Source organism: Streptosporangium sp. NBC_01810, from assembly GCF_035917355.1.
Taxonomy (GTDB): Bacteria; Actinomycetota; Actinomycetes; order Streptosporangiales; family Streptosporangiaceae; genus Streptosporangium.
On sequence record NZ_CP109070.1, the window covers coordinates 6,894,339 to 6,951,719 of the forward strand.

General features: G+C 69.9%; 52 protein-coding genes, 2 tRNA genes and 1 pseudogene (2 of these 55 running past the window's edge). 24 read left to right on the forward strand and 31 right to left on the reverse strand.

Features of this window, described 5'->3' with window-relative positions; all coding sequences use genetic code 11:
- Positions 1-359, forward strand: partial view of a ribonuclease HII gene (locus tag OIE13_RS31175; RefSeq protein WP_326646154.1) — the 3' portion only. It extends 310 nt beyond the left edge of the window; 359 of the gene's 669 nt are visible here — the last part of the coding sequence; its start codon lies beyond the left edge, outside the window; the stop codon is at positions 357-359.
- Positions 360-385: 26 nt separating this feature from the next.
- Positions 386-1,420 (forward strand): LLM class flavin-dependent oxidoreductase, encoded by a 1,035-nt coding sequence (locus OIE13_RS31180; RefSeq protein ID WP_326646153.1) that lies wholly within the window; start codon positions 386-388, stop codon positions 1,418-1,420.
- 8 nt (positions 1,421-1,428) lie between these two features.
- Here the strand turns inward: OIE13_RS31180 and OIE13_RS31185 are convergent, their stop codons facing one another.
- Together OIE13_RS31185 and OIE13_RS31190 are read right to left on the reverse strand one after the other, a co-directional pair.
- On the reverse strand, positions 1,429-1,815 hold the full coding sequence (locus tag OIE13_RS31185; RefSeq protein WP_326646152.1) for an SCO5389 family protein: 387 nt from the start codon (positions 1,813-1,815) through the stop codon (positions 1,429-1,431).
- A 63-nt stretch (positions 1,816-1,878) separates the two neighbouring features.
- Positions 1,879-2,844, reverse strand: a complete 966-nt coding sequence (locus OIE13_RS31190) for an ATP-binding protein (protein ID WP_326646151.1) — start codon at positions 2,842-2,844, stop codon at positions 1,879-1,881.
- A 383-nt stretch (positions 2,845-3,227) separates the two neighbouring features.
- Between OIE13_RS31190 and OIE13_RS31195 the strand changes: the two genes are divergently transcribed.
- A complete protein-coding gene (locus OIE13_RS31195) occupies positions 3,228-4,883 on the forward strand; it encodes a DUF7927 domain-containing protein (protein WP_326646150.1) in 1,656 nt (551 codons plus the stop codon).
- A gap of 208 nt (positions 4,884-5,091) precedes the next feature.
- Here OIE13_RS31195 and OIE13_RS31200 read toward each other — a convergent pair whose 3' ends face one another.
- Both OIE13_RS31200 and OIE13_RS31205 read right to left on the reverse strand, forming a co-directional pair.
- Positions 5,092-5,652: a hypothetical protein gene (locus tag OIE13_RS31200; protein ID WP_326646149.1), complete on the reverse strand. Its 561-nt coding sequence runs from the start codon at positions 5,650-5,652 to the stop codon at positions 5,092-5,094.
- 120 nt (positions 5,653-5,772) lie between these two features.
- Positions 5,773-7,152: an LCP family protein gene (locus OIE13_RS31205; protein WP_326829093.1), complete on the reverse strand. Its 1,380-nt coding sequence runs from the start codon at positions 7,150-7,152 to the stop codon at positions 5,773-5,775.
- A gap of 236 nt (positions 7,153-7,388) precedes the next feature.
- On the opposite strand from OIE13_RS31205, the gene OIE13_RS31210 reads away from it, so the two are divergent.
- Positions 7,389-8,300 (forward strand): hypothetical protein, encoded by a 912-nt coding sequence (locus OIE13_RS31210; protein WP_326829094.1) that lies wholly within the window; start codon positions 7,389-7,391, stop codon positions 8,298-8,300.
- Here the strand turns inward: OIE13_RS31210 and OIE13_RS31215 are convergent.
- Genes OIE13_RS31215 through OIE13_RS31235 form a run of 5 tightly spaced genes read right to left on the reverse strand, consistent with a single transcriptional unit; the run spans position 8,255 to position 13,553 of the window.
- Complete coding sequence (locus OIE13_RS31215) at positions 8,255-9,235, reverse strand: NAD-dependent epimerase/dehydratase family protein (RefSeq protein WP_326646146.1); 981 nt, start codon at positions 9,233-9,235, stop codon at positions 8,255-8,257. The two genes, OIE13_RS31210 and OIE13_RS31215, sit on opposite strands and share 46 nt — an antisense overlap.
- Positions 9,228-10,748 (reverse strand): class I adenylate-forming enzyme family protein, encoded by a 1,521-nt coding sequence (locus tag OIE13_RS31220; RefSeq protein ID WP_326646145.1) that lies wholly within the window; start codon positions 10,746-10,748, stop codon positions 9,228-9,230. Before OIE13_RS31220 ends, OIE13_RS31215 begins: the two co-directional genes overlap by 8 nt.
- The gene (locus tag OIE13_RS31225; protein ID WP_326829095.1) at positions 10,745-11,866 is read right to left on the reverse strand and encodes a cytochrome P450; all 1,122 of its coding nucleotides are present in this window, start codon (positions 11,864-11,866) and stop codon (positions 10,745-10,747) included. The genes OIE13_RS31220 and OIE13_RS31225 overlap by 4 nt, the downstream gene beginning before the upstream one ends.
- Positions 11,863-12,597 (reverse strand): glycosyltransferase, encoded by a 735-nt coding sequence (locus tag OIE13_RS31230; RefSeq protein ID WP_326646143.1) that lies wholly within the window; start codon positions 12,595-12,597, stop codon positions 11,863-11,865. The genes OIE13_RS31225 and OIE13_RS31230 overlap by 4 nt, the downstream gene beginning before the upstream one ends.
- A complete protein-coding gene (locus OIE13_RS31235) occupies positions 12,594-13,553 on the reverse strand; it encodes a 3-oxoacyl-ACP synthase III family protein (RefSeq protein WP_326646142.1) in 960 nt (319 codons plus the stop codon). The genes OIE13_RS31230 and OIE13_RS31235 overlap by 4 nt, the downstream gene beginning before the upstream one ends.
- A 156-nt stretch (positions 13,554-13,709) precedes the next feature.
- Here OIE13_RS31235 and OIE13_RS31240 point away from each other — a divergent pair, with 156 nt between their 5' ends.
- The 3 genes from OIE13_RS31240 to OIE13_RS31250 all read left to right on the forward strand — a co-directional run bounded on the left by OIE13_RS31240 (position 13,710) and on the right by OIE13_RS31250 (position 17,268).
- A complete protein-coding gene (locus tag OIE13_RS31240) occupies positions 13,710-15,149 on the forward strand; it encodes an MFS transporter (protein WP_326646141.1) in 1,440 nt (479 codons plus the stop codon).
- Between the two features lie 164 nt (positions 15,150-15,313).
- On the forward strand, positions 15,314-15,694 hold the full coding sequence (locus OIE13_RS31245; protein WP_326646140.1) for an ArsR/SmtB family transcription factor: 381 nt from the start codon (positions 15,314-15,316) through the stop codon (positions 15,692-15,694).
- Between the two features lie 173 nt (positions 15,695-15,867).
- Positions 15,868-17,268, forward strand: coding sequence for an ABC transporter substrate-binding protein (locus OIE13_RS31250; protein WP_326829096.1), 1,401 nt, complete (start codon positions 15,868-15,870; stop codon positions 17,266-17,268).
- Between the two features lie 16 nt (positions 17,269-17,284).
- On the opposite strand, the gene OIE13_RS31255 is transcribed toward OIE13_RS31250, so the two are convergent.
- The 10 genes from OIE13_RS31255 to OIE13_RS31300 all read right to left on the reverse strand — a co-directional run bounded on the left by OIE13_RS31255 (position 17,285) and on the right by OIE13_RS31300 (position 28,977).
- Positions 17,285-18,250, reverse strand: a complete 966-nt coding sequence (locus tag OIE13_RS31255) for a GlxA family transcriptional regulator (protein WP_326646138.1) — start codon at positions 18,248-18,250, stop codon at positions 17,285-17,287.
- 256 nt (positions 18,251-18,506) lie between these two features.
- Positions 18,507-19,289, reverse strand: a complete 783-nt coding sequence (locus tag OIE13_RS31260) for a glycoside hydrolase family 16 protein (RefSeq protein ID WP_326646137.1) — start codon at positions 19,287-19,289, stop codon at positions 18,507-18,509.
- Positions 19,290-19,291: 2 nt separating this feature from the next.
- On the reverse strand, positions 19,292-20,530 hold the full coding sequence (locus OIE13_RS31265; RefSeq protein ID WP_326646136.1) for a hypothetical protein: 1,239 nt from the start codon (positions 20,528-20,530) through the stop codon (positions 19,292-19,294).
- 138 nt (positions 20,531-20,668) lie between these two features.
- Entirely contained in the window at positions 20,669-21,427 is a 759-nt protein-coding gene (locus tag OIE13_RS31270; protein WP_326646135.1) for a hypothetical protein, read from the reverse strand.
- The gene (locus OIE13_RS31275; protein WP_326646134.1) at positions 21,427-22,419 is read right to left on the reverse strand and encodes a MinD/ParA family ATP-binding protein; all 993 of its coding nucleotides are present in this window, start codon (positions 22,417-22,419) and stop codon (positions 21,427-21,429) included. Before OIE13_RS31275 ends, OIE13_RS31270 begins: the two co-directional genes overlap by 1 nt.
- Positions 22,420-22,468: 49 nt before the next feature.
- Positions 22,469-24,484, reverse strand: coding sequence for a hypothetical protein (locus OIE13_RS31280; protein WP_326829097.1), 2,016 nt, complete (start codon positions 24,482-24,484; stop codon positions 22,469-22,471).
- Positions 24,481-26,433 carry a hypothetical protein gene (locus tag OIE13_RS31285; RefSeq protein ID WP_326829098.1) on the reverse strand — a complete coding sequence of 651 codons (1,953 nt, stop codon included), beginning with the start codon at positions 26,431-26,433 and terminating at the stop codon, positions 24,481-24,483. The genes OIE13_RS31280 and OIE13_RS31285 overlap by 4 nt, the downstream gene beginning before the upstream one ends.
- A gap of 63 nt (positions 26,434-26,496) precedes the next feature.
- A complete protein-coding gene (locus OIE13_RS31290) occupies positions 26,497-27,825 on the reverse strand; it encodes a hypothetical protein (RefSeq protein WP_326646131.1) in 1,329 nt (442 codons plus the stop codon).
- Between the two features lie 686 nt (positions 27,826-28,511).
- Entirely contained in the window at positions 28,512-28,742 is a 231-nt protein-coding gene (locus tag OIE13_RS31295) for a hypothetical protein (protein WP_326646130.1), read from the reverse strand.
- Positions 28,732-28,977, reverse strand: coding sequence for a DUF6400 family protein (locus tag OIE13_RS31300; RefSeq protein WP_326646129.1), 246 nt, complete (start codon positions 28,975-28,977; stop codon positions 28,732-28,734). The genes OIE13_RS31295 and OIE13_RS31300 overlap by 11 nt, the downstream gene beginning before the upstream one ends.
- A gap of 448 nt (positions 28,978-29,425) precedes the next feature.
- Here OIE13_RS31300 and OIE13_RS31305 point away from each other — a divergent pair, with 448 nt between their 5' ends.
- Together OIE13_RS31305 and OIE13_RS31310 are read left to right on the forward strand one after the other, a co-directional pair.
- Positions 29,426-29,695, forward strand: coding sequence for a hypothetical protein (locus OIE13_RS31305; protein WP_326646128.1), 270 nt, complete (start codon positions 29,426-29,428; stop codon positions 29,693-29,695).
- Between the two features lie 32 nt (positions 29,696-29,727).
- Entirely contained in the window at positions 29,728-29,937 is a 210-nt protein-coding gene (locus tag OIE13_RS31310) for a hypothetical protein (protein ID WP_326646127.1), read from the forward strand.
- On the opposite strand, the gene OIE13_RS31315 is transcribed toward OIE13_RS31310, so the two are convergent.
- Complete coding sequence (locus OIE13_RS31315) at positions 29,924-30,874, reverse strand: NBR1-Ig-like domain-containing protein (RefSeq protein ID WP_326646126.1); 951 nt, start codon at positions 30,872-30,874, stop codon at positions 29,924-29,926. The genes OIE13_RS31310 and OIE13_RS31315 overlap by 14 nt on opposite strands.
- Before the next feature lie 499 nt (positions 30,875-31,373).
- On the opposite strand from OIE13_RS31315, the gene OIE13_RS31320 reads away from it, so the two are divergent.
- Positions 31,374-31,775 carry a hypothetical protein gene (locus OIE13_RS31320; RefSeq protein ID WP_326646125.1) on the forward strand — a complete coding sequence of 134 codons (402 nt, stop codon included), beginning with the start codon at positions 31,374-31,376 and terminating at the stop codon, positions 31,773-31,775.
- A gap of 160 nt (positions 31,776-31,935) precedes the next feature.
- Positions 31,936-34,224: a polysaccharide lyase 8 family protein gene (locus OIE13_RS31325; RefSeq protein ID WP_326646124.1), complete on the forward strand. Its 2,289-nt coding sequence runs from the start codon at positions 31,936-31,938 to the stop codon at positions 34,222-34,224.
- Here the strand turns inward: OIE13_RS31325 and OIE13_RS31330 are convergent.
- Positions 34,213-34,842 (reverse strand): hypothetical protein, encoded by a 630-nt coding sequence (locus OIE13_RS31330; protein ID WP_326646123.1) that lies wholly within the window; start codon positions 34,840-34,842, stop codon positions 34,213-34,215. The genes OIE13_RS31325 and OIE13_RS31330 overlap by 12 nt on opposite strands.
- The gene (locus tag OIE13_RS36865; protein ID WP_442811690.1) at positions 34,839-35,063 is read right to left on the reverse strand and encodes a hypothetical protein; all 225 of its coding nucleotides are present in this window, start codon (positions 35,061-35,063) and stop codon (positions 34,839-34,841) included. Before OIE13_RS36865 ends, OIE13_RS31330 begins: the two co-directional genes overlap by 4 nt.
- Here OIE13_RS36865 and OIE13_RS31335 point away from each other — a divergent pair.
- Entirely contained in the window at positions 34,981-35,172 is a 192-nt protein-coding gene (locus OIE13_RS31335) for a cellulose binding domain-containing protein (protein ID WP_326646122.1), read from the forward strand. The two genes, OIE13_RS36865 and OIE13_RS31335, sit on opposite strands and share 83 nt — an antisense overlap.
- Positions 35,173-35,448: 276 nt before the next feature.
- On the opposite strand, the gene OIE13_RS31340 is transcribed toward OIE13_RS31335, so the two are convergent.
- Positions 35,449-35,534, reverse strand: a tRNA-Leu gene (locus OIE13_RS31340).
- Between the two features lie 164 nt (positions 35,535-35,698).
- Between OIE13_RS31340 and OIE13_RS31345 the strand changes: the two genes are divergently transcribed.
- The 3 genes from OIE13_RS31345 (at position 35,699) to OIE13_RS31355 (ending at position 40,249) form a co-directional block, all read left to right on the forward strand.
- On the forward strand, positions 35,699-37,006 hold the full coding sequence (locus tag OIE13_RS31345; RefSeq protein WP_326646121.1) for a M20/M25/M40 family metallo-hydrolase: 1,308 nt from the start codon (positions 35,699-35,701) through the stop codon (positions 37,004-37,006).
- Between the two features lie 169 nt (positions 37,007-37,175).
- Positions 37,176-37,736 carry a hypothetical protein gene (locus tag OIE13_RS31350; protein WP_326646120.1) on the forward strand — a complete coding sequence of 187 codons (561 nt, stop codon included), beginning with the start codon at positions 37,176-37,178 and terminating at the stop codon, positions 37,734-37,736.
- A gap of 245 nt (positions 37,737-37,981) precedes the next feature.
- On the forward strand, positions 37,982-40,249 hold the full coding sequence (locus OIE13_RS31355) for a chaplin family protein (RefSeq protein WP_326829099.1): 2,268 nt from the start codon (positions 37,982-37,984) through the stop codon (positions 40,247-40,249).
- A 193-nt stretch (positions 40,250-40,442) separates the two neighbouring features.
- On the opposite strand, the gene OIE13_RS36870 is transcribed toward OIE13_RS31355, so the two are convergent.
- Positions 40,443-40,859: a DUF5703 family protein gene (locus tag OIE13_RS36870; protein ID WP_425427982.1), complete on the reverse strand. Its 417-nt coding sequence runs from the start codon at positions 40,857-40,859 to the stop codon at positions 40,443-40,445.
- Here OIE13_RS36870 and topA point away from each other — a divergent pair.
- The 3 genes from topA (at position 40,786) to tmk (ending at position 47,447) form a co-directional block, all read left to right on the forward strand.
- Positions 40,786-43,437, forward strand: coding sequence for a type I DNA topoisomerase (gene topA, locus OIE13_RS31365; protein WP_326829100.1), 2,652 nt, complete (start codon positions 40,786-40,788; stop codon positions 43,435-43,437). The two genes, OIE13_RS36870 and topA, sit on opposite strands and share 74 nt — an antisense overlap.
- A 131-nt stretch (positions 43,438-43,568) precedes the next feature.
- Positions 43,569-44,957 carry a metallophosphoesterase gene (locus tag OIE13_RS31370; protein ID WP_326646117.1) on the forward strand — a complete coding sequence of 463 codons (1,389 nt, stop codon included), beginning with the start codon at positions 43,569-43,571 and terminating at the stop codon, positions 44,955-44,957.
- 426 nt (positions 44,958-45,383) lie between these two features.
- Positions 45,384-47,447 (forward strand): dTMP kinase, encoded by a 2,064-nt coding sequence (gene tmk, locus OIE13_RS31375; protein WP_326646116.1) that lies wholly within the window; start codon positions 45,384-45,386, stop codon positions 47,445-47,447.
- Between the two features lie 21 nt (positions 47,448-47,468).
- On the opposite strand, the pseudogene OIE13_RS36875 reads toward tmk, so the two are convergent.
- A pseudogene (locus OIE13_RS36875) lies at positions 47,469-47,618 on the reverse strand (DUF1720 domain-containing protein); the annotation flags it as partial.
- A 174-nt stretch (positions 47,619-47,792) separates the two neighbouring features.
- Between OIE13_RS36875 and OIE13_RS31380 the strand changes: the two are divergent.
- The 6 genes from OIE13_RS31380 to OIE13_RS31405 all read left to right on the forward strand — a co-directional run bounded on the left by OIE13_RS31380 (position 47,793) and on the right by OIE13_RS31405 (position 54,202).
- Complete coding sequence (locus OIE13_RS31380; protein ID WP_326829101.1) at positions 47,793-48,974, forward strand: DNA polymerase III subunit delta'; 1,182 nt, start codon at positions 47,793-47,795, stop codon at positions 48,972-48,974.
- A gap of 439 nt (positions 48,975-49,413) precedes the next feature.
- Positions 49,414-50,202: a hypothetical protein gene (locus OIE13_RS31385; protein WP_326829102.1), complete on the forward strand. Its 789-nt coding sequence runs from the start codon at positions 49,414-49,416 to the stop codon at positions 50,200-50,202.
- A complete protein-coding gene (locus OIE13_RS31390; protein WP_326646113.1) occupies positions 50,199-51,353 on the forward strand; it encodes a glycosyltransferase family 4 protein in 1,155 nt (384 codons plus the stop codon). Before OIE13_RS31385 ends, OIE13_RS31390 begins: the two co-directional genes overlap by 4 nt.
- 207 nt (positions 51,354-51,560) lie before the next feature.
- Complete coding sequence (locus OIE13_RS31395) at positions 51,561-52,418, forward strand: PSP1 domain-containing protein (RefSeq protein WP_442811689.1); 858 nt, start codon at positions 51,561-51,563, stop codon at positions 52,416-52,418.
- 146 nt (positions 52,419-52,564) lie between these two features.
- A complete protein-coding gene (locus OIE13_RS31400) occupies positions 52,565-54,061 on the forward strand; it encodes an alpha/beta hydrolase (protein ID WP_326646112.1) in 1,497 nt (498 codons plus the stop codon).
- Positions 54,062-54,125: 64 nt separating this feature from the next.
- Positions 54,126-54,202, forward strand: a tRNA-Thr gene (locus tag OIE13_RS31405).
- Between the two features lie 100 nt (positions 54,203-54,302).
- Here OIE13_RS31405 and OIE13_RS31410 read toward each other — a convergent pair.
- The 6 genes from OIE13_RS31410 to OIE13_RS31435 all read right to left on the reverse strand — a co-directional run.
- On the reverse strand, positions 54,303-54,710 hold the full coding sequence (locus OIE13_RS31410; RefSeq protein ID WP_326646932.1) for a tyrosine-type recombinase/integrase: 408 nt from the start codon (positions 54,708-54,710) through the stop codon (positions 54,303-54,305).
- Between the two features lie 22 nt (positions 54,711-54,732).
- Positions 54,733-55,716: a hydroxymethylbilane synthase gene (gene hemC / locus OIE13_RS31415; protein ID WP_326646009.1), complete on the reverse strand. Its 984-nt coding sequence runs from the start codon at positions 55,714-55,716 to the stop codon at positions 54,733-54,735.
- 264 nt (positions 55,717-55,980) lie between these two features.
- Entirely contained in the window at positions 55,981-56,310 is a 330-nt protein-coding gene (locus OIE13_RS31420) for a hypothetical protein (protein ID WP_326829103.1), read from the reverse strand.
- Entirely contained in the window at positions 56,307-56,639 is a 333-nt protein-coding gene (locus tag OIE13_RS31425; RefSeq protein ID WP_326829104.1) for a hypothetical protein, read from the reverse strand. Before OIE13_RS31425 ends, OIE13_RS31420 begins: the two co-directional genes overlap by 4 nt.
- Positions 56,623-57,054: a hypothetical protein gene (locus OIE13_RS31430; protein WP_326829105.1), complete on the reverse strand. Its 432-nt coding sequence runs from the start codon at positions 57,052-57,054 to the stop codon at positions 56,623-56,625. The genes OIE13_RS31425 and OIE13_RS31430 overlap by 17 nt, the downstream gene beginning before the upstream one ends.
- Before the next feature lie 163 nt (positions 57,055-57,217).
- Positions 57,218-57,381, reverse strand: partial view of a hypothetical protein gene (locus tag OIE13_RS31435; RefSeq protein ID WP_326829106.1) — the 3' end only. The gene runs 352 nt beyond the window's last position; 164 of the gene's 516 nt are visible here — the last part of the coding sequence; its start codon lies beyond the right edge, outside the window; its stop codon occupies positions 57,218-57,220.

Consider the following 57,381-nt stretch of genomic DNA (forward strand, 5'->3'; position numbering starts at 1 on the left):
GGCTTCCCGTCCGCCCCGATGTGGTCGTTCTGGACGGCAAGCACGACTATCTGGGCGCGCCCTGGCCGGTCCGATGCGAGGTCAAGGGCGACCTGTCCTGTGTCTCCGTGGCCGCGGCCTCCGTGATCGCCAAGGTCCGCAGGGACACCTACATGGCCTCGCTGGGTTTCCCCGAGTACGGGTTCGCCGACAACGCGGGTTACCCCTCCCCTGCCCACCAGGCGGCCCTGGCCGAGCTCGGCCCGACGGAGCACCACCGGCTGTCCTGGTCGTACCTGGACGACCTGCCCCGCTGGCGCCATCTCAAGAGGCACCGCAACCCGCTGGCCGGTGAGGGCCAGCTCGACCTCTTCGGATAGCGGCGGGCATCGGACATCATCGGAGAGTGCGAATCGGAGTCTTCCTGGTCGCGGCGGGATTTCCCGGCCGGCAGCCGGGAGAGGTGCTGCGCGACACCGTGGACGCGGTCGTGGCCGCGGAGGAGGCGGGGTTCGACGACGCCTGGATCGCCGAGCACCACTTCATGTCGTACGGCGTGTGCCCGTCGGCGGCGACGCTGGCCGGTGTGGCGCTGGGGCGCACCACCAGGATCGGGGTCGGTACGGCGGTGAGCGTCCTGTCCACCCGGCATCCGGTGGATCTGGCCGAGCAGGCGGCGATCCTCGACCAGGTCTCCGGGGGTCGGTTCGCCCTCGGGGTGGGCAGAGGCGGGCCGTGGGTGGACCTGGAGGTGTTCGGCACGGGCCTGGCGAGGTTCGAGCGCGGCTTCCGCGAGTCGCTCGACCTGCTGTGCGAGGCGCTCTCGCGCGACACGCTCTCCGCGGGCGGGGAGTTCTTCAACTTCAGACAGGTGCCGATGGTGCCGGCGGCCCGGCTCAGGCCGGTCGTCGCGTGCACCTCGCCCGCGACCGTGCTGATCGCCGCCGAACGCGGGTTGCCGATGCTGCTGGGCATGCATGTCGGGGATCGGGAGAAGGCGGCCATGCTCCGTGACTACGGCGCGCTGGCCGCCGGCCCGCTGTCACCGCCCGGTCATGTCGCGGCGGCCGCGGGCTATGTGGCCGACACGACGGAGCAGGCCGTGCGGGAGATGCGGGAGGCCATGCCGCGCTGGCTGGAGCCGGGTCTCGCGGGATACGTACCGGTGGACGGCCGGGCGCGGCCGGTGCGCGACATCGGGGAATACGTGGACTTCCTCTGCGGGACGCATCCGGTCGGCTCGCCCGACCTCTGTGTGGCGAGGATCGAGCGGACCGCCGAGGTCACCGGCCTGCGACACCTGATCCTCATGGTGGAGGGTGCGGGCGATCGCGCCCGCACCCTTGAGAACATCAGGCGGCTGGGGGCCGAGGTGCTGCCCAGGCTCTCCGGCCGTGCCCGCCGGGGACGGCGGGCACGGGGAGATACGGCCCCGGGGTGAGGCCGCCGTCAGCAGTCGACGAGCTCGGGCGTCTGGTTGAGGATCTGCGACCTGGCGGTGACGAACTCCGCGTGGGCCCCGGTGGCGGCCGGGTCGAAGACCGCGACCCGGTGGCAGTTCTGGAAGGCCAGCCTCACCCCGAAGTGACGCTCCAGGGCGCCACGCATGGCGTCGCTGGCGAGGGCGCGCAGGAGCTGGCCACGGGCGGCCTCGTCCGGCGGAGGCACGGTGTTGTCGGCGAATTCGGCACCGGTGTGTTCACGCTGCCTGACCAGGTCGCTGATCAGCGACCAGGCGTAGGGCAGGGAGTCTCTGACACAGGTGACAAAAGCCGCGTCGTCCACCTCGCCGACCCTGGCCAGGTCGAGAAGATCGTTCGAAACGGTCAGCGACATGCTGTGTTCTCCTCTCAGAAGGGGATCAATCAGACACTAGGTCGGGCATGATGGTCGCTCCATCTAGCGGGAGAGCGACACTCGTGTGGGCCCGAAGACGAAGTCGGGGTCGATCTGAGCCGCCAGATCCTCACCCGTGGCCCTGTTGGCCCAGGCCTCGGCATTGCGGAGGTGGAACCGCACGGCCTGACGGCCGAAGCGGTCCCAGTCCTTCTCCTGGGCGTCGAGATGGTCGAGGAGCGTGCCCAGAGCCCGGAAGTTGGCCGGTTCGAGATCGGAGAGGGTGAAGGGGCGGCCCTGCTCCATCGCGCGGATCGCCGCGGAGTGTTCCAGGCAGACCAGCAGGTCGTCGCCGACCTGCTCGCGAAGGAACGACACGTCCCCGGGGCCGTGGACCTTGTTGCCCACCACCGCGACCGGCACGCCGTAGTCGGCGGCGTAGTCACGGTACTGCCGATAGACGCTCACGCCCTGGCGGGTCGGCTCGGCCACCAGGAAGGTCATGTCGAAGCGGGTGAACAGCCCCGAGGCGAATGAGTCGGCCCCGGCCGTCATGTCGACCACGACGTACTCACCCGCGCCGTCGAGCAGATGGTTGAGATACAGCTCCACGGCACCGACCTTGGAGTGGTAGCACGCCACCCCCAGGTCATCCTCGTCGAACGGCCCGGTGACCATCAGCAGGGGTCCCTCGGGTGCGGCGGTGGTGAATCCGGTGTGGATCGGATCGTCTCGCTCGTCGAGGCGGAGCAGTCGCGAGCCTCGTCCCGGCGGGGTGGTCTTGACCATCGCCGCGGCCGAGGAGATGCGGGGGTTCTCGCCCCGCAGGTATTCCTTGATCTCGGTCAGGTGCGAGCCCATCGGTCTCGGCAGCGCGCCGTCGGCCACCCCCAGCGCCATGCCCAGGTGCTGGTTGATGTCGGCGTCGACGGCCACGACGGGCCCGCCCCGGCTCGCTGTGTATCTCGAGAACAGCGCCGACAGAGTCGTCTTGCCACTGCCGCCCTTACCGACGAATGCCACCCTCACGACGACGATCCAATCTGATTATGAAAATCATTGCAACCTCTGTGGAGGCACCATCATGCCACGGGGAGCGAGGGCACGTGACGTGTATCACCGAGCGAGGTGAGGGGCGCCCCGCGCTGCGAAAACGGATGGAAGTGATCTCTCATGACAAGTGCGGATGTGGGGTGTGAGGGAAAACGTCTGCCATGTCATGACCGGTGCTGAAGATCCGCCGTTACCGCTTCGCTCCCCCATGTACGGACTCGGCGCCGGCCTTGGGGGCCGGCGGGGCAGATGTTTGCCATTGGCTCCGGTGAGATCCCGCCCGCCCGGGTATCCCACCCCGAGTCGGTTGATCTTGAGCCCCCCGGCGGGATCGTGGACAAGGGGTCAAAGGGGCTTTGGTGGTACGTACGGATACCTGGTCACGTCGCGTTTTCGAGCGGCGAGCCGACGGGTTCGCCGCGTGGGGGATCGCGCTCGCGATGCTCGCGACGCCGTTGGTCGCCTCCGCTCCACCACAGACCGGGGCGGAGACACCACCGTCCCGCCCGGCCACCGTGACATCCCCACAGCGCCCGGAGGCCGGGTCCGTTCCGGTGAAGTCGGTGAAGTCGGGGGGTGGGGGTGCCAAGACGGCTTCGTCCGTTCTCGCCGAGTCCGGGGGGAGGGCTCCGTCCGTCCCGGTGGAGGTGGAGAGGGCGGAGGAGGTGGTGGAGCCGGGGGTTGAGATCACCAAGACGGCCTCGGCCGTTCTCGCCAAGCCCGGACAGAAGGTCACCTACATCGTCGAACTGCGCAACACCGGTGATGACCACCATCCGGACTTCACCTTCACCGACGATCTGTCCGGCGTGCTCGACGACGCGGACTTCGACCACGACGAGTCGGCCACGTCGGGCACCGTCTCCTTCGCCGCGTCCAGGGTGACCTGGTCGGGTGACGTGGCCGCCGGTCAGACGGTGACGGTCACCTACGGGGTCACGGTGAACGACCCTCCGGCGGGGGATCTACGGCTCTCCGGCGAACTGGCCGGCGGCGAGGGCTCCAACTGCGAGGCCGGTTCCACCGATCCCGCCTGCGGCAACCTGGACGCGCCCGGCCTGCCGCTGCTGTACGTCCTGATGACCGCGGACCGGGAGACGGTCGACCCCGGCGAGGTGGTCACCTACACGGTCACCGTGAGCAATGTCGGTACCGCCGCCTATCCGGGTGCCGCGCTCACCGGGGAACTCTCCCGGGTGCTCGACGACGCGACCTACAACGGCGACGCGCGGGCCACGGACGGAACCGTCTCGTACGGCGCGTCGAACCTGGCCTGGACCGGCGAGATCCCGGCCGGCGAGACGGTCACGATCACCTACAGCGTGACCGTGGACACCCCCGACACCGGGGACCGGGTGCTGGACAGCGCCGTACAGGCTCGCGGAGGCGGGACGAACTGCCCTGGCCCGGCGCCGGGACCGGCCAGGTTCGGCGCGCCCGCCCCGGGGACGGGTCTCGGCTGTGCGCAGCGGGTCGCCGTGGAGGGCGTGACGATCACCAGGACGCTCGTGCCAGAGGAGCCCGAGGCGGGTGACATCGTGACCTACACGATCACGATCACCAACCCGCGGCGGACCTCGTACGCCGGAGCCCGTCTCACGGACGATCTGTCGGGGGTGCTCGACGACGCGGTGCTCAACGATGTCGCGGCCTCCTCGGGTACCGTCACCTACGCCGGGCCGGTGCTCGACTGGCGGGGGGACATCCCGGCGGAGTCCGCCGTGGCGATCACCTACCGTGTCACGGTGGGCGACCCTCCCCCGGGCGACTCCATCCCGCCGCCCGTCCGGGTGTCGGAGCCTGTCCGGGTGTCGGAGCCATCTCCCGAGCCGTCGTACGGGCCGGGCTGGGAGCGGCCCTTCCCGATTCCATGTCCCGTCGGCGGGCACTGCGCGGGACCGGCCCGTCCCACGCTGCCGTTCACGGGCCTGCCGCTCGGGCCGGTCCTGGCGGGCTTTCTGCTCCTCGGCCTCGGCCTGGCTCCGCGGCTGCGTCGCCGACGCGGAACGCGCTAGTGCGACGTTCCGCGCCGGAAGTACAGATCCACCTCGGTCCTGGCATCAGGAAGGCAGGCCCGACGATCTAGGTTTCCCCGCAGCGCGTTCGCGACCTCCGCTGAGGACTCGAAGATCCTGGAACGGAGTAGAGATCCGGCCCCCCGACCGGATCGGGGAACGCGCCCACACCGTCATTGGGAACGGAGCGCCAGGGACCTTCCACGGGTCAGGCCGGCTGGGCCCGGCGGCGACGGCGGTGGAGCAGGAACGCGGTGGTGGCCAGCCCGGCGGCGGCGGCGGAGGCCAGTGAGATCGGCAGGACCCAGTCGGTCGTCTCCGGCAAGGCCACGGTGTTGACGTCCGTGGCGCAGACCAGCACGGGTCCGGCCGCGCTCCTGCGGGCGCAGGCAGTCGTCGCCAGGTCCCGCACCTGTGCCCCTGCGACCGCGCCGACCCGGGCGCTCAGGTGGACGACGGTGTCCTTCCTGGGCAGGACGTTCACGGTCCACGCCACCTTGCCCTGCTCCACGTGACCTCCGGCGTCGGCCTTCACCAAGGTCATCGACGGCGGCAGGGACTGCACCAGGAGGATGCGCCTCAGCCGGGTGGTTCCCTGGTTACTGATACGGAGTGTGTAGGTGCTCTCCGCGCCGGGAGCGGTCTCCCTCGTCCCGTCGTCGAGGGAGATGGAGAGTGAGGGGACCGGATCGCCCCAGGCCGGCGGCCATCCGAGAGCGGGTACGGCGATCGCGGTGAGTAGGCCCACGCTGGCCAGGTGGCGTTTCATCCTCTTACCTCCATGGTGACTCTAAGTAATCACTCCATGACAGCATTCCGGCCCACGTGGGCGCTCTCAACGCGCCGGGTGTGTCGGCTCATCGGCTGCTGCCCGCTGATCCGCGGTCCGTCAGTCGCAGGCGGAGTCGAGGACGACGGCGCTCGACCCCGTGCTCCTTCCACGGTTCCCTGTCGGTACGGCGGGCACGGCGGAGTCGGACCCGGCGGGCGGGGTCGCCAGGGTGGTGGTGACCTCACGCCTGATCAGGTGGTAGTCGGGCGCACCCGAGTAGATCAGCGGGGGCACGAACTGGAGGCTCCTGATCCTGGAGTTCTTCACCTTCTCCGAAAGCTCGACCAGGTCGGGCAGTAGTTGCCGGGGTATGTCGGTGGAGATCGCGTCGACGGCGGCGGTGGCCAGCTTCTCGAAGCTCTTGAACACCGTCACGGGGTCGGCCTGCTTGGCGACGGCGTTCAGCAGGCATTTCTGGCGGCCCATCCGTACGTAGTCGTCGCTGAAGGTGCGGGACCTGCCGTACCAGAGCGCCTCCTCGCCCGAGAGTTTCCGTCTGCCCGCCTCGATTAGGCCCTCGTTCTGCCTGCCGTACACGATGGGGTCCTTGATGCGGACCCGCACGCCGCCCATCGCATCGACGATCTCCACAAACCCCCTCATGTCAACCATCGCGTAATAGGAGATGTCGAGCCCGAGGATGCCGCCGATCGTCTTTTTCAGCAGCGAAGGGCCACGGTGCCTCTTGCCCAGTTTTGGAGCCATTTCTGGGTAGTCTTCGGCGTACTGGTAGATCTCGTTGAGCATGCCCGGTGTGTAGGGCGGCTCGCCCTCGAAGCCGTAGGGGAAGCGGTCGCGGGCCGGGCCCGGCGGCATCGGGACTTTCTCCAGGTTCCTCGGCAGGCCGAACAGCACGGTTTCGCCGGTCCGGGTGTCGACACTGGCCACGGTCATGCTGTCGGTGCGCACCCCGACCCGGTTGGCCGCCGCGTCCGCGCCGATGAGCAGGATGTTGATCCGATCCATGCCCCTCCACGGGTCCGTCGGCATCGGCGTGACGCTTTCCGCGAACACCGAGGTCACCACGGTCTGAGAGATGTAGGCCAGCCGGGCCACGTAGATCATCGGAGTGGTCACCAGTACGCACAGCAGACCGACGATGACGGCCGAGAGGTACTGGGTCGCGGGCGATGACGACTCCGGTCTGACCAGCAGGTAGGAGTGTATGACCACGGCCACCGCCACGGCGGCCAGCAACATCGCGGTGAGTGCGAAGGTCCAGAGCCAGACGGGTTGTACGGCGAGGGCGAGCAGGGCGGGCCCGGCGGTCAACACGGCGATCGCGGCGGCTCCGGCAAGGATCAGCTCGATGCTCATCAGGAAGGCGCCCGTCAGGCGGCGGCCCACCCAGACGTGGGCCAGGCCCCAGAGAACGGCCGAGCCCAGTGTCAGTGCCAGGCTCGATCCGACGCCTGTCCGCCCCGCGTTATCGGCCATAGCCTCACATCTCCTGTTCGTCACCCCAATACGTCGCAGGTTAGTAACGGTTTCCAGTTGAATGGGCTATGTGGTTGTTCGACGCGCTGAGGGCGGTCGGTCAAGGTTTGTAAACCAGATCACGCCATTGGGATGACGCTGACCTCCAAGTTATCGTCAAAAAGGACACGTAATCGATTTTGGCTGGCAAACGCGGGGATTTCCAGGTAAAGCGGTTAGGAGGTCCCGTGCGTAAAATGATCAGCTCGATTTTGATCACGCTCGGCTGCCTTCTCGCGCCCCTTGCCCTCGTCGCGTTCTGGGCGGCGAACGAGGTGGCCGACTCCGGTGGCTACATCCGGAACATGGCGCCGCTGGCCCGTCATCCGCACGTACGGGATGCCGTCACCGGTCGTGTCGCCGACGAGATCACCTTGAGGTTGCGAGGGCTGGGGGTCACGGCGGAGGAGGGGTTTGTCCACAATGTGGTGGGGGATCGGGTCGACGGTGACTTCGTCGCGGCCTGGGTGGAGATCAACCGGGTGGCGCACCGCCGGTTCGTCATGGTCCTGGTCGGCGGGGAGAGCGCGGATTCCGGCATGCCGGGCGGAGGTGTCGGCTACGACCTCGCCCCGATGTACGAGCTGGTCAGGTGGAAGCTGTGGAGCAACGGTATGGAAGCGGCCTCCCGCCTGCCCAGCACACGTCCCGCCGTTTTGGTGCTCCCCGCCTCCGCCGTGGTCGGAATCGACCACATCCACGAGAGGCTCGTCTCACTGAGATGGGTCCTGGCGGGTATGTCACCGGCCCTGATCGCCGCCGGGGTCTTCCTGGCCCGCGACCGATGCGCCGCGCTGATCGGCACCGGTATCGGCGTGGCGGCGGGCATGTTCACGCTGGCGATCGCCGTGTTCGCCCTCCGTAACGTCTATCTGCCGAACTCCACCACCGGCGGCCTGTCGACGCCCGCCACGCTCGCGATATTCGACGCGCTGACCGCCTCCCTGAGGAACGGTCTGCGCGTGCTCTTCGCCCTGGGCCTGCTCTTGGCGGGGATGGTCTTCGTCATCAGGAACGGGCTCGTCCGTTACCGGAGTGTCGCCGCGGTCTTCGAATTCCGCTCTCACCAGCCGGAGGAGCCGACGAACGATGTCACCGACGGCCGGTAGCCGAGGTGGGTGCGCGCCGCGGTGATGTCGAGGGTCCGCTCGACGGCCAGGTGGCCTGCGGCGTAGCGCGTCAACCGGGGCGGGTGCGGGCGCCGGAGCAGCCGGAAGGCGGCCTCGGCGGCGGCCGCGACGGGGTCGACCAGCTTCAGCGGCAGATAGTACGGTTCGGCGTCGATGCCGCGCTCTGAGAGGATCGTGCGCAGGGCGTCGTCGAGCACGACGGGTTCGGCGTCGGTCACGTTGAAGACGCCGTGGTCGACAGGCCCCGAGGCGGCGAGCAGGCAGGCCAGGACCAGGTTGTCCACCGAGGTCAGGCTGATTCGCTGGCGTCCGTCGCCCACCGCGAGAAGCCTGCCGCGCCTGACCGCGCCGAGGACTCGGGGAAGCAGCGTGGTGTCCCCCCTGCCGTAGACCGCGTGCGGCCGCAGGATGACCGCCCGCTCCAGACATCTCTCCGCGGCGGCCTTCGAGGCGCCGTAGGCGCCTGCGTACCGTCTGACCGGGGCGGCGTCCTCGGTGGCCATCACGGTCGGCAGGAACGGGTCGTAGACGCTCGCCGTGCTGACGTGCACGAACCTGGCGCCTGGGAAGGCCGCGGACGCGTTGCGGGTGCCGTCGACATTGGCCGCCCAGATGTCGCGCGCCGGCCCCCAGTCCGTGACGCTCCCGGCACAGTGGATCACCGCGTCCACCTCCCGCGGCTCCGGCCGCTCGCCGAGGAGATCCCACGGCGTGTACGGCGCGTGGCCGACGTGCCCACCGTCCACTCCGGGCCGCCTGCCGAAGGCGAACACCGTCCAGCCCTCCGCCACGGCCGCCCGGCAGACCGCGCCTCCCACGAACCCCGAGGCCCCCGTCACCGCGACCCGCAACGTCCTGCCGCCCGGCCTGGAGGCGGTGCCGGCCCGATGCGGGCGGTTTCGATGCTCAGTCACGGCGGGCGACGTCACACCGGGCGACCAGATCCCGCAGGGCGGCCCGATCGAGCTTGTCGGCCCGGCCGGAACGTGGGAAGGCGTCGAGCGACTCGATCCGGTCGGGCAGTGCCGCCGAGTCCACTATCCCGGGTAGTGCCCCGCGCAGCAGGCTCTCGTTGTAGCCGTCGGTGGGGACGACGGCCAGCACGACCTCCTCGTCCCCGGTATCGGGGTCGGCGAGTCCGACGATCGCGGCCTCGGCCACCCCGGGCAGCGCCGCGATGCCGGACTCGTACAGGCCCGGATAGATGTTGACCCCGTCGCGGAGGATCATGTCCTTCTTGCGGCCGAGCAGTACCAGCCGACCGGCATCGAGCCGGACCAGGTCGCCGGTGGCGATCTCGCGCAACGGTTCCTCGCCGAGGTAGCGCTGCGCGAGGTGGGGCCCCGAGACGAACAGTTCACCGTCCTCGGCGATCCGGACGCCGACGCCGGGCAGGGGTGCCCCGAGCAGGTCCCCCTCGGCCTGGGCCAGCTTCTGCCGCGCCGACGCGATGGCGATGGGGAGCGCCTCGGTCATCGCGTAGACGGACAGCACCTCGGGGCCGGCCTCGATCGCGCGCCGGAGCACGCCGGGCGGGGCAGGGGCGGCGCCGAGCAGGAGGTAGCGGAGGGTTCCGGGAAGTCTGGGGGTCTCGCGCAGCAGCCTGTCCAGGTGCACCGGCACGGCGAAGGTGTGAGTGGCCCGCCTGGCGGCCAGTTCGGCGGCGAGGTCCCCACCTCCGGGCAGTGACCAGGTCGCCCCGGCCAGCAGGGCGGGGAGGCCGAGCATCAGCTGGTCGGTGTGCACGATGTCGCCGGAACCCAGTGGGAAAACGCTCCTGAACATCTCCAGCCCGGTCGCGAGCGATCTTCGGGTGTGCACCACCCCTCGCGGGCGCGCCGTGGTCCCCGAGGTGAAGATCACCGCCGCCGGTTGGTCCGGGTCGGATTCGTGCGCCCACTGCCCGGTGGGGGTGAGCGGCGATCGGAGGATCCGGGACAGCCGCAGTGCCCCTCGGGGAACCCCCGGCAGCCACGGGCCGGTGTACAGGTGGCGGACGGGCCGGCCGGGAAGCGGGTCGGCGAGGTTCGGCAGGAGCAGGCCGCGGCGGCGGGCCAGGCTCCTGAGCGGACCGCTCAGCATGTAGAGCGGGGACTCGCTGACCACCCACGCGGGCCGGGTCGCGGCCATCCGGGCCGCGAGCACGTCGGGTGCCAGTCCGGGGTCCGCGAGGACGAGCGTCCCGCCCGCCGCGACCGCCCCCAGCGCCAGCGTCACCGCGTCCACCCCGGGCCGCACCGCGAACAGCACCCCGTCCCCGGGCCGCATCCCTTTCCCCTGCGGCGGCCCGCCCATCGCGTCGCGGACCACCGATACCCGACGGCCCAGTTCGCCGTAGGTGATCTCGCGGCCCCGGCCGTCGACGATGGCGGTCCGTCCCGGCTCACGCCCGGCGGCCGTCATGATCCCGCTGATGATGTCGTTCACGTGGCACTGATCCACAGGTGCTCGTAGGTGGGAATGAGGACCCCTCTGGCCGCGCGCCGTCGTAGGACGCGCACCCGGTGGGAGAGCAGGACGGAGGCCACCGCCCGGATCTGGGCCAGGGCCAGCGGGTAGCCGATGCAGAAGTGCGGGCCCGCGCCGAACCAGAGCCTGCGCAACTCGGGCGGATGTGGGCGGGAGGGGTCGAAGGGGCCGTACGCCCTGGCGCAGTTGTGGGTGACGATCAGTATCCTGTCGCCGGGGCGCACCGTGGCCTTGCCGACGCGCGCGGCGGTGGACACCGAGCGGAGCATCAGCGGGGTCGGCGTGGTGACCCGCATGGCCTCCTCGATGACCCGGTCCAGATCGTCCACCGGGGTCCGGTGGTCGTGCAGGAGGGCGAAGAGCCGGGGGACGAACGTGGCGACCGTCTCGGTACCGGTCAGGAAGAACGCCCCGGCCGCCCCCCTGGCCTCGGCGGGCGAGAGCCCCTGCGCCCGCATCCGGCCCATCAGCGTGGACTCGTCGGCGGCCTCGTAGGCGGCCTGCGCGATGTCCCCGATCCGGTCCAGCACCTGCCGGGCAACCGCTACCTGCCGGTCCGACAGCCGCCGCGAGCGGAGCGAGACCATCGAGACGACCTGCTCCCCGTCCGCGAACAGTTCCCTGGCACGAGCCTCGGAGACCTCGCCCAGCCCGATCACCCGGCAGATCACCGCTCCGGCCATCAGCCGCATGACGTCCACCAGGTCCACCGTCTCGCCGCGTTCCAGACGTGCCGAGAGGTCGGCGAGCGGCCCGTGGAGCACGTTGTCCACCAGTGCCGAGACGTACCCGGGGGTGAACAGCGGCATCAGCTTCCTGCGCAGCGCGAGGTGTCCCGCTCCCTCCATGTTGAGCAGCACGGAGGGGCCGAGCACGGGCGTCCACAGGTCGCCGGGCGATCCGGGACCGTCCTTGCGGAACCGCTCGTCCATCAGCACGGCTCGCGCGACGGTGGCGTCGTTGACCACGACGCCCAGTCCGGGGACGCGTACCACGGGCCCGAGTCTGGCCAGCGACCGCAGGAGCGGGTAGGCGAAGGGATGCGCGGCCAGGTGGAGCCGCGTCTCGTGGTTCACCGGACGTCGATCACTTCTGGGCGGTAGTGGTGGTCGGCGTACCAGGCGAGGGTGCCCGCGAGGCCGTATGCCCTGAGCCTGCGCACGGAGCCGAAGACCACCACGTCGCGGCGCGAGCCGTACGCGGTGGTGAGCGTGCGCACCCGGTTGACCAGGGCGCGGTCCTCGTGGACCTCCTCGATCGCGGTCCTGGGGAAGCCGCCCGCGCGGTCGTAGAGGTCCGCGGTGATGGCCAGTGTGGCGCCGGGCATCATCACGTACGGCCCCAGGTAGCGCGGATCCCTGTTGCCGGGCCGAAAGCGCCCGAAGGTGGCCGCCACCCCCACCACGAACGGGATGAGGTGCCGCTCCCAGAACTTCAGCCGGAACTCGTCGGTCCGGGGCCGTAACCGGCCGCCGACCATCTCCAGCCCGTCGTCGAAGGCCCGCCGGATGTTGCGCACCCAGTCGGGGCGGGGCAGGCAGTCGGCATCGGTCCTGGCGAGGTGGGTCGCCCCGTGCGCGATGGCGTGGCGCATGCCGGTGTCCGAGGCGGCGCCCGTGCCCTTCCGGGTCTCGACGATCACCTGGACGCCGTGGCGCCGGACGATCTCGGCGGTGTCGTCGGTGCTCGCGTTGTCCACCACGAGCAGCGTGAAGTCCCGGTCGTCCTGCTCGGCCAGCGCCCTCAGCGTCGCCTCGATGCCGGGTGCCTCGTTGTAGGCGGGGACGATCACCCAGAGGTCCGTCACATCTCCGCCAGGATCACACCGGTGCTGATCCCGCCGCCCAGCCCGAGCAGCGCCACCCGGTCGCCGGGCCGCCAGCCGCCCAGCGCGAGCTGGAGCGGCAGCGTGGTCGAGGCGCAGTTGCCGTGCTCGGGCAGGCTGACCACGAGCCTGTCCTCCGGGATGTCGAGCACCTGGGCGAGGAAGCGCAGGTAGGGCAGCGCCACCTGGTGGACCGCTACGATGGCGAAGTCGTCCCAGGTCAGGCCGGTGCGCTTGAGCGCGTTGAGGAAGATGTCCGGGCCGATCATCTCGAACGCCTCCTTCAATCTGCGCCCGTCGCCGCGGAAGTAGGAGTATTCAGGGTCGCGAGGATGTGCCGAACCGCCTCCCGGCAGGGTGCCGATCGCCCAGGCCGTGGAGTCGGCCGCGAAGTCGCGGTAGAAAATGCCGCGTTCCACATCGGCGGCGACCGTGATCGCGGCTCCGGTGTCCGACAGCGTGTAGCCCGCGAAGGAGTCGACGAACTGCGCGCGGTCCCTGACCTGCCAGCGGATCGCCCGTGAGGGGACCTCGCCTGAGCAGACCAGCACCTTGCGGTGCGCGCCGGACAGGATCAGTGCCTCGGCGATCTGGATCCCGTTGAGCATGCTGTTGCAGGCGTTCTTGACGTCGAACACCGGGCAGGAGAGCCCCAGCTTGGCCGCCACGATGTGCGCGGTGGCGGGCTCGACCATGTCCTGCGAGGCCGACGCGAAGACGAGCAGGTCGACGTCTGTGTGGTCGAGGCCACGTGCCGCCTCGGCGGCCAGATCCGACGCCTGCTGGTCATCGCGGGCCACATGGCGCCGTCGGATTCCCGTCAGCCGCTCGACGACGCCTCCGTAGGGCACGTAGCCCTCGATCCGCCGCTCCACATCCGCGCTGGACACGGTCTGTTCCGGCAGATACGTCGCGACGCCCGTGATCCGGGCTTTCATTGGTCTCCCTAAACAGGATTAAGTCTCCCTATGTCCCCATGCTCGCGCAATGTATCGAAAAGACGATGATTTGTCCTGATCGTGCAGGTGGAGGTCGGTGAGACGGCGCCTCTCACACCGACATAAGCCGGTCGTGCGGGGGTAACCGCTCCTGTCGTGAGCGATGTTCAGACGGGAACCGTGACGACGAAGGTCCCCGCGAGGTTGGACCGGCTGCCATGGTCGCGATGGCACTGGATGATCGTCGTCGGCCTCGGCACCGTCTGGATCCTCGACGGTCTCGAAGTGACGATCATCGGAAACCTCTCCGCTCAGCTGGCCAGGGAGGGCAGCGGCCTGGCGATCACCCAGGCCCAGGTCGTAGGGCAGGCCGCGGCCATCTACGTGGCGGGGGCGTGCCTCGGGGCGCTGTTCTTCGGCTGGCTCACCGACAGGTTCGGCCGGAAGAAGATGTTCATCATCACGATGGCCGTCTATCTGGGCGCCACCGCCGCCACGGCGTTCTCCTTCTCCGTCTGGTGGTTCTTCCTGTTCCGATTCCTGACCGGGTTCGGCATCGGCGGCGAGTACGCGGCCATCAACTCGGCCATCGACGAACTCATCCCGAGCCGCCACCGCGGCAGGATCGACATCATCATCAACGGCAGCTACTGGCTCGGCGCCGCCGGAGGCGCGCTGTTGACCGTGCCGCTGCTCGACAACCTGCCGCTGAACATCGGCTGGCGCGTCGCGTTCGGGATGGGGGTGCTGCTCGGCCTGGCCATCCTGCTGGTCCGCAGGCACGTGCCGGAGAGCCCCCGCTGGCTGTTCATCCACGGCCGTGACCGGGAGGCCGAGAGACTGGTCGACGAGGTGGAGGCGCGGATCGAGCGTGAGGAGGGCATCCCGCTCGACGAGCCCTCGCAGTCGATGACCATCCATCAGCGCAAGTCGATCGGCTTCGGCCGGATCGCGCACACCATGGTCGCCCGCTACCCCAAGCGCACGATCCTCGGCCTGGCGCTCTTCATCGGCCAGGCGTTCCTCTACAACGCCATCACCTTCGGGTACGCGCAGATCCTGTCGACCTTCTTCGGCATCGTCACCCACACCGGCTACTACTTCGCGGTCATCGCGGTCGGCAACTTCCTCGGCCCGCTCCTGCTCGGGCGGTTGTTCGACACGGTAGGCCGCATTCCCATGATCTCCGGCACCTACATCGGGTCCGGGGTGCTCCTGCTCGGCACGGCCTGGCTGTTCGACCAGGAGGTGCTGACCGCGGTCACGCTCACCGCCTGCTGGTGCGTCGTGCTCTTCTTCGCCTCCGCCGGGGCGAGCGCGGCCTATCTGACGGTCAGCGAGATCTTTCCGATGGAGACCCGGGCCATGGCGATCGCGTTCTTCTACGCGATCGGTACCTTCGCCGGTGGCGTGTCCGGACCGCTGATCTTCGCCAACCTCGTCAAAAGCGGCAGGCCCGGTGACACGGCGCTGGCCTTCTGCATCGGCGCGACCCTCATGATCATCGCAGGGCTGGTGGAGTTCTTCCTCGGGGTCAAGGCCGAGGGGAGGGGACTGGAGGACATCGCCCGGCCGCTGAGCGCCGAGCGGGGCTGAACATCCCGCAGAGCCGCTGAGCGCCGAGCGGGGCTGAACATCCCGCAGAGCCGCTGAGCGCCGAGCGGGGCTGAACATCCCGCCGGACTCACGGGATCCGCTGCCGTGCGGGTGGCTTGGTACGATAGTCATTATCATTTGAGCATCTGTTCAGGAGTTCGCCCATGGAAGTCGTCACCGGTCTGGACACGTGCGCGACCGTGGAGCCTGACGAGGCCAGGGTGGCGGCGACGCGGGATCGGCTTGTCACCCCGAGCGAGGCCGCCCGGCTCGCCGATCTGTTCAGGCTGCTGGGCGACCAGACTCGCGCGCAGTTGCTGTACGCACTGCTTGAGGCCGGTGAGCTGTGCGTCTGCGATCTCGCCGAGACGGTCGAGGTCAGCGACACCGCCGTGTCGCACGCCCTGAGGCTGCTGCGGACGGCGGGCATCGTGGCCGGCCGCCGGTCCGGCCGGATGATCTATTACCGTCTCGCCGACGCCCACGTCAGGATGCTCCTCGACCTCAGCCGCGAGCACCTCCGTCACGAGATCGTCGTGGGCTGAGGGCTGCCCGTCCGGTTGTCACCGGGGGTTTGACCAGCGGAGCTCATGGCAGCGTTGAGGTTCGCCGGGGGTTTGACCAGCGGAGCTCATGGCAGCGTTGAGGTTCGCCGCGGGTCTGACCGTCCGCAGCCGTGGTAGCGGAGCACATAAGATCTTTTTTCACGATCCATCCCGTGATCGGACTCGCCGGGCTGAACACCGTCACCCGCACCGTGATCCTGTTGGAGGTATGCATGCGTGGTACGGCTCGCGCGTTCGCCATGACCACCGCCCTCGCCCTGGGGCTGACCGCCTGCGGCGTCGACAGGGCGGTCGAGGGCCGGAAACCGGTAGAGCAGCCCGCTTCCGAGGTCACCGAGAAGCCGGCGGGACCCGTCACCCTGAAGTACTGGACCTTCTCCCCGCGCGAGGCCGCGCTGAAGCAGGCGCTCGCCGCGTTCGAGGAGGCGAATCCCGATATCAAGGTCGAGCTTCGCACCTTTGGCGAGGCCGACTACCGCGAGCGGCTGCCCAAGGCACTCGGCGGTGACGAGGCACTTGACATCGTCGGCATCCACATCCCGACCATGACCGGCGCGGTCAAGGACCGGCTCCGCCCGGTCGCGGACTGGAAGGACACGGTCTCCGACGAACTGCTCGGGAAACTCGACCCGGTCGCGGTCGAGCAGACGGAGAAGACCACCAAGGACGGCAGGCTCTACTCGGTCCCGATGGGGTCCAATGCCGGCGCGGTCATGTACTACGACGCGGCTCTCCTGTCCGAGCTCGGGGAGTCCTTCCCCAAGACGGTCGCCGACCTCGAATCCATCGTCATGCGGGTCAGGAAGGAGATCCCCGACCTCCAGCCGATCGTCTTCTCCGGCGAGCCGCGCCGGCAGGAGGAACTGCTGTTCACCATCGCCGGCCAGACCCACCCGACCCTCTCCGACGAGCTGCTGGCCGGCGGAAAGTCCTGGAAGAGCGCCGAGACGGTCTCGGCCCTGACCGCTTACGAGTCACTGTTCGACAGAGGCGTGCTGGCAAGGTCCACGCTGACCCTCAAGGGCGACCACCCGGCCGAACTCTTCCGATCCGGCAAGGCGCTGTTCCTGGTGGACGGCTCAGGCCAGAGCCCGATGCTGTCCACGTCCTACCGCGGGACCGGCAAGATCTCCGTCAAGAAGATCGGCGCCGGGTCCTTCCCAACCATCCTGCCGGGCGCCAAGCCGGCCGCCCGCAGCACGGCCGAGGTGGGCCTGGCCGTCCCCAAGGATTCCAAGCACGTGGTCGAGGCGACAACGCTGATCGAATTCCTGACCGTGGGAGACGGGGTCTCCAGCTGGGCCGGAGACCTGACGATGGCCCCCGCGGCTGCGGGCTTCACGGTGGAATCGTCGGCCTTCGCCACGCCGGAGGGTAAGGACGGCTACGCCGTGCTCCAGGAACTCATCCGGGGCGGTGGTTCCCTGAACGTCCCGGACCAGGCGTTCCTGGACCGCGCGCAGGGCGAGGTGATCCTCGACGTCGCCCATGGCAGGATCACCCCGGAGAAGGCGGCGGACCGCCTGCAGAAGGAGTGGTCACGCGGTCGGTGACGGCCCCCGCACCCGGTCAGGCGTCCACGGGCCGGAAGGTACGGCGGTAGGCCATCGGCGAGACGCCGACGGCAGTCTGCAGGTGCTGGCGGAGCGAGGCCGCGGTGCCGAACCCCGCCCGCAGGGCGACGCCCTCCACCGGCAGGTCACTGGTCTCCAGCAGCAGCCTGGCCAGCTCCACCCGCTGAGAGGTGAGCCACTGCCCCGGGCTGAGGCCCATCTCGTCACGGAAGCGCCGGGTGAAGGTGCGTCGGCTCATCCGGGCGTGGGCGGCCAGCTCGCTGAGGGGGAGCGGCTCGTGTAGCCGTTCCAGCGCCCAGACCCTGGTCGCCGCGGTCGTCGTGGCGGTCGGCGCGGGAAGCGGGCGCTCGATGAACTGGGCCTGGCCGCCGTCGCGCCACGGCGGCACGACGCACCGCCTGGCCACGCGGTTGGCCACCTCGGTGCCGTGGTCGCGCCGGACGATGTGCAGGCAGAGGTCGATCCCCGCGGCCACTCCGGCGGAGGTGAGCACATCCCCGTCGTCCACGAACAACACCTCCGGGTTGACCTTGACCTGGGGGAACAGCTTCTGGAAGCGCTCGGCGTCGCTCCAGTGGGTGGTCGCGGGGCGGCCGTCGAGCAGTCCGGCCGCCGCGAGCACGTAGGCGGCGGTGCAGATCGAGACCAGGCGGGTGCCAGGCCGGATGCGCGCGATCGCGTCGGCCACGGGCTGGGGGAGCCGTCCCTCGGCGGAGATCGGGCCGAGCGCGTGGGTGGCCGGGATCACCACGGTGTCCGCGCCGGCCAGAGCCTCGGCCCCGTGGTTCACCGCGATCGAGAAGTCGGCGTCGGTACGTACGGGGGCGCCGTCGACGGTGCAGGTGAGCACCTCGTAGAGCCGCTCGCCTTCGGGGCTCCTGGCAATGCCGAAGATTCGCGGCGGGATGCCCAGCTCGAAGGGGATCACACCGTCCATGGCGAACACGACGACCCTGTGCATGGCCTGATTCTCACATATGGCGGATGCGGGCCATCTCTGCCGGGGCCGCTGCAGGAGTCGCTCCCGTTGCCGGTGACCGCCGGCACGGCCTCGTTGGTGAGAAGGCCGGTTCATTGGCGCCGGGGACGACCTGTCCGGGGGCGATCTGTCTGGGAAAGATCTGTCTGGGGGCGATCTGTCTGGGAAAGATCTGTCTGGGAACGCGAGGAGGGTGCGGGACTCACGTCCCGCACCCTCCTGCCCTACCGGGGTGGGTTCAGCCCGCGGCGCCTGCCGCGGACGGGTAGATGCGGAGCCAGTCCACCTCCATCCACGCCTCTCCCGCGCTTCCCTGGCCGGGGAACCAGTCCAACTGCAGGCAGACCGACATCGAGCTACGGGTGGCGTTGCCGGAGCGGAACCACTCCTGCCCGTCGATGTAGCCGACGACGGCGCTGGGGGTGATCTCCACGGCGTAGGTGTGCCAGGTGGTCATGTCGACGTTGGCGTGGGCCTGCTCCTGCCCCTGGGGGGTGTGCAGGAAGAAGTTCGGACGCTGCCTGTCCGGGTCGTCGATGACCTCCAGGAAGTCCACCTCCTCGCCGGTGGAGCTCTGCACGTTGCCGCCGCCGTCCTTCGGCCACAGCAGGGCGACGGGGTGGTACGACCCGGCGCCCGGGTACAGGCGGATGCGGGTCTCCCAGCGCCCGTAGGCCTGGTCGTGACGGGCGGCCAGCCCGGCCGTGGTCCCGTCCTCGCGGCCGTACAGGTAGAGCGCCCCGTTGCCGAGGTAGAGCTGCTGCGGGGAACGGCGGCCGTTACCCGCGTGCCCGGCCGAGTCGTAGAACACCCAGTCGGACTCGTTGAGGTAGTCGTCGAACTCCGCACACCAGGACGGCGTGCCCCAGTTGAGGGCTTGCGCGGCGCTGGCCTCGCCGGTCGTGGCGGGGGCGCAGGGCGCCGCCGAGACCACCTCTCCCTGGGCAGCGCTGAGGGTGCTCACCGCCAGCGCGGCCACCATGCTGAGTACGGCCACCCGCACGTGGGATCTGGTGATCATGATTACTCCTCCCAGAATCTGGCGCAGAGTTTGGAGGGACTGAAGCTCCAGCAGCCGGTGCTCGTCGGGCTGGGAGCGGACGACGCGGTCGGTTTCGACAGCGGCTGGGCGGGTGGGGCGGGCGGCGCGAACACCCAGTGCGACGTGCTCGACGCCGCCGGTTTCCGGTTCGAGATCAGCAGCACGTCAGGAGACTCAGAGGTACGGCTCCGCCAGGGCGCGAGGCTCCAGCACGAGGCGAGCTCCAAAGGCCCGCAGAAATCCGAGGAAGAGCGCTTGAGCGGGGGCAGGGGTGCGACGGTCCGGTTCGAGGGCGCCGGGAACGGTGTCGTCACAGGGGGACGGGGGGGCTGGACCCGCTCGGTCAGGAGGGTGGGCTCGTAGGCGCCGGTCTGCGCGGGGGCGGGCTGTGGCGTGTGCGGCAGCCTGCTCGGCGGGCCGGTGGGCTTCGTGGTCTCCTTCGGCGGTGCCGGTTTCTGGGTCGGGTTCTGAGGCGCCGCCTTGGTGGGCTTGGGCTTGGGCTTGGGCACGGTGGTGGCGGGTGGTGTGGGGTTGGGAGCCGTCGGGGTCGGAGTTGGAGCGGGCGTCGTGGCCGTGTCGGAGGGAGCCGGTGTAGCGGCCGGAGGTGGCGGTGCCGTGGACCCCCCGGAAGGCGTGCTGGGCGACGGCGCCGGGGTCTCCGTGGGGCTCGCCGACGGCTTCGTGTCGCCGGGCGGAGCCGGGGTGGGCTGGGAGTCCTTTGGCGCTTGGGCGTTCTTGGGAGGCGCCTGGGGGGACTGCCGGGCCACCGGTGGTGTGGTGGTGGTCGCCGGTGGTGTGGTGGTGCGCCTGGTGGTGGTCGCCGGTGGTGTGGTGGTGCGCCTGGTGGTGGTCGCCGGTGGTTCCTCGGCCGGGGGCGTGCTCGCCGTTCCGCTGCTCCTGGGCTGTACGGGTTCCCGCGCCTCCGCGTCCCGACGGGGCGCCGTGGACTCCTCGGTGGGGACGGGGGAGGGCGCGGCGTTTCTCGTGCCCGTACGGTTGCGGGACACGGGTGCGGATTCCTGGGCCTCGGGGGCGGGCTCCGGGCTCTCCTCGGGGGCGGGCTCCGGGCTCTCCTCGGGGGTGCTTCGGGTCCTCGTCTCGGCGGGTGGGTTCTCCGCCTGGGTGGAAGGGGCTTCGGTCTCGGGTTCGGTCTCCTCGGGAGATGGTACGGAGGCGGGGGGAGCGGCGGCGAACTCCTGCGACGGAGAGGTGGCGCTCACGCCGGGATCCGCCACGGCGGCCCACGGCTGGGCGATGACCGCGCTTGTCGTCGCGGATACCGCGGCCAGCAGAAGGCCGGAGATTAAGGTGACACGCCGGGACGAGCTACGTGGGGGCATTGATCGTTCTTCCTGGATCTATTGGGTGGGCTCTGGGCCGGATATGGGCTTCCAGCCCGCGGCGGTGAATTCGGGGGTGCCCGGGAGGGCGACCGGTGGCACGGCGGTGGCCAGGGGGTCGGGGACGTTGACCCAGTCCCCCTGGTTCGCGCCGCGCATGCCGGGCTGCCAGACCATCAGCAGGCTCATGGCGTACGGGCTGGAATAGGTCGGATCGGTGTCCCCGACACCCTTGGTCGCGGTCACCTGGACCAGGACCGAGACATGCATCTGATCCTGGCCGCGGGGTCGCCACTGGATGCCGATCGTCCGCGTCCGCATGGCGGCGCCGTCGGGGAGTGCTCCGTCCTTGGGAAGGCCGAGGATCTCCCGCCATCCGGCGACGGCCTCGCGGGCACCGGCCCGCGCCGCCTCGTGCTGCTCGGGCGGTGCGTACAGTACCGCCGCCTGCTGGGCCTGCTCGGCGTCCAGGGTCCACGCCGCCTCCAACGCGGCGGCGGCGGCCGAGGCCGCGCCCAGTTCGGTGTGCGGAAACCCGACGGGGTAGCCCGCCGCGCCCTCGTAGCCGGAGGGCGGGGCGAGGAGGACGGTGTCCCCAACGGCCTTCGGTGCGGAGGCGTTCACGGTTTCGGGTTCGGATCGCAGGAGCTGCCATGCTCCGGCCGCCAGCAGGATCGTCCCCACGATCGAGACGACCACGATGAGCATCCGCCGCTGGGCGCTCGGCGGAGGACCCAGATCCCAGTTCAGCGCGGGATCGTCGGCGACAGGTCGCACTAGTGGCTCCGGTCGGGGTGCTGATTGAACGTCTGCCCGGCCGCCGCCGCCAGGCGGAGGTATGCGCCCCGGGTGGTGGGCCGCAGGCGGACCAGGTCCACCTCGGCGCCCTCCTTGAGGTGCGGGTCGTAGGGGATGCGGATCACCGCGCGGCAGCGGGAGGTGAAGTGGCGCTCCAGCAGGTCCAGGTCCACGTCGGACTTGGACTCCACGGCGTTCAGCACGACGATGGCGTTCTTGACCAGTTCGGCGTGGCCGTGGGCGGTCAGCCAGTCCAGCGTCGCGGCGGCGGAGCTCGCCCCGTCCACCGCGACCAGGCTGACCAGCACGATCTGGTCGGCCAGCTCCAGCGTCGCGCCCATGGCCCCGTGCAGCAGGCCGGTCCCGCAGTCGGTGATGCAGATCGAGTAGTAGCGCTCGATGAGACCGGCGACGGTGCGGTAGTCCTCGGCGTTGAAAGCCTCACTTACGGCCGGGTCGGTGTCGGAGGCGAGGACCTCCAGCCGGGCGGGTGACTGCGAGGTGAAGGCACGCGCGTCGGCGTAGCGCAGGATGTGAGGGGCCTCGGCCAGCATGGTGCGGATGGTCGCGGCCGTCTCGGATTTGACCTTGAGTCCGAGGGTCCCGCGGTCGGGGTTGGCGTCGATCGCGATCACCCGGTCGCCGCGCAGGGAGGCCAGGGTGTTGCCGAGGGCGACGGTCGTCGTGGTCTTGCCCACTCCGCCCTTGAGGCTCATGACCGCGATCCGGTGGTGCCCGCTCGCGACGGGGGTCTGTGCCTGCGCCATCAGCGTGCGCCGTTCCAGCTCCGCCGCCGACTCCGCGGGGATGATGCGCTTGCCGGAGAGTTGCCAGACGACGCGTCGCCACCCTCCGGCGGGCTCAGGGCGGCGGTTGGTGAGCAGGTGTTCCGCGGTGAGCGGGACCGTTTCAAGGAACTGTTCGGCCGGAGTTGGGGGCGATGTCTTGATGTGGGGGGAGATATCCGTCATTGCCAAGGTCCTTTCGCGGAGAGCGATCGCGGGGAGGGATACGGGACTGTCAGCAGGTCCGCCAGCGCACCGTCGTACCGATCGAGTCGTCGAGGCTGTGAACGGTCAGCGGGGCGGTGACGGAGGCGGGAGCGCCGCACCAGTTGCGGATCCTGTGGGCCCGCAGGTTGATCACCTGCGTGACCCCTGCACGCAGCGTGCCGCCGGAAGGGCTCACGGCCAGGCCGGGAGCCGATATCCGCCACTTCAACGGCTCTCCCGAGATGGTGAGGACCATGCTTCCCTGGCCGAACTCGTCCAGCGTCACCACGGGTGGGACCCGCAGGCGAGAGGCGAGCCCGTCTCGTCGCGCCGGCGCGCCCGCGGTGGGGCCCGCGATGGGGTCCGCAGTGGGGTCCGCAGTGGGGTCCGCGACGGGGTCCGCGACGGGGTCCGTGGTGGGGGGAGCCTGGGTGGCCTGGGTGGTTTGGCCGGCCTGGCTGGTGGACGCCTGCAGCGACCTCGTCGGCTCCTTGGACTCGATCGCGGGGCCGAGAAGGTTCATCCCGGTCAGAGTGCCGGCCGCGCCCGCCACGACGATGATGACGATCTTGATCGTCGTGTTCCTGATCCGGGCACCCGCCCAGCTGAGCGCCTCCAGCACGCGTATCCCCATCTCGATCCGCCCTTCGTCGGGGCGGTCGTCGGGTTCGGTGTGGAAGCGCAGCGCGGGAATCTGGGCGTTGTTGCGCATCTCGACGGACGCCTGCCCCGCGATGACGACGGGCTCGGCTCTGGCGACAGGTTGAGGGGCGGGCGGCGCCTGCCTGGGGATGGTGCCGGTGATCTCCTCGCTCTGGGCGAGGACCTCACGTGCCCATGCCTGGGTGAGCAGGGCGTCGTACAGCGGGGTGTCGTGCCCGGGTACGGGCGGTGCGGACGGCGGGCGGACCGGCCGGGTTCTGCGGGGTGGCAGGGCGGGCAGCGGGGGGAGGCCGGGGGGATCGGAGCTGCCCACCGCCGGCTCGCCCTCCGGTGGCGTGACCGGCGACGCCGTACTCGCCGAGCCCGTACTCGCCGAGCCCGTGCCCGCCGATGTCGTGCCCGCCGATGTCGTGCCCGCCGATGTCGTGCCCGCCGATGTCGTGGCCGGCGGTTTCGCCGGTGCTTTCGAAGCCACCGGCGGATAGGGAGGCGCGCCGATCCTGGGCGCGGGCAGTGCCACGGCCGGTGGTGCCGGAGCGGCGGGGACACCGCTCCCGGCCGGAGGAGCGGGGAGAACGGCGGATCCGCCACGGGCCGGGCGTGCGTGCGGGCGGGTGGGCGGGACCACCTCTGGGGGCAGCGAATCCGTGAGCCGCTGCCGCTCCTCGGCGGAGAGCGGCGCGACCGGCGGATGGGAGATCATCTGCGGGACCGTGTAGCGGATGTTGATCGGCCGCGTGCACGCGGAACACCTGATCATGTGGGAGATCAGGGCCGTCCGGGCGTCGTCCGGATCGGTGGAAGAGGATGCCGCCTCCCCGCCGGCCCTACCGGCGGGGAAGGCACCGGGAAAGACCGTCTCCACCAGCGGGGCGAGCTCCGGACAGGTACGCCGCCCGTTGGCGAGTGCGTCCAGCCCGCTCACCAGGGTCTCGATCAGATCCTGGGTGCGGGTGGCGAGCCTGCCGACCTCGTCGGCGGGCATCCCCAGCACGTGGGGGAGATCCTCCATGCCGAGCGCATGGCGGTACATCAACCTGAGCGTCTCCGTGCCCAGGGGGTCGACGATCGTCCACACCCGTTCGATCAGCAGGGCATCGGGCATGCCGGGCCCCGAACCCGGCACGTACCGCTCCCGGTGACCGGTGGAGGTGCGGCAGTCACGTCGCAGTGCGGCCAGTAACCGTCCCCGGACCGTGACGCTCTCGGGGGCGACCTCGGTCCGGCCGGCCGTCAGCGCGGCGACGACCGCCGCGCGCGCCCGGCCGGATTCGAGGTGGGAGGCGGCGTAGTCCATCAGGTGCGCGCCGTGCTCGCGTACCCAGGCCGCCCCCTGGCCGGGGCCGGGCGCGAAACGCCCGGTTCCGGTGGGTGTGCTCATTGGCCGTCGTATTCGAGCGGGTCCGGCTCGACCGGGTACTGGCCGGTCCGGCCTTGGTCGGGCTGGAAGGGGGCGGTCCGGTCCTGGGTGTTCTCACCGCTCCTCCGCTGCGCGGGGGCGCTGTCCCCGGGGTTCTGGGCGCCCGGCTGGGCGGGACTCAACTGGCCGGGGTCACTCTGGCCGGGGATCTCCTGGCTCGGGTCGTTCTGGCCTGGAACCTCGTGGCCTGGAATCTCCTGGCCCTGGTCGGACCGACCGGGAACGTTCTCGCTGGGAACCGGCTGCGGAAGCGGAACGGGAGCGGGGTCGGTCACCACAAGTTCCAGGTTCCGCTGGGGCAGTCCGGTGAACTTGGTCCAGTTGCTGACCTCGCCGGATGCGGGCTCCGCGTAGAGCCAGCGGATGAACGCGGGCCACAGGCACGAGTCGCGGGGGATCGTCTGGCTGCTCTGGGTCGGGCTCGGTCCCTGGGACGTGCTCAGCGCCTGGAGTTCCTCGGTGGTGTAGTTGCGGCATGGTGGCGTACCCGGCGGGGCGATGTTGAGATCCCACACGCCGTTCTCGTCCGTGTAGCGCATGCCCCTGTCCAGCCCAAGGGCCTCGTAGGCTCGCCGCAGGAGCTCAGGGTCCTCGAAGACCGGCAGCGAGACGCCGTTCTGGCCGCCGGGGAGTTGCGGCGTGGCCGACATGAGCACGGTCCCGTCGGGACCCTGCGACGAGTTCTCGCCGGGACCGACGGACGGCTGCGGCGGCTGGACGGGCTTCAGGCTGCCACCGGGCGCTGTCGGTGTCCCCGCCCTCGGCGTCGTCGCTCCCGGTGGGACCGACGGCTGTGTCCTCGGCGAAGGCGCGCCCGCGTCGTCCGTCGGTCTGGTCGCGGGTGGCGCGGTGGGGGGCCTGACATTGCCCGGGGGCACGATCGGCTGGCCCGTTCCCGACCGGATCGCCGGCCGCAGGGTGCCCGTCGGCCGGGCGTTCCGTGTGGTCTCCCCGGGTTGCGGGGTCCTGTTGCCGGCGGCGGGCGGAGGCTGCGACCGGTTGCCGCCGGTGGGTTGCGGCTGGGAGGGCTTGTTGCCGCCGGTGGGTTGCGGCTGGGAGGGCTTGTTGCCGCCGGTGGGTTGCGGCTGGGAGGGCTTGTTGCCGCCGGTGGGTTGCGGCTGGGAGGGCTTGTTGCCGCCGGTGGGCTGAGGTTGCGACGGCTTGTTGCCGCTGGGGGGCTGTTGCGACGGCCGCGAGGGGGCCGAGGACTTCGTCGCACCGGGCTCGGGAGCCGGCTTGGGGGGCGAGACCACCTCGATCTGCTTCTCCGCGGGGCGCTCGATGACGCTGCCGCTCTCGCTCTCGCTCTGCGAGATGTTCCCGCTGATCCTCTCCGTCGGAGTCGGAGCCGGAGGGGCCGGGAGCCTGGCGGGTTGGGGGTTCGCCACCGGCGGTGGAGCCGGGGGTTGTACCGGTCCCGGGTTGGGGGCGGGCTGCACCGGTGCCGAGCCGGACTTGGGGGCCGGGGCGTTCGTCTTGGGGGGCGAGGGTTTCGTCGTCTTGGGCGGTGTCGGCGGTGTCGGCGTGCTCTTGGGGTTTCCCGGCCGCTGTACGAGAGGCGAGGCAGCGGCGGCCAGGGCCAGGACCGGGAGGGCGACGCAGCCTTCCCCCGAGGTTCCGACCGCGTGCCCGTCGGTGGTGGTGGTCAGGCAGACCCGCGCGTCCCTGGAGCCGCCCTTGCCGGCACCGCCCGCGATGGTGCTGCCCGCGTCGGCGCCCGAGAGCGTGACCGGTTGATCACTGCCGGAAGACGCACTCGGCGACCATGCCTCGGCCTGGTCGTCGAGGAGGTACGTGCCCGCGGACAGTCGCATCACCTCTCCCCCACCGGGGGCGGAGCGGACGGCGATGACGGTTCCCAGCCCGGCGCCGGCGCTGAAGACGCCGATCGCGACACTCGCAGTGATCACCGTCGCGCGCGATGGCTTACGTGAGGGTGTCATTATGAATGTTCCTTTTCTTCCGGTGAAATGTCAGTCGCCGTGGCTCTCCAGGACGTCGCTCCACTCGCCCAGCACGCGAGCGGGCTCGTTCGAGCCGGCAGGGGGGACATATGTCACATACATGCGTCCGTATGTGGCGCTCACCGAGTTGGCGAAGGCCTTACCGCGGGTGCGGACGGCGGCCGAGCCCTTCAGCTTGACCGTCGCGCCCTTCCGCTCCGCCTTGCGCATCTCGGTGGATCGGGCTCCATACCAGACCAGGGCACCCCCGTCACTGGTCCTGAGCGCGCGTACCGGTCCCTCAAGCCGGTACGACAGCGTGAGCTTCCAGTCGGCCTGCTCCAGCTGCGCCCGCTCCTGCTGCCAGAACAGTGCGGCCTCGCTGGTCCACGGCCCCTCGTCGAATCGCACGTCGACCTCGGCGTTCTCCAGGCTCGCCAGGTGCGCGCGGGCGATCTGGCGAGGGGTCGCGCTCAGCCCGATGGCGTTCTCCGGCAGGCTCGTCGCGTAGCCCTCGGAGTCGGTCGCTATCTTGGGGAACCGTGCGGGAGTGGCACGCGTGTCGGCGGCCGAGGCGACGAGCCGCCAGCCGCCGGGAGCCGAACTCATCACGTCGACGACCCGGGCGACACCGGGCTCGTACGAGACCGCCACGAACCAGTCCGCGGTGCCGGTCACGTGGCGCGGGATCCACATCTGCGGGTTGGGCCATATCCCCGAGGCCAGCGACTTCTTCTCCATCTCGGCGGTCTTGAAGCCGGCTCGCGTCATCTCCAGCGCGAGCCCGTGCTCCAGCTTCGCCATGGCGGCCTGGTCATTCCTGCCCTGGGCGACCGACAGCCCTCGCTGGTAGCGGCCGTGGATGCCGTACGCCTCCTTGACGGTGAGCTGGGGTGGGCTGGAGCCGGCCGGTGAGTCGGTGTCGGGCGGGGTGGTCCCCGTCTCGGCCCGGGGCTTCTTGGTACGGGGCTCCTCTGCGCGGGGTTTCTCCGTACCGGTGACCTTGGGGCTAGGAGAGGACTTATCGCTTTTTGGGGGCTTCGGGGTTGATTTGGGGGTGGAGCGGGAGGGGGACGGCGTCGGCGAGGGAACGGCCTTCTCCCAGCCGGCGTCCGAGGAGTCGGGGGTGGGATTCGCCGCCAGGGACGGACCAGAGGGTTCTCTGGTCGCGAGCCAGAGCGCGGAGGCGGCGATGATCGCTAAAACCGCCGTGAACAGAATGACCTTCCGCCAATCGAATGACAGGAGGCGTTCGGGATGCCAGTCGGATGTCTGTTCGGAATCACGCCCGGAGGAAGCACTGCCACGACCAGAGGACCCAGCCTGTCCATCTGGGAAATCTGATGCACGCCATGACATAGGTCCAAATATTAGACTGACCGTGATCTATTGGGAAGGTAAAGGGCTTAGTAATTGACACTTATGGCTATTTGATTATTAATAACACTTAAGTCGATATACGGTCTGTCCGAAACCCGGAACGCCCCCACCTGCTGGCATCCCGTCGGTGGACCGTACCAGTAGTTCTCTAGAGATGTGCTGTCATCCTCGGGTTTCGGATGACCTTCCGTTCCCCTTGTTGAACTGCCCTTTTTCCCGAGCGAGCCCGTCGTTCACCTCCCGTTGGGCTTTCCGGCACCCGGTCGGGCATCCTGCGGGGGACAAGTGATCGCGAAAACCTTTCACGCTCCGGATTGGTACAAGCTCCATAACAATTTGATATGAATGCGTTTCCCGGCTTCGGCTGTTCGGCCCCGGACCCCGTTCCGGGAATTGGAGCTCCGCCTTTTCCGCGCCCACCGGGGGGCGAGGCTCTCCCGCCTCCGGATGGGTGCCCCGGACGGCCCGCCGGGCGCGCGATCGGCCGGGACGGCCGCGGGCGGGTGAGCCCGGCGCCGGCGCGAAACGCCCAAGCCGGGACGGGCGCGGGCGCCGCCCTCCGGCCCTCCCGGATCTTCCTGCGCGGAGTCCGGGGAGCCGAGGCGTCTGAATGCGATCCCTGCCAGGTCCTGCCAGGTCCTGCCAGGCTGACACCTTTTGTCGGGTCAGCCGGAGGTGGTCCTGCCGCCCGCGCCGAAGCCCGTCTCGTGATTCCACAGGTGGGTGCATCCCGGGCACTGCAGGTGCAGCAGGCTTCCGGTGTTGCCGATGAGGTAGCGCCAGTGCACCCCGCAGTTGCGGCCGCCGAGGCAGTCGTCGCAGTCGCGGTGGTCCTGGCAGCCGGGGCAGGGCAGCCATGCCCTGCGTCCGAAGTCGGCGTGCGGATCAAGAGGCACGGCCAGACTCCCTGGGGGGAAGCACTCCGGCGGCCACGAGCATGTCGTAGGTCTCCTGCTGAGCTCTGTCGAGGCCGGAGTAGAGGAGGTCGTACGCCTCCTCCTCGGCCCGCATCACCCCCGGCGGGTCCCAGTCCGGCTCCAGCGCCGCCATGACGGCGGCGCGGCGGCGAGTCTCCTCAAGGGTGAGGTCGATCTCGAAGTCGGTATACGGGCTGGTGCTGTCCTGACTCATGACATGGCTTCCGGGTCTGCTGGTGAGCGTGTCGGAGGAGCGATCGGGGAGGGCGGCGGGCGGAACCGGAGAGAGATGATCCGGTTCAGCCTGGGGTGGGCCGCTCTTCGCGATCAGCCACATGCGCTGCGGGGCGGAACTCCTCCTGGAGAGAGATTCTTGTCCACTATATATCCATATATACTTTATGTTGCTTTTAGTGATGTTTTGGGTGATGTTCGGCAGTCGGGCGTCGGGCTGCCGCCTGCCGCCTGCCGCCTGCCGCCTGCCGCCTGCCGCCTGCCGCCTGCCGCCTGCCGCCTGCCGCCTGCCGCCTGCCGCCTGCCGCCCGGGATCCGGGATCCGGGATCCGGGATCCGGGATCCGGGATCCGGGATCCGGGATCCGGGATCCGGGATCCGGGACGAGGGAATCGGGAGGGCTGAGGGCGGAATCCGGATGACCGGGTATGGACCACCCCGAGGACAACTACGGCCCGGGGGCTGCCATGACCACGTACACCCTGTCGATCGTCGAAGGTGACACCGGCGGCGTCTCGTCGGGTAAGGACCTCTTCTCACCCGACTCTCCGATCGATTTCAGTGATCTCGGCCCATACGCCCTGATGTGGCTGACCGAGCACGGCTACCGGGAACAGGGCAGGCGGGTCCTGGTCACCCCCGCCGGGCAGGAACCCGAGGGGGTCCACGTGATCGCCTCCCACGACGTGGACCTCTGACTCCCGTCGGACCGTGGCTCCCCCCGGGCGCCGTGCCCGATCCCCTGGCCCCTCCGGGCGCCATGCCCGCCCCCGGCCTGGCGGCGGAGTACGACTACCGAGTACGGATCCGGACCGAGACGGGACTGCCGGCCATGCACCAGACACGGTCCCCTGCTTGGGTCACCGAGGCGCTCACCGGCCGGGTGACCCTGCCGGGCCCGGTCCTGGTCACAGCCGGCGTGCCGATCACTTCATCGTGACATCTAGAAATATCGGGTTTTTCCCGGCGAACAGCAGAGCCCCGTCCTCATTGGTCATCTTCCAGTAGATCTTGCATCTGCCCGGGGTGTCGGCGGCGCGGACGCGCACCGCTATGTCGACCGTCTCGCCGGGTGCGGTCGTCTCGATCGCGACCCGTTCGGGAGCATGGCACGGGGTCTCGTTCATCCGGTCGAGGTAGCGCCTGTGCCACGGGATGGTCCCCGTGTTACGGAGCCTCCACACCTTCGTGAAGCGCGTCCCGCTCCGCACCACTGTCCCGTCCGGATGTGTGATGTCTCCCTCGAAGGCGGAGTCGTCGCGAGGTGAGGCGGCCTGCGTCAGGGTGTCCTGAGGAACAGGCTTCTCCTCCCCGCGGTCGGACGACGCGACGAAGGTGATGAGGGCGCCCGCGCCACCGGCGACCACGGCGGACAGCACGGTGAGGACGACCGGCTTCCTGACGCGCGACCGTTGAACATCCCGGTCCCCGACTTCGGCGCTCTCCCCGGTCTTTCCCCACGTCTTCGAGGGCTCGGCTCCGACCTCGGCTCCGACCTCGGCTCCGACCTCGGCTCCGGCCGGGACGGTCTCCCGGCCGGTGTCCCCGGCACGCTCCCAATGCTCCCGCCACTCGCGCTCGGCCTCGGCCGGGTCCTGCCCCAATCGGTCGACCGCCAGGATCCGAACGAACTCCCACGTCGTCTCCCAGCTCGGCAGCACCTGCCCCCGGGCGGCGGCCGCCAGCGACGACTTCGAGGCGGCCGCGCCCAGGCGGGACGACATCTCCGCGAAGGAGGGGTCGCCCGCCTCCTCCTTGAGCTTCCAGAGCCGGTGCGCGAGCAGTGCGACAGGGCCGGACTCAGGATCGGGCCGGACCGGTTTCCGCCCTCGCCGCGTTCCCGGCTCCTCGTCCCGTGGATTCGGTGACCCCGCCACACCCACCCCCTGCTCGACACTGCCGTACGGACATTCTCACGACCCGGGCGCGGCCTCTTCGGCAATACGCCCAAAACCTGAGGAGATTACCGGAAGTCACCCGTGACGGACGTCCACCGCCGTGCGGTCCGGATCCGATCCGCAGGGCACACGGCTGTGACCTGTGCCGTCAATTGTCCAGAGGGATCTGGACAATGTTCGGCAGGGGTCTGGACAATATTTGGCCATATATCCGGCGAACTCTTCTTGCCGCCGGTCGCGGCACACCGGCATAGTCGGGGCCACTCCTCGCCCCACCGCTTCCGTGGATTTCCGCAGTGTTCGCGATCCACGCAGGAAGCGGGGCCTACGGGGGCCGCGAGGACTCGGGGCCGCGTTTCCATCCACGGGCGTCATCCACGGGCGTCATCCGTGGATGGAAACGCGCCCCACATCGGAAAACATCTCCGTCCCACTGACCGCATCCCAGAAGACCGCGTTCCGACAAGAAGGAGAGAACATGAACTACCGGAAACCGATCGCCGTGGCGGCCGCGGCCGCTGTCGGGCTCGTGATGATGGTCACGCCCGCCATGTCCGCCACGGCCCAGGCCGCGGCACCAGCGGCCAAGGTGGCGGTGAAGCCCGCGGACACGGCCGGAATCCTGGAGGTCAAGAGGGCGAGCATCGCCTGCTTCAGTCCCCGGGGAAAGAAGGCCAACTACTCCTGGGGTACGGGTGGCGTCTCCACGACGGTCTACTTCAACAACCACTGCTCGCACAAGGTGCCGGCGAAGCTCCACTTCAAGTCCGCCATCGGTACGACCACCAAGAGGTGCATGATCACCAACGGCAACACGAGCGGCAAGAAGAGGTTCTGGGTCCCCGGCTTCCAGCTGCAGAAGATCACTAAGGGCTGCTGACAGCCCGCCGGCCAGGGCGGGGCGCCTCGCCTGGGACAGGTCCCAGGCGAGGCGCCCTCATGCCCGGATGGGGTGGGCCTCCGCTGTGGAGTGCCCGAGCGCGTGAGGTGGCGCGGCGTAGCCTTCGGGGCGGGGGTGAACGTCGCCTCACAATCTATATGTGAGTGGATATTCCAGGCGATTATTTCTCCAGCTCAGCGGTGCCGCCGCGACTGGAGCGCTGATTCCGGCGCATACCGCGCACCCGGAGGACGACTCCTTCGCCCTGCTGCGCCGCCGTTGGTGTGAGGTGACGGCGGGGTCGGGGTTCGACGCGACCGCCGAGCCGTACCGCACCCGGCTGGCGAGGCTGGGGACGACCGCCGCCCTGTACCGGGACACCATGGCACCGGCCGACATCTCGCTCTGGCCGGAGTTGGCGTTCCCCTCCTTCGTTGACACCCCGGCGCGGCTGCGGACCATGGCCCGCGCGTACGCACTGCCGGGGACCGGCCTGACCGGCGACGCGAACCTGGCCGCGGCCGTCGCGGGTGGCATCGACCACTATCGGCGGCAGGTGTACGCCTCCGGCGCGGACCCGGTCGGCAACTGGTGGAACTGGCAGATCGGCACCCCCAGGAAGCTCCTCGACGCGGCGGTGCTGATCGGTTCGCACCTGACGGACCGGCGGAGCGGGGCGCTGCGGGACGCGGTGGATCACTTCCTCCCCGAGTGCCGTCTGAACGACTACGCCGGCACCAGCACCGGAGCCAACCGGGTGGACCTGTGCACGGTGACGCTGCTGCGCGCCATCCTCGGGTCCGACCCCGGCAAGGCGGCGCTGGCCGCCTCGGCGCTCTCCCCGGTCTTTCCCCACGTCTTCGAGGGCGACGGGCTCTACCGGGACGGTTCGTTCATCCAGCACACGTCCGTCCCCTACCAGGGCGGCTACGGAGCGGTGATGCTGTCCGGGCTCGCGACCCTGTTCGAGGTGCTGCGCGGCTCGCCGTGGGAGATCACCGACCCGGACCGGCAGATCGTTCTCAACGCTGTCGAGAGGTCGTTCGCGCCGTTCGTCCACGACGGCTTCTGCATGGACCTGGTCAGCGGCCGGGGGATCGACAGGGAACCGTACGGCGACCATCGGAGGGGACGCGACATCGCCTCGGCGATCCTGCGGCTGGGGGACGCGGCCTCCGCCGCCGAGCGGGCCCGCTGGCAGGGCATGGTCAAGGGATGGGCGGTGCGCGACACCTCCAGTCCCATGCTCGACGCGGCCGAGAGGAACGATCTGGAGTTCCACGCCCGCCTCGCCGCGCTCCTGGACGACGACGCGATCCCGGCGGCCGAGGAACCTGCCGGACACCGACTGCCGGCGATGAGCGCCCGTGCCGTCCACCGCAGGCCGGCCTGGTGCGCGGGACTCAGCATGGCCTCGTACCGGATCGGCCACTACGAGCACGGAAACGGCGAGAACCGGCGCGGCTGGCACACCGGCTCGGGAATGCTCTACTGGTGGGGCGAGGGCCATGGCGACCAGTACTCCGATTCCTTCTGGCCCACCGTCGACCCCTACCGCCTGCCGGGCACGACGGTCTCCACCAGGCGGCTGGCCGACGGCGCCGGTGCGGAGTGGGGCGACACCTGCCCGCCGGGCCGCTGGGTGGGCGGCGCCACCGACGGCACGTACGCGACGGTCGGCCAGCACCTGTTCGGCTTCGAGAGCACGATGGAGGCTTTCAAGTCGTGGTTCTTCCTCGACGACGCGGTGGTCTGCCTGGGCGCCGGGATCACGAGCGAGGACGGTGTGCCGGTCGAGACCGTCGTGGACAACCGCAGGACCGGCGCGCTCCTCACCGTGGACGACCGTGAGGGCTGGGCGCACCTGGCCGGGCACGGCGGCTACGTCCTGCCCTGTCCCACCGGCCTGCGCACGCTGCGTGAGGAACGCACAGCCGGCCAGGTGACCCGGAGCTACGTGACCCTCTGGCTCGACCACGGCGTCGACCCCCACTCGGCCGGTTACGTCTACCTGCTCCTGCCGGGTGCGAGCCGGGCGCGGACCCGGGCCCGCGCCGCCGACCCCGGCTGGGCGAGGGTGCTCGCCAACACCACCCGGCAGCAGGGCGTCCTGGTCCCCTCCCTCGGGATCACCGCTGTCAACTTCTGGAACGACGGGACCGTCGGCGGCCTGGCCGCCTCCGCCCCGTGCGCGGTCCTGGTCAGGGAGAGCGGCGACGGTACGGCCACGCTGACCGTGTCCGATCCCCGGCGCGACCTGGACGAGCTGACCGCGACCTGGGACCGGCCGGTGGCCGAGGTGCTCGGTGGGCACCCGCTCCTGGTGAGCGCCACGACCGGCGCGCGGCTCACGCTCGCCTTCGGACGGCTGGCGGACCGGGGCGGCGGCTCGCAGACGGTCACCGTACGGCTCGGCCGGCACGTGGGCCGGGGACGTTCACCCGGTTGATCGGCTCACGATCCCCGCTCCGGTGCCGTGCCGCCGGCCTCCTTCGCCGCGCCGGCCATACCCGTCGCGCGCCGTCGCGTCGTGGATCGCGACGGCGGTGGTCGTGCCGCCGTCCACCTTCGCCATGACCATGACCTTCTGCCCGGTCTTCACCGCGTCGATGCCCTCGCCGCGGCGGTTGATCCGGGTGTCGCCGTTGATCGCGTACTCCTTGGTGTAGCCGTCCTCGCTCTTGACCGTGATCGAGTCCTGGTCGACGGCCGTGACGTCGCCGTACTGGGTGGCGACGGTCACGTACTTGCCCTCACCGTCGGGCACGACGAACTCGCCGTGGATGGAAGGGCCGCCGAAACCCATCTTGTGGCCCCGGCCCCGGCCCTGTCCCGGCACCTTGTCGGAGGGCGCCCCGGACGGAGCCGCCGACGGTGTCGCGGTGTCGCCGACCGTGGGCGTCGGGGAAGGCGAGGGCGAGAACGCGGCCGCGGCGGCGACGCCGGCACCCGTGGCCACGACGAGCGCGGTGGTGGCGACGAGCAGTACGGAGCGGGGGACGCGACGCCTGGGCGGCTCGTTCGCCAGTGTTTCCGCGGTGCTGAATTCGTCCGGCCCAGGGGTCATCTTTCTTCCTCCCGATAGCATGCGATAGGACAACAGTGCATCGGTACACCTAAAACTGCCGTAAATGCCGTTCGTGCCCTGACAAGCACCCTCCGTGCGGAACGGCCCCCGCATCGCCGGTCCCGGTGTGAGACGGTCGTGCCGCTCCAGAAATGGAGGGTGAGCGTGACCTTTGAGACGTCGTTGACTTCGGCGAAGAACTCCGGCTCCAGCGTGAGCATCCGCAACGCCTCCTGCAACGGCTCCATCGCGGCGGGCTCCTCGACGACCTTCGGCTTCACCGCCAACGGCACCGCGGTCACCGCCACGGTCGCCTGCACCAGCCCCTGATCCGATTCGGGCCGGGCGGCGGTTTCCGCCGTCCGGCCCGTACCCGGTGTCAAACCAATGGCCGGGCGGTTGCGCTGCCACGTCCGTGAGGAGCAGGTGCGCAGAGGCGTACTTCCGTTCGGCTTGGAGACATGGTGCGAGTTCTCTCGAATGCTGACCCGATCCGGAAGGCCAAGATCTACGCGAACATCGGATTGCGGATGATCTACCACCCGTCAAAACAGAAAGTCCTGGTCACGTGTACACATGACCAGGACCCCATAGGCGACCGGTTTGTGTCCGAGGGGGGACTTGAACCCCCATGCCCCGCAAAGGGCACTAGCACCTCAAGCTAGCGCGTCTGCCTATTCCGCCACCCGGACGTGGTGCCTGCACGCGGGACCGTCATCCCGCGTCGGCGGACTTAGGTTAGCAAACTCTTGGGCTTGCGTCATATCGGTAAGAGAGCAGGTGCGAGCGGGGTGCCGGGGAGGGGGGTACGGCGGGAGGATGGGAGGGGAAGCCGTACCGAACTCAAGGAGTCCACATGGCCACGCTCAACGGTGAGGACGAGGTCGTCGGGCTGTGCCGCGACCTGATCCGGATCGACTCGACCAACGCGGGTGACAATTCGGGACCCGGAGAGCGGGCCGCCGCCGAGTACGTGGCCGAGAAGCTGGCCGAGGTCGGGCTGGAGCCGCAGATCCTGGAGTCGGACCGGGGCCGGGCCAACGTGATCGCCCGCATCGCGGGGGAGGACTCCTCGCGGGACGCGCTGCTGCTGCACGGACATCTGGACGTCGTGCCCTTCAACGCCGCCGACTGGGCACACCACCCGCTCAGCGGCGAGATCGCGGACGGCTGTGTCTGGGGACGTGGCGCGGTCGACATGAAGGACATGGACGCGATGATCCTCGCGGTCGTACGGCAGCGGCTCAGCGAGGGGCGCCGCCCGCCGAGGGACGTGGTGCTGGCCTTCACCGCCGACGAGGAGGCCGGGGGCCACTACGGTGCGCAGTGGCTGACCGAGCAGCACAAGGACCTGTTCGACGGGTGCTCGGAGGCGATCGGCGAGGTGGGCGGGTTCAGCGTCTCCATCGACGAGGCGCGCAGGCTTTATCTGATCGAGGCGGCGGAGAAGGGCATCGCCTGGATGCGCCTGACCGCCACGGGCCGGGCCGGGCACGGCTCGATGCTCAACGCCGAGAACGCGGTCACCGAGCTGGCCGAGGCGGTGGGCCGCATCGGGCGTTACGAGTGGCCGGTACGGATGACGCGGACGGTGCGGACGTTCCTGGAGGAGACCTCCAGGGCGCTGGAGCTGGAGCTCGACCTGGACGACGCGGAGAAGACCGTCGCCAAGCTGGGGCCGCTGGCGCGGATGATCGGCGCCACGCTGCGCAACACCACCAACCCCACGATGCTGGAGGCCGGCTACAAGGCCAACGTGATCCCCCAGGCCGCTACCGCGCACGTGGACGGCCGCTTCCTGCCGGGATATGAGGACGAGTTCCTCCAGACCGTCGACGAACTGCTCGGCCCCAATGTGACCAGGGAGTTCATCTATCACGACATCGCCATCGAGACCGGTTTCGACGGGCCGCTGGTGCGCGCGATGGCCGATGCCCTTCTCGCCGAGGACCCGGGCGCGCTGGCCGTGCCGTACACGCTGTCGGGGGGTACGGACCTGAAGGCGTTCAGCCGGATGGGAATCCGGGGGTTCGGGTTCGCGCCGCTGAAGCTCCCCGCCGACCTGGACTTTTCCGGGATGTTCCACGGGGTGGACGAGAGGGTGCCGGTGGATTCGCTTCAGTTCGGGGTCCGGGTTCTTGACCGATTCCTGGACGGCTGCTGACCCGTTCTCGGGAAATCCGTTGCACTGACTCCATGTAGTGCTAGCGTGACTCTCCGTCGAGGGTTGGCTTGTGTTCAAGCGGGCCTGTCCAGGAGCTTTGGGAGGTCATGTGGCGCGCGTGCCGCAGGAGCAGTGGAGGGCGTCCTCGCCCGCTGCTCGGTGTGTGCCCGTGGCCCTTTCCGTCGACGACACGATCCCCGACCGAGCTGACCGGATGGCGCGGTTCGCGGCCGGCACTCGGTGGGGCGTCAGGCAAGCCCTCGCCATCGGCGGCCTCCTGGCCGCCGCATGGCTGCTCGCGATCGTCTTCGGCTTCCTCAATGCCACTCCTGCGGTCGCGGACGCCACCGCGGAGACAGGAGTGGCCCGTTCCCAGACCCTCGACACAGCCGCTTCCGGATCGGTTTCGAACCCCGATGACTTCCCCACGGGCAGCGGCAAACCGTCGGCGACGGACAACGCCGAAGCCATGGCGGGGCGAGGTGTGGACGGGCTCACCAGCCAGTCCAAGCCGGGGGTCCCGGCACCCGCCACCGTCGACCATGGTTCTGGCGCCAATGGATTCGTGCCCCAGAGCGGTGGTGGATCCGGCCTCTTCGGATCGGGTCCGGGGGATGTCGCGTGGTTCGCCTACGACCCGCGACTGACGACGCAGCGTGCTCCGCTGGCGTTCGTGCTCCCTCCTGTCGTCCGCACAGCGGCGGACGACCCTTCCTTCTCCCCTGACTGACATCGTCTCGTAGGCCGGCCTGATCTCCTTTCGAGTGATCCGCCGGTCGCGGAGCCTGCCTCGATCCTCCGTTTCCAGGAGAGCCGCTCCATCGGTGAGCGGTGAGCAGGTCGACGAACAGCCAGTTCCCAACTCCTCGTGACGGCCCGTCGGGGCCTCCGCTGTGCGGACCTGTCCGGTCCTCGCATGGCCTCGCACGCCCTCACGAGGGTCAGGTCCCCCCGAGACTGCTAGGAGCTTCAATCATGCGTACGTGGGTTAGGGGCACGGCCCCCGCGGCACTGCTCGCACTGGGCGTCATGGCCATGGGTGGCGGTACGGCCTTCGCCGACACCGACGGTGACCACTCGATCGCCGGAGGAAACCAGGTCAACCTTCCGATCACCCTGCCGATCGACATCAGCGGCAACGCCGCCGCTGTGGCCGGACAGTCGTCCGCCTCCTCCGAGGGTGGCGCGTCCGTCGAGAACGGTGGCGGCGGAGCGGGAGGCAACGAGACCTCCGGGCGGGGCAGCGTCCTGGGCGGCAACCAGGTGGTCGCGCCGATCACCGCGCCCGTCAACGCCTGCGGCAACGCGGTGTCGGTGGTCGGCCGTTCCGAGGCGGGTTGCCGGGGTGGTGCCTCGGTGAGCAACCAGGGCGGGAACGGTGGCGGTGCCAGTGGCAACCGTACAAACGGTGATCACAGCATCGGTGGCGGCAACCAGGTGGTGGCGCCGATCACCGCGCCGATCAACGCCTGCGGCAACTCTTTCGCGATCTTCGGTGGGGCAACCGCCGGTTGCCGGGGTGGTGCCTCGGTGAGCAACCAGGGCGGGAACGGTGGCGGTGGGGCCGGTGGTAACCGCACCTCCGGGCGGGGCAGCGTCCTGGGCGGCAACCAGGTGGTCGCGCCGATCACCGCGCCGATCAACATCTGTGGCAACTCGGTCGCCGTCGTCGGCGAGGCGTTCTCCGGCTGCGAGGGCGGTGCCGAGGTCGTCGGCGGCAGGCCCGGCAGGCCGGGGCAGCCCGGTGGTCCTGGGCACCCCGGTGGGCACGGACAGCCCGGTGGGCACGGACAGCCCGGTGGGCCCGGACAGCCTGGCGGTCCTGGGCACCCCGGTGGTCCGGGACGGCCGGGTGGCCCCGGAGAGCACGGCGGCCCTGGCAAGCCCGACCGGCCGGGTAAGCCGGGTTACGGCGGTCACGGAGACCACGGGGGGCGTGGAGACCACGGGGGGCGTGGAGACCATGGTGGGCGTGGAGACCATGGTGGCCACGGCGGCGGCTGGGAGCGCGGCCCGCGTCCCGGCGGCCCCGGCTCGGGTTACGGCCGGCCAGGAAACGACACCGACGGGCGTTTCGGAGCCGGTAGCGGCAATCAGGTGGTCGCGCCGATCACGGCGCCCGCCAACGTCTGCGGCAGCGCCGTCGGCAACGGCCAGGCGGGCTGCCCGGGCGGTTCGTCCGCGGGGACGGGCCGGGGCGGCGGCGCGGGTGGTAACCGCACCTCCGGGCGGGGCAGCGTCCTGGGCGGCAACCAGGTGGTCGCGCCGATCACCGCGCCGATCAACGTCTGCGGCAACGCGGTGGCCGTCCTGGGTGGGGCCTTCGCCGGCTGTCAGGGTGGTGCGTCCGTCGGGACCGGTGGCCCCGGTGGCGGTGGTGCCGGTGGCAACCGCACGAACGGTGATCACAGCATCGGTGGCGGCAACCAGGTGGTGGCGCCGATCACCGCGCCCGTCAACGTCTGCGGCAACGCGGTGGGCGTGCTCGGCCGGGCCGCGGCCGGGTGCAGGGGCGGCGCCTCGGTCTCCGGCGGTGCGGGTGCGGGGGCCGGTGGCAACCGCACCTCCGGGCAGGGCAGCGTCCTGGGCGGCAACCAGGTGGTCGCGCCGATCACCGCGCCGATCAACGTCTGCGGCAACGCGGTGGCCGTCCTGGGCGACGCCGCCGCGGGCTGCCTCGGCGGCTCCCGTGTCGGGGGGCCGGGCGGCGGCCAGTGGGGCGGCCACGGGGGTGGTCACAACGGCGGTCAGTGGGGTGGCCACAAGGGCGACTACAACGATGATCGCAGTGGTGGCCGCGGTGACTGGGACGGCAAGCCCGGCAGGCACAGGACCAGTGGCCTGCTGTCCGTCCTCCCCGCCGTTCCGGGGGTCGGCGGCGAGGCCGGTCAGGCGTCGCCGTCCGACGCCCGCGGTGCCCAGGAGGCCCAGGAGGCGGGCCGGTCTCAGCTTCCGGCCGCCGCCGGTCTGCCCGAGCTCCCCGTCATGCCCGCCACCCCGGTGAGCAAGCGGGCCGCGGCGCCCGACAGTAGCTCGCCGCTGGCTCCCGTCATGGGCCTGGCGTCATCCACTCCGGCCGGCAACCTGCCGACCCGTGACCTGGGGCTGATGAGTGCGGCTCAGCCCGTCGGCGTGATCGGAATGAACGTCGGTTCCCTGGTCACCCTGCTGATCGGTGCGCTGGCCGCGGCTTCCGCGACTGTCTTCGGCACCACCCGCCGCATCCGGTTCGGCAAAAAGTAAGGCATTAGTCACCCATTAGGCATGCCCTCCTCAGAGCCACTTCAGAGCCACTGAGGAAGGCGCGCAGACGCCTCGACGGCGGCGAGACAGGATGATCGCGCCTGCGTGGTGCGGCGCTCGCTCGCGTGGCGAGGCACAGAAGCTTTGCCCGTTCCGGGGGCGCGGCCCGGGGCGGGCAAAGCCATGTCCGGAATCACATCGTCCTGGTCACACGTATGATCTTCCGGCGCAGTCGGACGTCTCGACGGCCATCGGGATACAGTCGCAGGCGGTCGAGCTCCCAGTCGCCGTATTCTGCATGTTCGGTCAGTATCCGGCGGGCTGCGTCCCGGGAGGTGCCACGCGGGAGGTGGAGAACCAAGTAGGAGTAGTCCAGCACAGCGATTAGTCTCCGAGGGTGGGCCGAGGGACGTCGACACTCATAGGGCTTTATTCTGCGTCCTTGCGGCTTTCCTTGGGAGTGTTCCCGACTGAGATCGGGTAACCCGAGGGGAAGTAAACGGGGAACGAATGCGAACAGCGAGGTAGGAAGCAGCGTGCCAGCCAAGAACGGCAACGCCGGCGGAAACCGCCTGGTGATCGTCGAGTCGCCTTCCAAGGCGAAGACCATCGCCGGGTACCTCGGCCGCGGCTACGTCGTGGAGTCCAGCATCGGGCATATTCGTGATCTCCCCGAGAAGGCCGACGACATCCCGGAAAAGTACAAGGGAGAGTCCTGGGCGCGCCTCGGCGTCAATGTGGATCACGAGTTCGAGCCGCTCTACGTCGTCAATCACGACAAGAAGGCGCAGGTGAGCAAGCTCAAGCAGCTGCTCAAGGACGCCGATGAGCTCTATCTCGCCACTGACGAGGACCGCGAGGGCGAGGCGATCGCCTGGCATCTCCGCGAGGTGCTCAATCCCAAGGTCCCGGTGCACCGCATGGTGTTCCACGAGATCACCCCGCGGGCGATCCAGGAGGCGGTGGCCAATCCCCGCGCCCTGAACCTGCGGCTGGTCGACGCCCAGGAGACCCGGCGCATCCTCGACCGGCTCTACGGCTACGAGGTCAGCCCGGTCCTGTGGAAGAAGGTCAAACCCCGGCTCTCCGCCGGGCGCGTGCAGTCCGTGGCGACCCGGCTGGTCGTGGAGCGCGAGCGCGAGCGCCTGGCGTTCACCAGCGCGAGTTACTGGGACCTGCAGGCGCTGCTCGACACCGGTGGCGACGAGGCTCCGCACGAGTTCACCGCCATGCTGACCGGTGTGAACGGAAAGCGCGTCGCCCAGGGCCGGGACTTCACGAGCAACGGCACCCTCAAGAGCGCCGACGTGCTCCACCTGGACGAGCAGGCCGCTCGCGCCCTGGCCGGGCGTCTGGCAGGTGTGCCGTACAAGGTCAGGTCGGTCGAGCGCAAGCCGTACACCCGCAAGCCGTACGCGCCGTTCAGGACGACCACGTTGCAGCAGGAGGCCAGCCGCAAGCTGGGCTTCTCCGCGAAGTCGACGATGCAGGTCGCCCAGCGCCTCTACGAGAACGGCTTCATCACCTACATGCGGACCGACAGCATCACGCTGTCGGAGACCGCTGTCGCCGCCGCCCGCAGCCAGGCGATCAAGCTTTACGGGTCGGCCTACGTGCCCGACAAGCCGCGCGTCTACGCCGGCAAGGTGAAGAACGCGCAGGAGGCGCACGAGGCGATCCGCCCCTCGGGGGAGGAGTTCCGCACGCCGGGCGAGACCGGGCTGAGCGGTGACATGTTCCGGCTGTACGAGCTGATCTGGCAGCGGACCGTGGCCTCCCAGATGAAGGACGCGGTCGGCGAGTCGGTCACCGTCAAGGTGGACGGCACGTCCAGCTCGGGCGAGCGGGTCGAGTTCAGCGCCTCCGGGCGGACCATCACCTTCCACGGCTTCCTGAAGGCCTACGTCGAGGGTGCGGACGACCCGTCCACCGACAGGGACGACTCCGAGAAGCGCCTGCCGAACCTGAGCGAGAACGACCCGCTCACCGCGTCCGCGCTGAACGTGCTGTCGCACTCCACGAAGCCGCCGGCCCGGTACACGGAGGCGTCGCTGATCAAGGAGCTGGAAGACCGGGAGATCGGCCGCCCTTCGACGTACGCGTCGATCATCGGAACGATTCTGGACCGCGGCTACGTCTTCAAGAAGGGCACCGCCCTGGTGCCGTCCTTCCTGGCGTTCGCGGTGGTCAACCTGCTGGAGCAGCACTTCGGCCACCTCGTCGACTACGACTTCACGGCCGACATGGAGAAGGTCCTCGACGACATCGCCAACGACCGGGCGGAGCGGGTGCCTGAGCTGCGCCGGTTCTACTTCGGTGTGGAGGGCGGCGACGGCCTGAAGGAGCTGGTCACCGACCTCGGCGAGATCGACGCCAAGGAGATCAGCTCGTTCTCGATCAGGGGCACCGACATCATGATCCGGGTGGGCCGCTACGGCCCGTACCTGGACCGCGAGGGTGTCCGGGTGAACGTGCCTGAGGACCTGGCCCCCGACGAGCTCACGGCCGAAAGGGCCGAGGAGCTGTTCTCCCGCCCGATGGGTGATCGGGAGCTGGGCAAGGACCCGGCGACCGGGAACGTGATCGTGGCCAAGGACGGTCGCTTCGGCCCGTACGTCACCGAGATCCTGCCGGTGGAGACGCCTCCGGCGGAGGGCAAGAAGAAGACCAAGAAGGCCGACGCCCCCAAGCCGCGCACCGGGTCGCTGCTCAAGTCGATGTCCTTGGACACCGTCACCCTTGAGGATGCCCTGCTCCTGCTCTCACTGCCGAGGGTGCTCGGGATGATCGACGACCAGGAGGTCACGGCGCAGAACGGCAAGTTCGGGCCGTACATCAAGAAGGGCACCGACTCTCGTTCCCTGGGTTCGGAGGAGGAGCTGTTCACGGTCACTCTCGACCAGGCCAAGGAGTTGTTCGCCCAGCCCAAGACCAGGGGCAGGCGGGCCGCGGCCGCGCCGCCGCTGCGCGAGCTGGGTGAGGACTCCGTCTCCAAGAAGCCGATCGTGGTGAAGGAGGGGCGGTTCGGGCCCTACGTCACCGACGGGGAGACCAACGCCTCCCTGCGCAAGGGTGACGAGGTCGAGCAGATCACCACCGAACGCGCCGCCGAGCTTCTCGCCGACCGCCGCGCCCGTGGCCCGGCGCCCAAGCGTCCCCGCACCACCCGGGCCAAGGCCAAGGCCTGACGCCGCCGAGCCAGGGCCCCTCGTACGGGGCTCTGGCTCGAAGGGTTTCCGCACCCGCTGGGAACGCATTCGCCGTTTCGGGCGTTCTTCGGAACGCGCCGGAGATGGCCGGTGGGCGCGAGAGAGGGCGAGTGACGATCGTGGGCTTCGTGTCGCTGGTCATCTGTGTGATCACGGTGGTCCACTACTACCTGTGGCGTCGCCTGATTCGCTCGACCACCCGGCCGGGGCGGATCCGCCGGGTGCTGACCTGGATCCTCGTCGGCCTGGCCGTGCTCGCACCCGTGACGCTGGTCGCCTCCCGCAGTGAGTGGGGGCACTTCCTGGCCTGGCCGGGATTCTTCTGGATCGCGACGATGTTCTATCTCGTCGTGTTCCTGGCGGTCCTGGAGATCCCCAGGGCCGTGGCACTGCTGGTGGTGCGCGGGATGGAGCATCGGGCCGAGCGGCGCGGGGTGCCGCCGGGGGTGGCCGCCCGCCGCGCGGAACGAGCCAGGCAGCTGGAGCTCGCCGTTCGATCCGAAACCGCCGTCACACCGGCGTCCGTGGCCGCCGGTCACCCCGAGCACTCCCGCCGGTCCGTCTCCTCGGCCCAGACGCACCGTGGGGAGTCCGCGATCGGCGGGGTGGTCGTCGTGCCGGGTGCCGGGAGGGCAACGGAGAAGACCGTTGGGATGGGCAGGAGGCTGTTCATCGCCCGTACGGCGGCGGCCGCCGCCGGGGCGGGGGCGCTTGGCACGATCGGGTTCGGGGTCAGGACCGCTCTCGGCGACCCGGTGATCGAGTCGGTCGGAGTGGTGCTGCCCAGGCTGGATCCGCGCCTGAACGGCCTGCGGTTCGCGGTTGTCAGCGACATCCACCTGGGCCCGCTCACCGGTACGGCGCACACCCGGCGCATCGTCCGCATGATCAACTCGCTGGAGGCCGACGTGGTCGCGGTCGTCGGCGACCTGGTCGACGGCACGGTGGCCGAGCTCGGCACGCTGGCCAGGCCGCTGAAGGATCTCGAATCCCGCTACGGTGCCTATTTCGTCACCGGCAACCACGAGTACTACACGGCCAATGGCCCGCAGGAGTGGATCGAGGAGCTCCGCGGGCTCGGTATCCGCCCGCTGGGCAACGAGCGCGTGGAGATCGCCCACGCCGGAGCCGTGCTCGACCTCGCCGGGGTCAACGACATCGGCGGTGTCGCCTCGGGTGACGGTCCGGACTTCGAACGGGCGCTGGGTGGCCGTGACCGCTCCCGATCCACGGTCCTGCTCGCCCACCAGCCGGTCCAGGCAGTCCAGGCGGCCAGGTACGGCGTGGACCTCCAGCTGTCCGGCCACACGCATGGCGGGCAGATGGTCCCCTTTAACCTGATCATCCCGATGCAGCAGCCGGTCGTCTCCGGCCTCGGTGAGGTGGACGGCACCCGGGTCTACGTGACGCGGGGCGCGGGTTTCTGGGGGCCGCCGGTCCGGGTGGGTGCCCCACCCGAGATAACCCTGCTGGAAGTCCGGAACGAGAAACTCCGGTAACCGCACACCGAGCGGGGAGCAGGCGTATCGGTCCGGGGAGAGCCGGGGCGGGGCGCGGAGCCGCAGGCATCGGTCCGGGGAGAGCCGGGGCGGGGCGCGGAGCCGCAGGCATCGGTCCGGGGAGAGCCGGGGCGGGGCGCGGAGCCGCAGGCATCGGTCCGGGGAGAGCCGGGGCGGGGCGCGGAGCCGCAGGCATCGGTCCGGGGAGAGCCGGGGCGGGGCGCGGAGCCGCAGGCATCGGTCCAGGGAGAGGCGGTCAGGGCGCGGAGCCGCATCACTGGAAACACGGGCACCGAGCGATTCTTTTCACGTGTGGTACCTGCGGGGCACAGGGCGGAGGTATTACCCTCATGCGACGGGCAGCCGGGCATTTCCGCCTGGCTCGTGTTTTCCCCAGCCCAGCGAGCACCTGGATACGCTGACACTATGACCACCCTTGGCCGGAGCACCGCGCGACGCAAACCCCCCCACGTGCTGGCCAACGCCCCGTTCCGCAAGTTGTGGACGGCGATGTCGGTGTGCAGTCTCGGAGACTGGCTCAACCTTCTGGCGCTGACCGCCCTGGCGGGCAATCTCACTGTGGGATCCGGCTACAAGGTCCAGAGCCTGGCCATCGGGGGCGTCTTCGTGGCGAAGATGCTCCCCGCCATCCTGCTGGGCCCGCTCGCCGGGGCGTTCGCCGACCGGTTCGACCGGCGGATGACGATGTTCTTCTGCGACTTCCTGCGCTTCGCGCTGGTGCTGTCGATTCCGCTGGTCGGCAATTACCAGTGGGTGATCATCGCCACGTTCCTGGTCGAGTGCGTCAACCTCTTCTGGGTTCCGGCCAAGGACGCCACGGTGCCCAACCTGGTGCCCAAGGAGCGACTGGAGGAGGCCAACCAGCTCAACCTCCTGGTCACGTACGGGACCGCGCCGATCGCCGCGCTGCTGTTCGCGGTGCTGTCGGTCGCCGACGACTTCCTGGGCAACCTGGTGCCGTTCTTCGCCCAGCGAGAGACCTACCTGGCGCTGTTCATCAACGCGCTCGCCTACCTGGTCTCGGCCTTCATCATCCTCTCGCTCAAGGACATTCCGAAGGCCGGCGCGCGGGCCGCGACCTCCACCCCGTCGGTGCTGCGGCAGATCTTCGAGGGTTGGCGGTTCGTCGGCGGTAACCGGCTGATCCGCGGTCTGATCATCGGCATGCTGGGCGCGTTCGCCGCCGGTGGCGCGGTGGTCGGGGTGGCCAAGATCTACGTGGACGCGCTGGGCGGCGGTGACGCGGCGTACGGCGTGGTCTTCGGGGCGGTCTTCGTCGGCATGGCGTCCGGCATGTTCTTTGGGCCGAGGCTGCTGCGGGAGCTGTCGCGGCGGCGGTTGTTCGGCCTGTCGATCGTGGTGGCCGGGGTGGTCCTCGTCGCGATCGCGCTCGTCCACAACCTGGTGATCGTCGTCCTGCTGACCGTGCTGCTCGGCGCGTGCGCGGGAATCGCCTGGATCATCGGCTACACGATGATCGGGCTGGAGGTGGACGACAACCTGCGGGGCCGTACGTTCTCCTTCCTGCAGTCGCTTGCCCGGGTGACCCTGCTGCTGGTGGTCGCGGCCGCGCCGACCCTGGCGGGCCTGTTCGGCGAGCGGGAGATCAGGGTCGGGCAGGAGCCGGTCTACCAGTTCGACGGCTCCAACCTGGTGCTGCTGGTCGGCGGGCTGCTCGCGGTGATCGTCGGGACCGTCGCGCTACGGCAGATGGACGACCGCAGGGGCGTCTCGATCGTCGCCGACCTGATCGCCGCGGCGCGCGGGGAGCGGTTCGCCCCGGAGAGCGTCGAGCAGGCGCGCGGGATGTTCATCGCGTTCGAGGGCGGTGAGGGGTCGGGCAAGACCACTCAGTCCAGGCTGCTGGCGATCTGGCTGCGCGACCAGGGGTTCGACGTCGTACAGACCCGCGAGCCGGGCTCGACCAAGGTGGGCATGCGGCTGCGTGCGATCCTGCTCGACGCGGTGCACCAGGGACTGTCCGCGAGGTCAGAGGCACTGTTGTACGCGGCCGATCGGGCCGAGCATGTGGAGAAGGTCATCCGCCCCGCCCTTCACCGGGCCTCGTTGGTGATCTCCGACCGGTACGTCGACTCGTCGCTGGCCTACCAGGGCGCGGGGCGGGCACTGGACATCGAGGACGTCAAGAGGATCAACGGCTGGGCCACCGGAGGACTCGTCCCCGACCTCACCGTGCTCATCGACACTCCGCCGTCGGTGGGGCTGGCCCGGCTGGGCGGGGCCGCCGACCGCATCGAGTCGGAGCCGCTGGAGTTCCACGAGCGCGTCCGCCGCGAGTTCCGGGCGCTGGCCGCCGCGGAGCCGGATCGCTACCTGGTCGTCGACGGGACCCTGACCCAGGAGCGGATCTCCTCGCTCATCTACGACCGGGTCCGCGAGATCATGCCCGACCCGGTGCCGCAGGAGTCGGAGGACGTCACCGGGACCATCCCCGCGATCCGTGACTGACCCGCCATCCCCGGTCCGCTGCTTTTGAAGGTCCGTGACTGACCCGCCATCCCCGGTCCGCTGCTTTTGAAGGTCCGTGACTGACCCGCCATCCCCGGTCCGCTGCTTTTGAAGGTCCGTGACTGACCCGCCATCCCCGGTCCGCTGCTTTTGAAGGTCCGTGACTGACCCGCCATCCCCGGTCCGCTGCTTTTGAAGGTCCGGGGATGGCCTGGTGACTCCGGCGAATCAGGATCGACTCGCTGTCTCCGGTCCGGCATCCCACGATCCGTGACCGGTGCCGGGGGGAGGGCGTCTGCCGGTGAGGTCCGACCCGGCGACTCGCAGCGGCGGTAGGTTGGGTCCGTGGGTGTCTTTGATGATCTTGTAGGGCAGGAGCGGGCCACCGTGACGCTCCGCCGGGCCGCGGCGGCCGGGGCCGACCTGCTGGCCGGGGGGCGCGGCGCCGGGATGACCCACGCGTGGCTGTTCACGGGTCCGCCCGGGTCCGGGCGCGAGGAGGCCGCACGGGCGTTCGCCGCCGCGCTGTTCTGTCCCGACCAGGGGTGCGGCCACTGCGACATGTGCCACCAGGTGGCGGTCGGCTCCCATCCGGACCTGGAGATCGTCCGCCCGCAGGGACTCTCGTACGGCATCAAGGACACCCGCAGGCTCATCCTGCGCGCTGCCGGGGCGCCGACGCTGGGCCGCTGGCGGGTCGTGCTGTTCGAGGACGCCGACCGGGCGACCGAGGGGGCGTCCAACGCACTGCTCAAGGCCATCGAGGAGCCGCCGCCGAAGACCGTCTGGCTGCTCTGCGCGCCTGCCCCGGACGACATGATGATCACCATCAGGTCTCGTTGCCGGCTCGTCACGCTCGTCACCCCGCCCACCTCGGCGGTCGCCCACGTGCTGGCCACACGAGAGAACGTGCCGTCGGCGATGGCGGAGTTCGCGGCCAGGGCCGCCCAGGGGCACATCGGCCGCGCCCGCAGGCTGGCGCTGGACGAGGAGGCACGCTCGCGTCGCGAGGCGGTGCTGTCCATCCCCAGGTCGCTCACCGGCGTCGGGGAGTGCGTGATGGCCGCCGAACGTCTGGTGAAGACCGCCGAGGACGAGGCCGCCGCGGTCACGGCGGTGCTGAACGAGGCGGAGATCACCGAACTGCGCCAGGTCTACGGCGAGGGCTCCACCGGCAAGGGACTCAGCAGGGGGCTGATCCGCGGCGGTGCCGGGGCGCTCAAGGACCTTGAGGACCGGCAGAAGTCCCGGGCGACCCGTACCAAGCGCGACGTCATCGACGCGGCACTGCTCGACCTGGTGGCGTTCTACCGCGACGTGCTGGCCGTGCAGTTCGGCGCGCACGTGGAACTGGCCAGCGAGGACCGCCGCGCCGATCTGGAAGACCTGGCCCGCGCCTCCACCCCGGAGGACACCCTGCGCAGGATCGACGCGATCATGCGCTGCCGGAGGCGGCTGGCGGCCAACGTCAGCCCGCAGATGGCAGTCGAGTCGATGACCCTCTCGCTGCGCCGACCACGGCTCTGAGCCATATCTCGGCCGGTTGAGGGCCGAGGAAAGACAGCCGTCCGTCTGCGCGGTGCCGTGTGGAGAACTGCGCGCGGTGCCGTGCCGGGTGGGACCGTGCGTGTGGTTCACGCTGCCCGCATGTCGTGGGCTGACGGGAACGGTTCGGACGCGCATCTCGTGGTCTGACGAGGGCCGGAGTCCAGGATGGCCGGTATCGGACGTTTTTGAGTTTCCCCGAACCCGGCGTGGCTGATATCGGCTGGCGAGATGCCAGGTATTTCGGTAACCGAGTGGTCACTGCCCGCCTTTTTCCGATTAGATGGAACCATTCCTTGCTAAATCGCCTCAAAGTATGTGCGTGGGTCGTTAAGATTCACGGGCAAAAATTAGTGCTTTTGTTATAAATCGACAATGTCCTGCTCTACGGGGATGAGCAGAGAAGGCCGGGGGAATCTTGGTGAGCACCGAGGCGCGTCAAGGGGTGGTTCCGCACGCGAGGGGCCGGGCCGTTACGAGCAGGGTGGGCGACGACGACCGGCTGAGGGTCGAATGGTCGGAGCTGGCGGATACGGAGATCGTCCTCCGGCACCTGGAGCCGGCGGATACGGAGATCGTCCTCCGGCACGTGGAGACAGGGGAGGAGCGCGGGGCCTCAGACCTGACGGTGCTGTCCGTGGGCATCTGGATGGCGTCGTACCGGGGTGAGCCCGTCGCCACCGACGACCCGGGGTTCTCGCTCGACGGACTCTGGTCCTACGCCGAGACCCGCCGTAACCGGGAGATCAGGGCGTTCCGCACCTCCCTCGGCACGCTGGGCCTGCGGGTCCGCGAGGTCGAACCGTACGTCGAGGTGATCCGGGTGATCGCGGACGACGGGGTGATCGCCGTCGAGGGCGCCGTCGCGTACGGCGACCCGATCCGGGGGGAGGCCAGACTCGTGGCGGTGGCCCGCCGGGGGCCGGAGCCGGTGAGCGGGCCGGCGACCTTCCAGGGACGGTGGGTCGAGGGAGCGATCGAGATCGCGCCAATGGCCGAGGCACAGGTGCGGCGCCGGGTCTTCTGGGACCTGTACGCCGAGATCTCCGGGGTCCGGCTGCCGCTGGCGACCCGTCTTGATGACATAACGGATAAGAAGATTAAAGTTCGTTTTCCTGCCCAGCATGTCGGGCAGGTGAGGGTCCGCCCGTACTACACCGAGACCGACGGTCTCGCCGTCGCGCTCAGCGTCGAGGAGGAGAAGCCGTGAAGATCTCCTTTCTCATCCTCAACGCCTACGGCATGGGTGGCACCATCCGCGCCACCTTCGACCTCGCCACCGCCCTGTCCGAGCGGCACGAGGTCGAGGTCGTCAGCGTCTTCCAGCACACCGACACGCCCTTCCTGCCGCTGGGCTCCCGGGTCAGGCTCCGTTCGCTGGTGGATCTGCGAGAGGGGGCCAGGGTCCGCTGGCCGTACACGAAGAGGGCCGAGCGGCTGGGCGCGCGGGAGAGCGCGCTTATCCACCCCGAGGAGCGCGCCTACGCGTCCTTCAGCGCCTGGAGCGACGAGGTCCTCGTCCGCGAGCTGCGCAGGCTCCGCAGCGACGTCCTGATCACCACCCGCGCGGGGCTCAACATCATGGCCGCGAGGTACGCCCGCAGGAAGGTCGTCGCGATCGCCCAGGAGCATCTGCACTTCGAGGCACACCAACCCGGGATCTTCGAGGAGATCCGGACCTGGTACCCGAAACTGGACGCGGTCGTCGCCCTCACCGAGGCCGACGAGCGCGACTACCGGAACATGCTCAACGGGGCGCCCACCCGGGTGTTCACCATCGGTAACGGGCTGCCCGGCGGGCCGCGTCCACGCTCCAGGCAGGAGAACCGGATCGTGCTGGCCGCGGGCAGGCTGGTGCCGGTCAAGGGGTACGACCGGCTGCTGAAGGCGTTCGTCCGGGTGGCCAGGGAACGCCCCGACTGGAAGCTGCGGATCTACGGCGAGGGCCGGGCCGGCGACAAGCTGGTCAGGCAGGCGGTCAAGCTGCGACTGCACAACAACGTCACGTTCATGGGCTCCACCGGTGACATCGAGGGCGAGCTCGCGAAGGCGTCGATCCACGCGGTCAGCTCCCGCTTCGAGGGCTTCGGCATGACCATCATCGAGGCGTTCGCCTCCGGGGTACCGGTGGTCAGCTTCGACTGTCCCCGTGGACCTCGCGAGATCATCACGCCCGGGATCGACGGACTGCTGGTTCCCGCCGACGACGTGGACGCCCTGGCCGACGGGCTGATTCAGATGATCGACGACGAGGAGGGCCGCCACCGGATGGCCAGGAACGCCCTCCAGACGGCCCAGAGCTACGACCTCTCCACGATCGCCGAACGCTGGGAGAAGTCCTTCGCCGAACTCGGCCGCTGAGCGGCTGCCCGGGGTGTCCAACCGTCGACAGGCCCCTCGTGAGGATGCTCCCGTGGGCTGTCGAGAGGGAGCGCTCGTACCCGGAGTTCCAGCCGCCAGGTTCTTGAGTGGGGGTACACGGCCCGCGTTCACGTCTTGGCGGCCCCGCACTTCGCTGGGTGCGGAGCGTAGGGTGAGCACGAGCCGTACCCCCAGGTTTGGAGCCATATGGGCATGATCATGGCGGTGAGTTTCACCCGCTACGGCAGGCTGTACTACCTCGACCCCGGCGAGCACAGCCCCAAGGTCGGCGACAGGGTGCTGGTGCCCACCGAGGCCGGGCCCGAGGTCGCCGAGTGCGTCTGGGCGCCCCAGTGGACGAGCGAGGAGATCGGCGGGCTGCCGGTGTGCGCGGGTATCGCGACCGAGGAGCACCTCACCCGGGACGAGGGCAACAAACGGCGCCGCGCGGAGGCCCGGAGCGTCTCCAAGCGCCTGATCAAGCGGCACACGCTGCCGATGAAGGTCGTCGGCGTCGACTACCTGGACGCGGAGAACGTCTACACGGTCTACTTCTCCGCCCCGCACCGGGTCGACTTCCGTACCCTCGTCCGTGACCTGGCCCGCAACCTGCGCGCCCGGGTGGAACTTCGCCAGATCGGCCCCCGTGACGAGGCCCGCCTCCAGGGCGGTATCGGCCCCTGCGGCCGCGACCTGTGCTGCGCCACCTTCCTCAAGGACTTCGAGCCGGTCTCCGTCCGGATGGCCAAGGACCAGGACCTGCCGGTCAACCCACTGCGCATCGCGGGGGCATGCGGGCGGCTGATGTGCTGCCTGAAGTACGAGCACCCCCTCTACCTCGACGCCCACAGCAGGATGCCCCGGATCGGGCTGAAGGTCGACACCCCCGAGGGCGCCGGAACCGTCGTGGGCCGTAACGTCCCCTCGGACTCCGTCGTGGTCCGCCTGGAGGACGGCGGCCGCCGCTGCGCCTGCCCGTCGGCCTCGGTCTGCTCCCCGCGCAAGCAGCACGACGAGGCGTACGGCGGCGCGGTGCAGGTCGCCGAGAGCGGCCCGGAAGGGTGACCGGCCGGTTGTCCCCGCTGAGGTCGATGTCCCGTCATGAGGGCTCGGCGCGGGCATAGGATTCGACCGTTCAGCCTCTCCGCGTGTCGGCCCCCTTGCCGGATCCGCGTGTGACCCCGACCTACGGACTACGGAGCGGACAAGGCGTGAGATCCCGTGTGACCGCCGTACTGGCGGCGGTGGCCCTGCTCGCGAGCGCGTGCACCGGCACCGACGTCCCCGCCGACGCCAGTGGTGGCGCCGGAGCCGGCCGTGGTGTGGCGGGAGCGGCTCTCGGCTGGAACGAGTGCGAGGACGGTTTCGAGTGCGCCAAGCTCGCCGTACCGCTCGATCACCGCAAGCCGGACGGTGAGAAGATCGAGCTCAGCGTGATCCGGCTTCCGGCCTCGGGGGAGCGGATCGGCTCGATCCTCCTCAATCCCGGTGGTCCGGGTGCCTCCGGAGTGCAATACGCGCGAAGTGCCCGCACCGCGGTGAGCGAGGCGGTTCGCGAGCGCTTCGACGTCGTGGGCTTCGACCCGCGCGGGGTCGGCGAGTCCGCGCCCGTCCGGTGCCTGCCGCCGAGCGAACTGGACACCTTCGTCGGCCTCGACAACTCGCCCGACTCGCCGGGAGAGGTCACCGTGCTTGAGGAGGGGGCGCGACGGTTCGCCGCCGGATGTGAGACCCGATCGGGCAGGCTCCTGCCGTACGTCGGCACCGCCGACGCCGCCAGGGACATGGACCTGCTGCGTGCCGCCGTCGGTGACTCCCACCTCACCTACCTCGGCAAGTCGTACGGCACGCAGCTGGGCGCCGTCTACGCCGACCTCTTCCCCAACCGGGTCCGCGCCCTCGTCCTGGACGGCGCGGTGGACCCATCGCTCGGCCCACTGGAGCTGAACACCGCGCAGGCACGCGGTTTCGAGGTCGCCCTGGACGCGTTCCTGGAAAACTGCCTCGCGGCCACCGACTGCCCCTTCCAGGGCTCCGTCGCCTCCGCCCGTGCGGAGATCACCGCGCTGCTCCGCAGGGCGGACACCGCCTCCCTGGCCAACAGGACCGGCGACGACCGTACGGTGACCGAGGCCTGGGCCATCCTCGGTGTGATCACCCCGCTCTACGACCGGCAGGCATGGCCGGTCCTCCGCCAGGCGCTGGCCCAGGCGCTGAAGGGTGACGGCACCGTCCTGCTCCGGATGGCCGACCTGCTGGTCGACCGTGGGGAGGACGGCGAGTACACCAACCAGACCGAGTCCAACCTGGCGGTCAACTGCGTCGACAGCACCTACCCCCGCGACCCCGCCGCCTACGCCAAGGCGGCCAGGGAGGCGGCCAGGGAAGCCCCCCTGTTCGGCGCGTACGTCATGTGGGGCTCGCTGCCCTGCGCGTACTGGCCGGTCAAGGCAGGAACCCGGGAGAAGATCGACGCTCCCGGAGCCCCGCCCATCATGGTCGTCGGCACCGAACGCGACCCCGCCACGCCTTACCAGTGGTCCGAGGCCCTCGCCTCCCAGCTCTCCTCCGGCGTCCTCGTCGGTTTCGACGGGGACGGCCACACTGCCTACCTGACCGGTTCGGCGTGCGTGGATCGCCTGGTGGACGACTACCTGATCGATCTGACCGTCCCCGCTGACGGAACCCAGTGTCCCAAGATCGGCTGATTCCGGTGCGCGGGAATGCCCTGGGAGCCTGTAGACTGCCGTAGGTCGTGGTGAAACACGGCACGCCGCCTTAGCTCAGTCGGCCAGAGCACTTCACTCGTAATGAAGGGGTCTGGGGTTCGATTCCCCAAGGCGGCTCCATAGATGACCAGGGCGTTCACCCGAAATCGGGTGGGCGCCTTTGTCGTTGCGGTTGCAGTTCCCGGAGGGGCTCCGCAGCCGGCCATCCGGCTGATCAGTTTCACAGGGCCGCCCCCATGCGCCGCATCCCGTCCTCGGCCATCGGTGAGGCGATGTGCGGGTAACGCTGCGTGCCCCTGATGTCGGAGTGCCCGAGGATCTCCTGCACTGTCCGGACGTGCACGCCCTGCTCGATCAGCAAGGTGGCGGCCGTGTGCCGGGCGTCGTGCACCCGGGTCTCCCGGACGTCGGCGGCCATCAGCAGCTCCTTCCACTCCTCCCAGTCGTCGTGCTTGTCGATCGGCCTGCCGGTCGGCTGGGTGAACACGAGATCGTGATCCTCCCAAGTGGCGCCGGCCGCGAGGCGCTCCGCCTTCTGGCGGGTGCGGTGTGTCTTGAGAATCGGGATCAGTTCGGGGGGCAGGGGTACCATCCGCTTGGACTTCCCCTTCGGCTTGCGGAAGACCAGGCCGCCGCCTTTGGCCCGGTGGTCATTTCCGGGTGGCGGTGATCAGGTTACGGGCACCCTGGTGCAGCAGATCAGCGGCGACGCGCGCTCCGAGCGTGGCCGGATCCTCGTGGCCGCCCCAGGCGTGGGAGCGGACGAACTGGGAGCCGTCGCGATTGAACACCATGCCGAACAAGCCCATCTTCCCGTCTGCGGTAGTGCAGGCGTGCCCGGCGATCGGGGAGTTGCAGTGGCCACGCAGCATGTGCAGCATGGTGCGCTCAGCGAGGACGTGCCGGGCGGTGGGCACGTGGTTGAGCTCGTCCAGCAGCCGCATGACCGGCCCGTCGGACTGACGAGCCTGGATACCGATGACGCCCGCACCTACGGGCGGCACCATGGACATGCCTTCGCTCGCGGTGTGGAACTCCAGGGGGAGGATCTCGTGGTGGCGCTCCAGCAGGCCGAGGCGGCTCAGGCTGGTGCGGGCCAGGATCAGCGCGGCGTACTTGCCGTCCTCGTCGAGTTTGTTCAACCGGGTGTCGACGTTGCCGCGGATGCGCTCGGTGCGCAGGTCGGGCCGGTGGATGCTGAGCTGTGCGCGACGCCGCACGGAGCTGGTGCCGATCAGTGACCCGGCGGGCAGGTCGGCCAGGGCGACGCCGTCGCGGGTGACGACGACGTCGTGGACGTCGTCCCGTTCCAGGTAGGCGCCGAACGCGGTGCCCTCGGCCAGGGGCACATCGCCGGGGACGTCTTTGACGCAGTGGACGGCGATATCGATCCGGCCGCCGGTCAAGGCGCTGTCGATCTCCTTGCTGAAGGCTCCCTTGCCGCCGATCTCGGCCAGGTCACCGGGCCAGAGGTCAGCGGTTACCTGCGTGGGCACGATCTCGATCGGGATCTCGGGCGCGAGCTTGGTGATCATCTCGGCGACACGACTGGCCTGAATCTTGGCCAGGGTGGAGGTGCGGGTGCCGATCCGGAGCGGGGTTTCGGCGAATCGGTTGAGGAACACATCGGTCACGGCGAAGCTCTTCCTGTTAGTGAGACTCTGATTGCAGAGTGTGACTATCTGTGGGGGGAGGTGCACGCTGACTGCCATCGGATGGTGCCCCGCTGGAAAGAACTGGCGGGGCACCATCATTTCGACCGAGGTTCACGCCCCTCCAAGCAGGAGGTCGTACGGTCGCGTCTACCCCCGCGGGCGGCCCCTGATGGTGCACCGCCGCCCGAGGGGAGTTGGGGGCGCGACGGCACGGGAGGCTGGTCGCCGCGCCGCCGCGCCGGCTCATGGTGGGGTCACCGGCTCGGCGTAGTGGTTCCCGAGGCGTCCGGCGATGCGGTGCGCGACCTTCACCAAGTCGTCGACCGGCGCGTGGTCGGCGGGTTCTTCCAGGTGGACAGCGCCCCAGCAGAAGGCGGTTCCGGCGCGGTCGGCCCACACGGTCAGCTCGGCGCTGATCACGAGGCGGGGCTGGCCTTCGTCGTAGGAGATCTCCGGGTAGATCCGGTGGGTGTGCAGCTCGGTGCGCAGGTGCTTGAGGGCGGCGATGGCACCGCTGCGCCGGGTGGCCGCGTTCAGCCGGTCGCTAACCGGTGTGCCGTAGGGCGGGATCACGGCCGAGTCCTTTCGTCGGGGTGGGGGCGTGGCCCCGGGACGTATCCCGGGGCCACGGGGACTGGCGAGCTCAGGCGGCCGTTCGCAGCGGGTGTGGGCTGCGCGGCGCCTCGGGGCAGGGTCCGCCGGAGTTCGAGTTCCACCTGTTGCATGCGGTTCCACAGCTCGGCGGCGGTGCGTCCATGAACGGTGCGGCAGCTCTTCGGGTCGCTGCACTGCCAGGCCTCGAACCGTCGGTGGCGCAGGCTCCACATGACCAGCCAGGTGGGCGCGTGCTGCTGCACCTGCCGGGCGACGCGCGCCGCCTCGGCGTCAGCGCGGGACGACATGCTCGGCCAGGATCACGTCGGCCAGCAGCGGCAGCTCGCTGCCCAGCACGGTGGTGAGGGGGCGGGCGCGCAGGATCTCGTAGTGCTCGGCGAGCCGCTCGGCGGCTGCGGCCGGGTCTACGGCGGCGCTGAGCAGGTGGTGGCCGGAGTCGAGCTCGGGGCTGGTCCACCAGAAGTTCTCGCCGTCGCTGTAGGCGAGCAGCCCGTAGTAGACGGAGATGATGGCGTTGCTGGAGCGCAGTTCGTGGACGTCGGCCTTGATGCCGTGGGCGCGGTTCAGTTCGGCGGCCAGCTCTTCGGCGCGAAGCCGGGCGGGAGACGGTGTGGTGGTCGACGGCGCGGCGGCGGACGCCTGGGAAGCTGGACTGCCGCCGCGCCTGCTCGTGGGGGTGCCGCCCTCTGGAGCCCTACTCATACCGCCGCCTCCCGCCGGTACGGGGCGTGCCGTCGGGGCGGGGAAGCATCCGGCGAGTGGCTCCGGCCGAGGGCGACGGCGGGCCCCGGCCGGAGGGGCTGGTGCTGGTGCTCGGGAGGATCCGGCAGCAGGGTGAGCGGCGGCCGGGCGTTCGGCTCCCGGCTCACGCTCGGGGGCGGGGCGCCGTGCTCGTGTGCGCGGGCCGCGATGCGGGCTCGTCGCCGGGAGAGGGGGTCGCGGGCGAGCGCCAGGCGGACCGCGCGGTCTGCCCGCGTCTCGACCGGCCGGCGCGGGCGGGCGCCGGGCGTCGCCGGGCGTCGGGCGTCG

Excerpts from the sequence above, each read along its gene's own strand:
- OIE13_RS31185 (WP_326646152.1), bottom strand. The coding sequence starts at position 1,815 with ATGTCGCTGACCGTTTCGAACGATCTTCTCGACCTGGCCAGGGTCGGC.
- OIE13_RS31200 (WP_326646149.1), bottom strand. The coding sequence starts at position 5,652 with ATGAAACGCCACCTGGCCAGCGTGGGCCTACTCACCGCGATCGCCGTA.
- OIE13_RS31205 (WP_326829093.1), bottom strand. The coding sequence starts at position 7,152 with ATGGCCGATAACGCGGGGCGGACAGGCGTCGGATCGAGCCTGGCACTG.
- OIE13_RS31210 (WP_326829094.1), top strand. The coding sequence starts at position 7,389 with ATGATCAGCTCGATTTTGATCACGCTCGGCTGCCTTCTCGCGCCCCTT.
- OIE13_RS31235 (WP_326646142.1), bottom strand. The coding sequence starts at position 13,553 with ATGAAAGCCCGGATCACGGGCGTCGCGACGTATCTGCCGGAACAGACC.
- OIE13_RS31245 (WP_326646140.1), top strand. The coding sequence starts at position 15,314 with ATGGAAGTCGTCACCGGTCTGGACACGTGCGCGACCGTGGAGCCTGAC.
- OIE13_RS31255 (WP_326646138.1), bottom strand. The coding sequence starts at position 18,250 with ATGCACAGGGTCGTCGTGTTCGCCATGGACGGTGTGATCCCCTTCGAG.
- OIE13_RS31260 (WP_326646137.1), bottom strand. The coding sequence starts at position 19,289 with ATGATCACCAGATCCCACGTGCGGGTGGCCGTACTCAGCATGGTGGCC.
- OIE13_RS31275 (WP_326646134.1), bottom strand. The coding sequence starts at position 22,419 with ATGACGGATATCTCCCCCCACATCAAGACATCGCCCCCAACTCCGGCC.
- OIE13_RS31280 (WP_326829097.1), bottom strand. The coding sequence starts at position 24,484 with ATGAGCACACCCACCGGAACCGGGCGTTTCGCGCCCGGCCCCGGCCAG.
- OIE13_RS31290 (WP_326646131.1), bottom strand. The coding sequence starts at position 27,825 with ATGTCATGGCGTGCATCAGATTTCCCAGATGGACAGGCTGGGTCCTCT.
- OIE13_RS31300 (WP_326646129.1), bottom strand. The coding sequence starts at position 28,977 with ATGAGTCAGGACAGCACCAGCCCGTATACCGACTTCGAGATCGACCTC.
- OIE13_RS31305 (WP_326646128.1), top strand. The coding sequence starts at position 29,426 with ATGGACCACCCCGAGGACAACTACGGCCCGGGGGCTGCCATGACCACG.
- OIE13_RS31320 (WP_326646125.1), top strand. The coding sequence starts at position 31,374 with ATGAACTACCGGAAACCGATCGCCGTGGCGGCCGCGGCCGCTGTCGGG.
- OIE13_RS31330 (WP_326646123.1), bottom strand. The coding sequence starts at position 34,842 with ATGACCCCTGGGCCGGACGAATTCAGCACCGCGGAAACACTGGCGAAC.
- OIE13_RS36865 (WP_442811690.1), bottom strand. The coding sequence starts at position 35,063 with ATGCTCACGCTGGAGCCGGAGTTCTTCGCCGAAGTCAACGACGTCTCA.
- OIE13_RS31345 (WP_326646121.1), top strand. The coding sequence starts at position 35,699 with ATGGCCACGCTCAACGGTGAGGACGAGGTCGTCGGGCTGTGCCGCGAC.
- OIE13_RS31355 (WP_326829099.1), top strand. The coding sequence starts at position 37,982 with ATGCGTACGTGGGTTAGGGGCACGGCCCCCGCGGCACTGCTCGCACTG.
- OIE13_RS36870 (WP_425427982.1), bottom strand. The coding sequence starts at position 40,859 with ATGGTCTTCGCCTTGGAAGGCGACTCGACGATCACCAGGCGGTTTCCG.
- tmk (WP_326646116.1), top strand. The coding sequence starts at position 45,384 with ATGACCACCCTTGGCCGGAGCACCGCGCGACGCAAACCCCCCCACGTG.
- OIE13_RS31395 (WP_442811689.1), top strand. The coding sequence starts at position 51,561 with ATGGGCATGATCATGGCGGTGAGTTTCACCCGCTACGGCAGGCTGTAC.
- OIE13_RS31425 (WP_326829104.1), bottom strand. The coding sequence starts at position 56,639 with ATGTCGTCCCGCGCTGACGCCGAGGCGGCGCGCGTCGCCCGGCAGGTG.
- OIE13_RS31430 (WP_326829105.1), bottom strand. The coding sequence starts at position 57,054 with ATGAGTAGGGCTCCAGAGGGCGGCACCCCCACGAGCAGGCGCGGCGGC.